This window comes from Kitasatospora sp. NPDC048407 (assembly GCF_043200475.1).
Taxonomy (GTDB): domain Bacteria; phylum Actinomycetota; class Actinomycetes; order Streptomycetales; family Streptomycetaceae; genus Kitasatospora.
The window spans coordinates 1-46,722 of the sequence record NZ_JBICXW010000016.1 but is presented as its reverse complement, the minus strand read 5'-3'; the positions used below and the strand labels follow the sequence as shown (position 1 = coordinate 46,722).

Below are 46,722 nucleotides of genomic sequence, written 5' to 3'. Positions count from 1 at the left end.
GTACGGCCTCCCTGACGCCCAACCAGGCAGCGGCGCCCCCTTCTGCGACTGTTCAGACGTCGGCGGGGCGGGCCAGCCGTGCGGCTGGGCGCGACGGCCGTTCAGGCGTCGGCGAGAGACGCGGTGGCCACCTGGGCGCGGCGCTCCGGTGGGCGCCCCCGGTCGGCGGCGGGATCGGCCGTGCGGCTGCCCCGACGGCCGTTCAGGCACCTGGCACGACGCTTCGGACCGCCCAGGTCTGTGCCGACCCGACCGGCGGCGGACTGGCCGTGCGGCTGCCCTGATGGGTTCAGGCGTCTGCGGACCGGCCGTGCAATTGCCCCAACAGCCGTTCAGGCCCCGGCGAGAAGCGCGGCAGCTACCTGGGCGCGACGCTCCGGGTGGCCGCTCAGCCAGGTGCCGACCCAGCCAGCGGCGCACTGGCCGTGCGGATGCCCAACAGCCGATCAGGCCCCGGCGAGAAGCCCGGCAGCCACTTGGGCGCGACGCTCCAAACCGCCCAGGTTTGTGCCGACCCGACCGGCGGCGGGATGGCCGTGCAACTGCCCCAACAGCCGTTCAGGCGTCGCCGAGAAGCGCGGCAGCTACCTGGGCGCGGTGCTCCGGGTGGCCGCTCAGCCAGGTGCCGAGCATGTGATCGGCGCCCGGCAGGACGAGGCGGGTGTACGCGGCACGGGTGCGCAGGGCGGCGTCCAGAGCGTTCGTTACCTCGGCCGGGATCACCTCGTCCGTGTCGGGCAGCACCAGCACCGCCCGGCCGTCGAACGCCGCGAAGGTCTCGAACGCCGTGCTGCTGCGCCAACTGCCCGGGCTGCGCAAGGTGGCCGTGAACTCCGGTGCAGCGAACGGGAGTTCACGCACTTCGCGGGCGTACGCGGCCGGGGCCCCGAGGGCGATCGCCCGCACCCGGTCGCCGATGTCGGGCTCACCCAGCAGGTCGGCGACGGTCTGGCCGCTCATCGAGAACCCGACCAGCAGCAGTGGCCCGTCCGGCGCGTGGCGCTCCAGCACCGCACGGGCCTGACGCGCGCGGCGGGCCAGCGAGAGCTGCCCGAGCTCGCCGGTGCTCTCGCCGTGCCCCGCGAAGTCGAACACCACCGAGCGGCAGCCCGCAGCCGCCAACTCCCGGGCCAGCGGCAGGCATCGATGCCTGCCGCTGTTCCCCGCGCCGTGCATCAGCAGCGCCGTACCGGGGCGGGCCGGGACGGCGGGTTCGACCACGGTGCAGGCCAGGCGTTCGCCGTCCGCCGCCAGCGTGGGTGTACCGGCCGTCGTCATTCGGGGATCGCCAGGCAGAACGGGTGCCCGTCCGGGTCGAGCAGCGTCACCCAGTGGTCGCCGCCCGCCTGGTGCTCCGGCCTCGTCGCGCCCGCCGCCAGCAGTTCGGCCACCGCCGGCGCCAACTCGGGCACGGTGAAGTCGAGATGGGCACGGGCCCCGTCGGACGGCCAGGCAGGCGGCCGAAACCCACCGACCCGCTGGAACCCGATCCGCACCGGACCGTCCCCGATGAACACGTACGCCTCGCTGCGGTACGTCACCTCCCAGCCCGTCAACAGCTGGTAGAACGCCGCCAGCCGCTCCGGATCCGGGCAGTCCAACACCGTCGAACTCAGCGCCCCGACCGGCCGACGTCCTGTCATTCGCTCTTCCGTCACCGGCCCAGCGTGTCACGCGCCACCGACAGCCGTTCCTCGGCGCGACCCGTGTCGCCGGCAACCCCGCCGGACCGGCACCTCCCCGGCCCGGCGGGTGCTGCGGGGGCAAGCAGGCCGGGACAGCAACGCCCGGTACAGCGGGCAGGGCCGGAGGTAGACCAACGGCAGCCGACACCGCCGCCGCCCCTTCCACCACCGCCCCGACCCGCCGCCCGCCGGAACATCAACTCCCACCACGGCTAGCGCGGCGCAGTCGGCAAGCCGCAGGGGGACCTGGGCGGCCGACACCGCCGGACCCGACAACTGCCGCGCCGCCAACCGCACTCCCACCACCGCCCCGACACATCACCCGCCGGGACAACTACGCCCCGGGGCAGCGCCTCCCCATCACCGCGAGCATTGCGCGGCAACCAGGCCGAAAGCAGCCGACCTCGGCGAACCCGACGACCTGACACCTGCTGCCTTGCCGCGAGCTCTCCCGCCGCGCACGGACGCATCACCCACTCCTGACAGCAACTCCCATACCCGGCCGGTGCCGTGCGGCAGGCAGCGTCGCGGCCGGGAGCAGTCCGACGGCGGCCAGCAGCGCCAGGGCCGGCAGGGCGCCGTGCGGGCCGGCGCCGGAGACGGTGGCGATGCCCAGCGTGGGGCCGATGTTCATCGCGGTCTGCTTCAGTCCGCCGACCGCGCCCGCGTACCCCGGCGGGGCGTCGCCGACGACGCTGCCGGTAGCCGTCACCATCACCACGGCGAACCCCGCTCCCAGCAGCGCCGACGCCACCGCCGTCGCGACGGGCGCCGCCCCGCCGCCGCCCGGACCGGCGAGTGCGGCAATTCCCGTCACCAGCAGCAGCGTTCCGCCGAACGCGGTGCGGCGCGGACCGTACCGGCGCAGCGCCCGCGCGGCGGCCGGGGCGCCCAGCACCATCAGCGCGGTCAGTGGCAGCATTCGCAGCGCGGTGTCCAGCGGGCCGAGACGCAGCGCGTCCTGGAGCCGGAACGTGGTGCTGAACAGGGTGCCGAACAGCCCGGCGGAGGACGTCAGGAGCAACGCCAGCGAGCCGATCACCGGCCGCGACCGGGCCACCGGGCGTGGCACCACCGGCTCGGCGGTACGCCGCTCGTGGCCGACCAGCGCCACCAACAGACCTGCGGCAACGGCCAGTTCGACGACGATGCCGGCGTCGCGCCAACCCCGGTCGGGAATCCCGGCGAGGGCGTGCACCAGTACGGCGAGCGCGGCGGCGAGCAGCGCAGCGCCCGCCAGGTCGAGCCGCTGGCGGCCCCGTTCGACCTCGGGCGGTCGCAGCGCGAGCGTCATGGCCGCGATCACGATGGCGACCGGCACGTTGATCCAGAACACCGCCCGCCAGCCGAACTGCGCCACCAGCGCGCCGCCGAGCAGCGGGCCCGCACCGGCGGCGACCGCGATCGCGCCCGTCCGCACCGCGATCGCCCAGCCGAGCCGCTCCGGCGGGCAGCACAGCCGCAGCAGCGCGAGCGTTCCCGGCTGCAACAGTGCCCCGAATGCGCCCTGGGCGACCCGCAGTCCGATCACCCAGCCGACGGTGGGAGCGACCGCGATCCCGGCCGAGGCCGCGCCGAACCCCAGCACCCCCGCCAGCAGCGTCCCCCGGTGCCCGTACCGGTCGCCGAGCCGGCCGGCCACCACCAGCAGGGCCGCGACCGCGACCAGGTAGCCGGTACTGGTCCACTGCAACGTGGCCGCACCCGCCCCGAGTTCGCGTCGCATGCTCGGCTGGGCGATCAGCAGCACGGTGCCGTCAAGCGCCACCAGCATCGCGGCCGCGACGCTCACCGGCAGCGCGAACCGGCTCACCGCTCACCCAGGTGCGCCACCAGGACCGCCTCCAGCAGCGCGTCCTCCCGCCCCGCCCCCAGCATCAACTCGACGCTCCCCCACCCCTGCAACTGCGCCAGCCCGTGCAGGTTCGCCCACAACGCCGCCGCCACCACCGGCGCCCGCTCCCCGTCTCCCGTGCACTCCGCCACCAGCCCGACCATCCCCCCGAACAGCGGCCCCGTCGACTCCCGCAGCCTCGGCCCCTCCGGCTCCCGCCCGTCACTGCTCAGCAGGTCATGACGGAACATCAGCTCGAACATCCCGCGCCGCTCCGCCGCGAACGCCAAGTACTCCCGAGCCACCCCCTCCAACCGCCCCCTGGCCCCCTCCGCCCGCACCCCCGCGAACCGCCGCCCCAACTCCTCGAACCCCCGCCGCGCCACCGCCGACAACAACTCCCGATGCGTAGCGAAATACCGCCGCGGCGCCCCGTGCGACACCCCCGCCCGCCGCGCAATCTCCCGCAACCCCACCGCCCCCGACCCCTCCGCCAGCACCAACTCCACCCCGGCATCCACCAGGCGCTCACGCAGGGACGTCTGCTCCTCATCCATAGACACTGTCTACCGGCGGAGCGCAGACAGTGTCTACCCACTACCCTGAGGAGCATGACCTCACTGCCCGACTGGATGCGCCCGCCGCGCGCGGAGGGCTGGTTCGCGGAGGATCTCGACCGCCTCCCCGAGGCGCCTCGACACACCGAACTCATCGACGGAGCACTCGTCTTCATGATGTCGCCGCAGCGGTGGTGGCACGGCCACCTCGTCACTATGCTCACCGTCGCGCTCATGGGCCAGTGCCCGCAGGGATTCAAAGTGGGCAGGGAAATGACCATCAGGCTCGACTCCCGCAACCGACCCGAACCGGATCTGCTGGTGACCGACGCCCCGATCGACCGCGACCGCACGTGGCTCGCCCCCGAAGAGGTCGCGCTGGCCGTCGAAGTCGTCTCGCCCGAATCCGCCCACCGCGACCGCACCGTCAAGCTCCGCAAGTACGCGGAAGCCGGGATCCCGCACTACTGGCGCATCGAAGACGAGGACGGCCATCCCGCCGTCCACGTCTACGAACTCGACGACGCCACCCGGATTTACGCCCCGGCCGGCATTTTCCGGGGCACACTCCAACGTCCGGTCCCGTTCAAGATCGACCTCGACCTCGAACAACTCGTCGCCGATCTCTGATCGAACGCACCGAAGGGGCCGGCCCTGGCGGACCGACCCCTTCATGGTGCTGGGAACGTCAACCAGCGGGAGCATGCACCCAACCGGCAATCAGTAGTGGTAGCGGGCCGCCAGAATGACGATTTCCCGGTCCGTGACCAGGTAGACGAGACGGTGCTCGTCATCGATCCGTCGCGACCAGGCCCCGGGCAGGTGGTACTTCAGCGGCTCGGGCTTGCCGATCCCCGTGAACGGGTCGCGCACGGCATCTTCAATGAGCTTGTTGATCCGGGCGAGCATCTTGCGGTCGTTCTTGAGCCAGAACGTGTAGTCCTCCCAGCCGCCCTCTTCAAAGACGAGCCTCACGCGGCGCCCTTCTCGGCATCCGCCTCATCAGGGTCGATGAGCTCCCGCTCGGAGAGTCCCGCGCCGCCAAGGGCGTTCTCGTACGCCTTGAGCAGGCGGCGGGCGTTCACCGGCGAGCGCAGCAGGTAGGAACCCTCGCGAAGGGCGGCGTAGTCCTCGGCCGACACGAGTACGGCGTTGCCGTGCTTGGAGACAATTTCAATGGCCTCGTGGTCGTCGTTGACCTTCTTGATCAACGGGAAGAGAGCCTTGCGCGCCTCGCTGGCAGTGATCGACATCGACTGAACTCCCTCCAGGACTGGTACCACATAACGTACCACTCAGGCGGTTCAGCGGCCTGAAAAGTCGGCACCAGGTCAGCACGGAAAAAAGCGGACGGGGCCCGCCTCGAGAGAGACGAACCCCGTCCGACCTGCGCAGATAACGCCCGAACTAGACGTTGAAGCGGAACTCCACCACGTCGCCGTCCTGCATGACGTAGTCCTTGCCTTCGATGCGGGCCTTGCCCTTGGCGCGGGCTTCGGCGATGGAGCCGGTGGCGACGAGGTCTTCGAAGGAGGTGACCTCGGCCTTGATGAAGCCCTTTTGGAAGTCGGTGTGGATGACGCCGGCGGCCTCGGGGGCGGTGGCGCCCTGCTTGATGGTCCAGGCGCGGGCTTCCTTGGGGCCTGCCGTGAGGTAGGTCTGGAGGCCGAGGGTGGCGAAGCCGACGCGGGCGAGGGTGGCGAGGCCGGGCTCGTCCTGGCCCATGGACTGGAGGAGCTCGAGGGCCTCGTCGTCCTCGAGTTCGATGAGCTCGGACTCGATCTTGGCGTTGAGGAAGATGGCCTCGGCGGGGGCGACCAGGGCGCGCTGGGTGTTCTTGAAGTCCTCGTCGGAGAGGGCGTCCTCGTCGACGTTGAAGACGTAGAGGAACGGCTTCGCGGTCATCAGGTGGAGGTCGCGGACGAGGGTGGTGTCGAAGCCGGCCTCGAAGAGGGTCTTGCCGGTTTCCAGGACGGCCTGGGCGGCCTCGGCGGCGGCGAGGACGGGGGCGGTGTCCTTCTTGAGCCGGGCTTCCTTCTGGAGCCGGGGCAGTGCCTTCTCGATGGTCTGCAGGTCGGCGAGGATCAGCTCGGTGTGGATGGTGTCGATGTCGTCCTTGGGGGACACCTTGCCATCGACGTGGACCACGTCGGGGTCGGTGAATGCACGGACGACCTGGCAGATCGCGTTGGCCTCGCGGATGTTGGCGAGGAACTTGTTGCCCAGGCCCTCGCCCTCGCTGGCGCCGCGGACGATGCCGGCGATGTCCACGAAGTCGACGGTGGCGGGCAGGATGCGCTGCGAGCCGAAGATCTCGGCGAGCTTGTCCAGCCGCGGGTCCGGGACGCCGACGACGCCCACGTTGGGCTCGATGGTGGCGAACGGGTAGTTGGCCGCCAGCACGTCGTTCTTGGTCAGGGCGTTGAACAGGGTCGACTTGCCGACGTTCGGCAGGCCGACGATTCCGATCGTGAGCGACATGGAGAGTGGTGTCCCGTGGCTTGGAGGGCGTCGAGGTGGCCCGTGCGGGCCGATCCCCCAGTCTACGGGGCGTGCGCGGACCCGAAGCAGCGTGGTGGGGCGTGCACCGGCCGGACACGGACCAATTGCCGGGAAGCCATTACACAGGGTGTCGATGATCGGACCGTACGTTGGTCAGGTGGAGCAGAGCATCCGTACCCAGCCGCCAGGGCCGAGAAGACGAGCGCCGGGGCGCGGCGCCGACGAGGCCGCCGTTCCGGGGCAGAGCCGGCCCCCAGAGTCCCGGTTGCGGACGGCCGCCGGCGGCCGGACCGGGCCGCCCGCCGTGCAGTGGCTGCAGCGGCTGCCGCACCGGCTGCTGACTGCCCGCCGGAGGCGGGCCGGCGGGCGGCCCGCCCGGCTGACGGCGGTGGGCACCGGGGTGGTCGCGGCGGCCGGGACGCTGGTGGCCGCGGGGGTGGACCGGCTGGTGTTCGGGGGGCTCGGGGTGCTGTTCGGGCTCGGCTATCTGGTGGTGTGCTTCCAGCTGGCCGTGCGGGTGCGGTACCCGGACCTCCCGGCGGCCCCGATCTGCGGGCCGATCGCGTTCGCGGCGGCGCTGGTGCTGCTGCAGCCGGGTGCCACCAACGGCGTCACCGGGCAGGTGGTGGCGCTGGCCGGCGGACTGGCGCTGCGTGCGGGCTGGCTGTTCACCGGCACCGGCCTGGCCGCCGCGATCGTCACCGCGCGTTACATCGCCCAGCGCCGCCGCCACCGGGCCCGGTAGGCCGGCGGCGGCCGGTCAGCGCCCGGCGGTCAGCGGCTGCCGGCCGGCGGCCATCGCCGCGCCGACGATGCCCGCGTCGTTGCGGAGCTCGGCGGGGACGATCTCGGCGCGGCGGTCCTTGAGTAGGGGCAGGAACTTCTCGTGCTTGCGGCTGACGCCACCGCCGACGATCACCAGCTGCGGGGAGAAGAGCATCTCGACCAGGTCGAGGTACTCGTCGACCCGCCCGGCCCACTGGGGCCAGCTGAGGTCGTGGCGTTCCTTGGCGGCGGAGGAGGCGCGCCGTTCGGCGTCCTTGCCGCGCATTTCGAGGTGGCCGAGTTCGGTGTTGGGGACGAGCACGCCGTCGGAGAACAGCGCGCTGCCGATGCCGGTGCCGAAGGTGAGCAGCAGGACCACGCCTGAGCGGCCGCGGCCGGCGCCGTGGGTGACTTCGGCGAGGCCGGCCGCGTCGGCGTCGTTGACCACGGTGGCGGGCATGCCGAGCGCCTCGGTGAACCGGGTGGCGGCGTCCAGGCCGATCCAGCTCTTGTCGACGTTGGCGGCGGTGCGGGTCTGCCCGTCGACGACCACGCCGGGGAAGGTCAGGCCGACCGGCCCGTGGTGGCCGAAGTGCCGGACGACCTCGCAGACCGCGTCGATCACCGCGTCCGGGCCGGACGGGTGCGGGGTGAGCACCTTGAGCCGCTCCTGCGCGAGCACGCCCCTGTCCAGGTCGACCGGTGCGCCCTTGATGCCCGAGCCGCCGATGTCCACGCCGAAGACCGTCGTCACTGCCGTCGCCTTCCGTACCGCCGGGGGCCTCCGCTGCCCGCCTGCTCTCGCACCAACGTACGGGGGCGCGGGGGCGGGCGCAGCCGTTCCCGGACGGTCGGCGCCCGCACGAGCGACGCCCGGCCCCCGCCCCCCCCCCCCCCCCCGGGGCGGGGGCGGGGGGGGGGGGGGGGGGGGGGGGGGGGGGGGGGGGGGGGTGGCGCCGGGGGGGGGGGCGCGGGGGCCGGGGGCCCCCCCCCGCGGGGGGGGGGGGGGGGGGGGGGGGGCCCCCCCCCCCGCGCGGGGGCCCCCCCCCCCCCCCCCCCCCCGCCCCCCCCCCCCCCCCCCCCCGCAGGTGAGGGAACCGGGCGCCGGACGGGGCTGACGGGGGCTCAGAGCTTGCCGGCGGCCTCGGCGCGCAGGTCGCGGCGGAGCTCCTTGGGGAGCGAGAAGATCAGGTGCTCCTCGGCGGTCTTGACGATCTGCACGTCCTCGAAGCCGTGGGCGGCGAGCAGCTGCAGCACGCCGTCGACCAGGATCTCCGGCACGGACGCGCCACTGGTCAGGCCGACCGTCTGCACGCCCTCCAGCCAGGCGAGGTCGATCTCGTCGGCGAAGTCGACCAGGTGGGCGGCCTTGGCGCCGTACTCCAGGCCGACCTCGACCAGGCGGACCGAGTTGGAGGAGTTCTTCGAGCCGACCACGATCAGCAGGTCCGCCTCGGGGGCGAGCTGCTTGACGGCGACCTGGCGGTTCTGGGTGGCGTAGCAGATGTCGTCGCTGGGCGGCGAGACCAGCAGCGGAAAGCGCTCCTTGAGGGCGCCGACGGTCTCCATGGTCTCGTCCACGGAGAGGGTGGTCTGGGAGAGCCAGACCAGCTTGGACTCGTCGCGGACCTTCACGTTGGCGACGTCCTCGGCACCGTCCACCAGGTGGATCCGGTCCGGGGCCTCGCCCATCGTGCCGACGACCTCCTCGTGGCCCTCGTGGCCGATCAGCAGGATGTCGTAGTCCTCGTCGGCGAACCGGCGGGCCTCCTTGTGCACCTTGGTGACCAGCGGGCAGGTCGCGTCGATGGTGGCGAGCTTGCCGGCCTCGGCCTCGTCGTGCACCGACGGGGCGACACCGTGCGCGGAGAACACCACGATCGCGCCCTCGGGCACCTCCTCCGTCTCGTCGACGAAGATCGCGCCCTGCTTCTCCAGGGTCTGCACGACGTACTTGTTGTGGACGATCTGCTTACGGACGTAGATGGGCGCCCCGTACTGCTCCAGGGCCTTCTCCACGGCAATCACGGCGCGGTCGACACCCGCGCAGTAGCCACGGGGGGCGGCGAGCAGGACACGGCGCTGAGCACTGGCGGACATGGCTCCATCGTACGGGCGAGTCCCGCCCGCACGGACGCGAGTCGCCACTGTCGGGGCGGGTGCGGCCGGTGGAATGGCGAGGGTGAGCACACAGGCGGCTTCGACGGAACTGCGGCGCACTCTCGGGGTGCGCGATCTGATGGTGTACGGGCTGCTGTTCATCGCCCCGATGGCGCCGGTCGGCGTGTTCGGCGTGCTGGACGCGAAGAGCCACGGGGCGGTGGCCGCCGTCTACTTGGTGGCCACCGTGGCGATGGGGTTCACCGCCCTGTCCTACGCCGAGATGGTGCGGGCGGTGCCCCGGGCCGGGTCGGTGTTCGCGTACGCGCGGGCCGGACTGGGCGAGGGGCCGGGGTTCATCGCCGGGTGGATGGCGATGCTCGATTACTTGCTGATTCCCGCGGTCGCGTACCTGTTCTCCGGCATCGCGCTGAACTCGCTGGTGCCGGGCGTCTCCCGGTGGGTGTGGACCACGCTGGCGGTGCTGATCACCACCGCGCTCAACCTGATCGGGGTGCGGACGGCGGCCGTGGTCGGCTTCGCGGTGCTGGCCATGGAGATCGTGGTGCTGGCGGTGTTCGTGGTCGCGGCCTCGGTGGAACTCGCGCTGCACGGGGCGGCCCGGGACTGGGGGTCCCCGTTCGGGGGAACCGGCGGGTTCTCGTTGACGGCGGTGCTGTCGGCGGTGTCCGTCGCCGTGCTCTCCTACCTCGGCTTCGACGCGATCGCCTCGTTCGTGGAAGAAGCGGTCGGCGCGTCGGCGGCGGTCGCCAGGGCCGTGCTGTGGTGCCTGGCGCTGGCCGGCCTGCTGTTCGTCGTCCAGACCTACCTGGCGGCGGTGCTGGAACCCATGACACCGAGCCAGCTGGCCGCCGACCCGGCCGCGCAGGGGTCGGCGTTCTACGACACCGTCGAAGCCGCCGTCGGGCACTGGCTACACGTGCTGATCGCCGCGTCCAAGGCGATCGGCGCCGCGTTCGCCGCGCTGGCCGGGCAGGCCGCCGCCGGGCGGCTGGTGTTCGCGATGGGACGGGAGGGGCGGCTGCCCCGGCGGCTCGGCGTGGTCGAGGAACGCACGTCCACCCCGCGGCGGGCGCTGCTGACGGCCGCCGTCATCACGCTGGTGGCCGCTGTCTGGGCCGCCCGCCGCGACGACGGACTCGACCGGCTCACCTCGGTGGTCAACGTCGGCGCGCTCACCGCGTTCATCCTGCTGCACGCCTCGGTGGTGGGCTGGTACATGGTGCGCGGCCACTCCCGCGACTGGCTGCGCCACGCCGTCGTTCCGCTGCTGGGCATCGCGGTGATCGTCGCGGTGCTGGTGGAGGCTTCGCACACGGCGCTGATCGTGGGCGGGATCTGGCTGGCGGTGGGCTTGTTGGTGTTGCTGGCGGGGATGCGAGGTCAGGGGCGGGGGGAACGGCGCGAAGCGGGAGGCACCCGACCGCAGGATCGCGACGCGGGGCATTGACCTGCACGTGATCGCGACCTTGCGGACGTGCGCTCCTTGCCCGCGCCCTGTCGCCCTGTTCGCATAGCCTCTGGGAATGGCTAATGCGAGCAGTCCCGAAGCGCCCCTGCCCGTGGCTAAGGTCTCGGCGCTGATCGGCGGGTGGGTCGATCGGCTGGGCGAGGTGTGGGTGGAGGGGCAGATCGCGCAGCTCTCGCGGCGGCCGGGGGCGGGGATGGTGTTCCTGACGCTGCGCGACCCCGATCGGGACGTCTCGTTGACCGTGACGTGCTTCCGGTCGGTGTTCGAGCAGGTCGCGGATGCCGTGCAGGAGGGGTCGCGGGTGATCGTGCTGGCGAAGCCGGAGTGGTACACGGCGCGCGGCACGCTGTCGTTGCGGGCGTCCGAGATCCGGCTCGTCGGGTTGGGTGAACTGCTGGCCCGGCTGGAGCAGTTGAAGCGCAAGCTGTTCGCCGAGGGTTTGTTCGAGGAGTCCCGGAAGAAGCCGTTGCCGTTCCTGCCGGGCTGTGTGGGCCTGGTGACCGGTCGGGGTTCGGCGGCCGAGCGGGACGTGCTGGAGAACGCCCGGCGGCGGTGGCCGGCGGTGCGGTTCGAGGTGCGGAACGTGCTGGTGCAGGGGCCGCAGGCGGTGTCGCAGGTGAGTGCCGCGGTGCGCGAGCTGGACGCGCATCCGGACGTCGAGGTGATCGTGGTGGCGCGCGGCGGCGGCAGCGTGGAGGACCTGCTGCCGTTCTCCGACGAGGAGTTGGTGCGGACGGTGGCGGCGGCCCGGACGCCGGTGGTGAGCGCGATCGGGCACGAGCCGGACCAGCCGCTGCTGGACTTCGTCGCGGACCTGCGGGCGTCCACGCCGACCGACGCGGCGAAGCGGGTGGTGCCGGACGTGGGCGAGGAGCTGGCCCGGGTGCGGCAGTTGCGGGACCGGGCGCGGCGGTACGTGGTGCACCGGGTGGACCGGGAGGCGGCGGGCCTGGCGTCGGTGCGCAGCCGTCCGGCGCTGGCGGCACCGACCGAGGCGGTGGCGGCGCGCGGCGCGGAGGTGACGGCGCTGGTGGAGCGGGCCCGCCGGGTGCTGGGGCACCGGCTGGACCACGCGCAGACCGACCTCGGCCACGCGCTGGCCCGGGTGGTGGCGCTGTCGCCGCTGGCCACCCTGGAGCGCGGGTACGCGGTGCTGCAGCGCGAGGACGGCGCGGTGGTGACGGACCCGGCGCAGGTCGCCGGCGGCGAGGCGCTGCACGCCCGGGTGGCGGGCGGCGCGTTCGAGGTGCGGGTGCCCGAGCAGGGCTGACGGCTCAGTCGGGGAGGTCGGTGAGCAGCCGCTGGCGGGAGAGCGCGGTGGAGTGCTCGTGGAAGCCGAGGCTGCGGTAGAGCGCCTCGCCGCCCTCGCTGGCGTGCAGGTCGATCCGGGTGGCGCGGCGTTCGTCGAACCAGGCGAGCAGCGCCTCGGTGCAGGCCCGGGCGTGGCCCCGGCCGCGGTGGTCGGGGTCGGTGCAGATGTTGAAGACGAAGCCGAACAGGCCGTCGGGGTGGCCGGGGGCGGGCAGTCGCTGTTCCAGGGTGCCGACGGCGCAGCTGGCGAGCCGGCCGGGGTTGTCCGGGTCGTCGATCACGTACGCCTGCAGGCGCCGGTCGGGCTCGGCGAGCCGGCGGGCCACCAGGTCCTGGGCGGTGTGCTGCCAGTGGCCGGGGCGCGATTCGCCCTGCATGGACTCGAACATCAGCGTGCGCAGGCGGACGAGTTCGGCGGCGTCCTCGGGGCGGGCCGGGCGTGGGGTGCTCATGTCCGGCAGCGTAGGCGGGGGCGCAAGTGCTTTGTCCGGGCGAGCCCCTAGGGTGGGCGGCATGGCTGATCAGCAGGGTGCGGATGTCGAGCAGGTGCTCGGGTACGAGCAGGCGCGGGACGAGCTGCTGGAGGTGGTCCGGCGGCTGGAGACCGGGGGGACGACGCTCGAGGAGTCGCTGGCGCTGTGGGAGCGCGGCGAGCAGCTGGCGAAGGTGTGCCAGCGCTGGCTGGACGGTGCCCGGGCCCGGTTGGACGCGGCGCTGGCGGCCGAGGAGTCCGCCGGCGAGTAGCCGCGGCGAGGTGTGGCGCGCATCACAGTGGATCTTGGGAATGGTTTAACTTTCACCGAAGTTGAATCGGTCTGTACGGCACCGGCCGTGCCCCGAACCGCCCCACAGCTTTGAGGTAGGACAACGCCATGACCCTGGCCCTCGACGCCGCCGCCCAGGACCTGCTCTTCCGCGAGGCCCGCACCGCCAACACCTTCTCGGACGAGCCCGTCAGCGACGAGCAGATCCAGGCGATCTACGAGCTGGTGAAGTTCGGCCCGACCGCGTTCAACCAGCAGCCGCTGCGCATCGTCCTGGTCCGCTCCGAGGAGGGCCGCGCCCGCCTGGTGCAGCACATGGCCGAGGGCAACCAGGCCAAGACCGCCGGCGCGCCGCTGGTCGCCATCCTGGCCGCCGACAACGAGTTCCACGAGGAGCTCCCCTCGCAGCTGCCGCACTTCCCGCAGGCCAAGGACATGTTCTTCAGCGAGCGCCCGGTCCGCGAGGCCTCCGCCGCGCTGAACGGCGCCCTGCAGGCCGCCTACTTCATCATCGGCGTGCGCGCCGCCGGCCTGGCCGCGGGCCCGATGACCGGCTACGACGCCGAGGGCATCAACAAGGAGTTCTTCGGCGAGGGCGACCACTCGGTGCTGGCCGTCGTCAACATCGGCAAGCCGGGCGAGGACGCCTGGTTCCCGCGCAGCCCGCGCCTGGCCTACGACGAGGTCGTCACCACCGTCTGAGTCCGCTCGGCACCGTGACAGCGAAGGCCCCCGCCGTTCCCCGGCGGGGGCCTTCCGCGTGCTCGCGCGACTACTTCAGCGTCTCGGCGAGCTGCGCGAGCTCCTCGTACGACGCGGTGCCGGTGAGCACCGTGGTGCCCTTGTCGCCGGCCGGGCGGGTCAGCGCCCGGTAGCGGTCGCCCTGCACCCGCTGCCACTCCTGGCCGGCCACCGTGGAGGTGCCGTCCGGCTTGCCGCCGGGCACGTTCTTGGCGACCACTTCGTCGGGCTTGCCGTCGCTCTGCTCGACCGCCGCGTACTGGCCGGAGGCGGTGCTGAGGCCCAGGTGCCAGACGGCGTGGCCCTTGTCACTCGGGCTGTAGCTCACCGAGGTGGCCTGCCAGCCCTCCGGCAGCGGCTGCGGGCCGAGCAGCGGGTACGGCGCGGCGCGCTTCGCCGAGGACAGTTCCGCCTGGAACGGCACCCGGTGCACGCCGCCCTTGCCGTCCGCGCTGGGGATGCTGAAGTACGCGACCGCCACCACGACGCCGACCGCCGCCATCGACAGGACCATGTCCCGTACCGACTGACGGCCCTTCTTGCTGCTGTTGCCTGCCACCCGCCCATGGTAGGCGGCGCTTACGGAAGACCGGCGCTCGGGCCGCCCCGTAACGGTGCGCGCGGAGTGCGCCGCAGACTCCCGTTCCACCTGCCGATACGATCGCAACAACCCTCGCAGCAGCGCCGGTGACCCTCCGTGACCCGATGCTGACTTGTCGTCGCGTACAGAGAGGTAACGACGATGACCACGCAGTACCCGCACCACCTTCCCAGCGCCCTGGAGGTCGCGCCGGAAGCCCCCGACCGCAACCTGGCCCTCGAACTGGTCCGGGTCACCGAGGCCGCCGCGATGGCCGCCGGCCGCTGGGTCGGCCGGGGCGACAAGAACGGCGCCGACGGCGCGGCCGTGAAGGCGATGCGCACCCTGGTGTCCACCGTCTCGATGAACGGTGTCGTCGTCATCGGCGAGGGCGAGAAGGACGAAGCCCCGATGCTGTACAACGGCGAGCGGGTCGGCGACGGCACCGGCGCCGAATGCGACGTGGCGGTCGACCCGGTGGACGGCACCACGCTGACCGCCAAGGGCATGAACAACGCCGTCGCGGTCCTCGCGGTCGCCGACCGCGGCACCATGTTCGACCCCAGCGCGGTCTTCTACATGGACAAGCTGGTCTGCGGCCCCGAGGCCGCCGACTTCGTGGACATCACCGCCCCCGCGGCCGTCAACATCCGCCGGGTCGCCAAGGCCAAGGGCTCCGCCGTCGAGGACGTCACCGTCGTCGTCCTCGACCGGCCCCGCCACGACGGCCTGGTCAGGGAGATCCGCGAGGCCGGCGCCCGGATCAAGTTCATCTCCGACGGCGACGTGGCCGGCGCGATCATGGCGGCCCGCGAGGGCACCGGCGTCGACCTGCTGATGGGCATCGGCGGCACCCCCGAGGGCATCATCGCGGCCTGCGCGATGAAGTGCATGGGCGGCACCATCCAGGGCCGACTGTGGCCCAAGGACGAGGCCGAGAAGCGCAAGGCGCTGGACGCCGGCCACGACCTGGACCGGGTGCTGCACACCGACGACCTGGTCAGCGGCGAGAACGTGTTCTTCGTCGCCACCGGCATCACCGACGGCGAGCTGCTGCGCGGCGTCCACTACCGCTCGGAGACCGCCACCACCTCGTCGCTGGTGATGCGCTCCAAGAGCGGAACGATCCGGCAGATCGACTCAACCCACAAGCTGTCGAAGCTGCGGGCCTACAGCGCGATCGACTTCGGCCGGGCCAACTGAGGCCGGACCGGCGCGTACGCGAACGAGACGCCCGCGAACGGGCGTTGACCGGTCGCCGTTGACGGATCGGCGTTGACGGATCGGCGTTGACCGGTCGCCGTTGACCGGTCGGCGATGACGAACAGGCGTTCAGGGGCCGCCGGGGAGAACCTCCCCGGCGGCCCCGCGTCCGTTCTCAGCCGGCTATCCGGCCCGTCAGGCGCCTGGCGTCCAGCAGTTCGGCCTCCCGGCGGCGCCGGCGGGCGAGCACCACGCGGCGCTCGGCGGCCGTCAGCCCGCCCCAGACGCCGTACGGCTCGGGCTGGGCCAGCGCGTGCTCGCGGCATTCGAGCAGCACCGGGCAGCGCGCACAGACCCGCTTGGCCTGCTCCTCGCGGGAGAGCCGGGTGGCCGTCGGCTCCTTGGAGGGAGCGAAGAACAACCCGGCCTCGTCGCTGCGGCAGGCGGCCGAAGTGTGCCAGGGGCTGTCGTCCTGATCCGGCGGGGCCGCGGGGCGGCGGGCGGCGGCGGTGGACTCGATCGGATGCAGCACGGTGACTCCTGACCAGGCTCAAGGCTCGGGGATCGGTCGCCTCCTGCCCGACTGCCCCGTGCTCCCTCGCCGTGGCACCGTCGCCGACCCGCGGGGTCACAGCCGTACAGGAACGATGTGCGATTGGAACTACCCCGCCGCCCCCGGATTCATGCACACCGCACGCAATCGACTACCCAGTGCACTCGGAACAACGACGAGTGCCGCCAGGTGAGTTGACGCCCCGCGAGGTTTCCGCAGGTCAGCCCTCCAGCTGCCGGCGCACCCACTCCTTGAGCTTCTTGCCGCGCTTCGGCCTGGCCTCGCAGCCACCGAACACCGCCGCGCCCTTGATCCGCACCACCGGCGCGTACGGGTCCGGCGAGGTCTGCTCGCGGACGTCGAAACCGCCGAAGATGCCGGCGCCGCTGCCCTGCAGGGTGACGTTCTCCGGGACCCGGATCTCGACGCCGCCGAACACCGCGATCACCTCGATGACCACCTCGGGCGACTCGAACACCGCGTCGGTCAGGTCGATCTCGACGCCGCCGAACACGGCCACGGCCTTCAGGTGCGAGCTCACCCGCCAGCGGCCCTTGCGGGCGGCGCCGCCGAACACCGCGAGCATCGTGGGCGATTCGGCCCGGGCCGGCGGCAGCGGCGGCTGCTGCTGCTGCGGGGCGGGGGCCGGGGCGTCCAGCGGCGGCTTGGTCAGGTTGTGCCGGATCGGCCCCGGGTGGCTGGGCAGATCGCGGGTGAGCGGCTCCAGTTCGCCGAAGGTGCGGGCGTTGTAGGCGGCCTCGATCCGTTCGGCGTGCTCGTCGACGGTGAGCCGGCCCTCCGCGTAGGCGTCCCGCAGCAGGTCGGCGACCCGCTCGCGGTCGGCGTCGGCGGCCCGGAGCTCGCCGGCCAGGTCGGTACCGGGAGCCGGCGCGGGCTCGTTCTTCTTCATCGGGGCGGGCGGCTGGCCCTGCGGCTGCTGCTGCTCGGGAGAGTTGTCCACGTCACAAGCCTAGCGAGCCCACTCCCGGCCCGAACGCCGGTTCGACGCAATGCGCGTGGCACGGACCGGAAGCGCGGCGGGCGCGTACGGATGGCGCGAGCGGGCGGCTCACTCACGGGCGCGCATGCGTGACCCGCGTCACGCAGGCCGACCTGAGCGCCGGGGCCGTGCTCCGTGCGCCTAACCTGGAGGGTGCCTCGTCGACGACGCCGAAAGAACTGAAGGATCTCCCCCATGGCTTCAGAGTTCGCCTACCGCGACCTGCTCCCGCTCGGTGCGGACACCACCCCGTACCGCAAGCTCACCTCCGAGGGCGTCTCCACCTTCGAGGCCGGCGGTCGCACCTTCCTGCAGGTCGAGCCGGAGGCCCTGCGGCTGCTCACCGCCGAGGCGATGCACGACATCTCGCACTACCTGCGCCCGGCCCACCTGGCCCAGCTGCGCCGCATCCTGGACGACCCGGACGCCAGCCCGAACGACCGCTTCGTCGCGCTGGACCTGCTGAAGAACGTCAACATCTCGGCCGGCGGCATCCTCCCGATGTGCCAGGACACCGGCACCGCGATCGTGATGGGCAAGCGCGGCCAGAACGTGCTGACCTCCGGTCAGGACGAGTCGGCGATCGCCCGCGGCGTGTACGACGCGTACACCAAGCTGAACCTGCGCTACTCCCAGATGGCCCCCGTGACCATGTGGGACGAGAAGAACACCGGCAACAACCTGCCCGCCCAGATCGAGCTGTACGCCACCGACGGGGACGCCTACAAGTTCCTGTTCATGGCCAAGGGCGGCGGCTCGGCGAACAAGTCGTACCTGTACCAGGAGACCAAGGCGATCCTCAACGAATCGTCGATGCTCAACTTCCTGGAGCAGAAGATCCGTTCGCTCGGCACCGCGGCCTGCCCGCCGTACCACCTGGCGATCGTGGTCGGCGGCACCAGCGCCGAATTCGCCCTGAAGACCGCGAAGTACGCCTCCGCGCACTACCTGGACAACCTGCCGACCGGCGGCGACGCCAAGACCGGCCACGGCTTCCGCGACCTGGAGCTGGAGCAGAAGGTCTTCGAACTCACCCAGAAGATCGGCATCGGCGCCCAGTTCGGCGGCAAGTACTTCTGCCACGACGTCCGCGTCATCCGCCTCCCCCGCCACGGTGCCTCGCTGCCCGTCGCGATGGCCGTCTCCTGCTCGGCCGACCGCCAGGCGCTCGGCAAGATCACCGCCGAGGGCGTGTTCCTGGAGCAGCTGGAGACCGAGCCGGCCAAGTACCTGCCGGAGACCACCGAGGCCCACCTGGACGGCGACGTGGTCCGGGTCGACCTCAACCAGCCGATGGCCGCGATCCGCGAGCAGCTCTCCAAGTACCCCGTGAAGACCCGGCTTTCGCTCTCCGGCACGCTGGTCGTCGCCCGCGACATCGCGCACGCAAAGATCAAGGAGCGTCTGGACGCCGGCGAGGGCATGCCGCAGTACATGAAGGACCACCCGGTCTACTACGCCGGCCCCGCCAAGACCCCCGAGGGCTACGCGTCCGGCTCCTTCGGCCCCACCACGGCCGGCCGGATGGACTCCTACGTCGACCAGTTCCAGGCCGCGGGCGGCTCGATGGTCATGCTCGCCAAGGGCAACCGCTCCAAGCAGGTCACCAAGGCCTGCAACGAGCACGGCGGCTTCTACCTCGGCTCGATCGGCGGCCCGGCGGCGCGACTCGCGCAGGACTGCATCAAGAAGGTCGAGGTCCTGGAGTACCCCGAGCTCGGCATGGAAGCCGTCTGGCGCATCGAGGTCGAGGACTTCCCGGCGTTCATCGTGGTGGACGACAAGGGCAACGACTTCTTCGCCGAGGTCACGGACGGCCCGCTGATCACCAACCTGCGGGTGCGCTCGGCGCAGTGACCCGCTGAAACGGGACGAGCCCCGGCCGGTGAGGGTCGGGGCTCGTTCTGCGAGTTCGGACGTCGATCACGGGGTGTTCGGGACGGTGCCGAGCGGCTCGAACTTCTCGTCGTCGTTCGGCGCGACCGGCTTCTCGATCCGCTCCACGTCCGGGGCCGCCGGCTGCCCGGCCAGCACCTCGAGGGCGCGCTCGATCGCGGTCTGGTCGGTGGGCTCGGCGATGTGCTCGACCGGGGCCGGGGTCTGGCCCGGCGGGGGAACGAGGGTGGTGGTCTCGTCGGCCATGGGGTGGGCCGCCTTTCAGGTGAGGATGGGTCACCCGGACGACTAGGCCCGGGCGCGCGGCCCAGTATCGTAGGGACCGCTAAATGTCTCATAAACGTCGTACCTCGCATCCGCTTGGTGGACGTTTGCTCGCACCCTCATAAGCTGACGCCCCCACACGACCGGCGTCAGCGTGAGGGACAGACGGTTCATCGGCCACAGGGGAGGACATGGAGCTTCAGGGCACGCGCTCCGCCGAGGCGTTGCGCTTCCAAGTGCTCGGCCCTGTCCAGGCATGGCGTGGTGACGCTCCGTTGGCGCTCGGATCGCCGCAACAGCAGGCGGTCCTGGTCGCCCTGCTGCTCGGCGAGGGCCGCCCGGTGACCACCGATGACCTGGTGGACGGCATCTGGGGCGACCGGACCCCGCCGCAGGCGGTCGCCGCGCTGCGCACCTACATCTCCCGGCTGCGCTCGGTACTGGAGCCGAACCGGGAGGTCCGCAAGCCCGCCGAGGTTCTGGTCTCGGTGAGCGACGGCTACGCGTTGCGGATCTCGCCGGAATCCATGGACCTGGCGGTCTTCGAACAGCGGGTCGTGGACGCCGCGAACGCGCGCGCCGAGGGCGCGTTCCGTTCCGCTCACGACGGGTTGGTCTCGGCGCTCGACCTGTGGAGTGGCCGCCCGCTTCCGGGAGTGCCGGGGCCCTACGCCGAGTCGCAGCGCAGCCGGTTGACGGAGCGCCGGCTGACGGTGGCCGAGGAGCGCTGCGCGATGGCGCTGGAGATCGGCCTGCACGCCGATGTCGTCTCCGAGCTCAACTCGCTGTCCACCGCCCATCCGCTGCGCGAGCGGCTGCGCGAGCTGCTGATGCTGGCGCTGTACCGCAGCGGCCGGCAGGCCGAGTCCCTGGGTGTCTACGCGGACACCCGGAAGCTGCTGATCGAGGAACTGGGCGTCGAGCCCGGCACCGCGCTGGCCGCGATGCACGCCCGCATCCTGGCCGGGGACCCGGACTTGATGGCGGTACTCGCCGTCCCGCCAAAGCTCGCCGCGGAGGAGTCGGCGTCGTTCGTCCCGCCGGCTCAACTCCCGGCCGATGTATCGGACTTCAGCGGTCGCAGCAAGATTGTGAACGAGCTCCGGGACGTACTGAGGGCGGGTTCCGGCCAAGCCGTGGTCGTCACCTCGCTGGCCGGCATCGGCGGTGTCGGGAAGACCACCCTCGCGGTGCACGTGGCACACCTGCTGCGGCCGGACTTCCCGGACGGGCAGCTGTACGTGGACCTGCGCGGCGCGGGTGCGTCCCCGGCCGACCCGGCTGTCGTGCTCGGTGACTTCCTGCACGCGCTGGGCGCGCCCGACGCCCCCGACTCGTTGGACCAGCGCGCCGCGATGTACCGCTCGCTGCTGGCCGACAAGCGGATGCTGATCCTGCTCGACAACGCCCGCGACGCCCAGCAGCTGCGGCCACTGATCCCTGGTGTCTCCGGCAACGCCGTCATGGTGACCAGCCGTTCGCGGCTGGCGGAGATCCCCGGCGCGCACCTGGTGGACATCGAGGAGTTGACCCCGGACGAGGCGCTGGCGCTGTTCTCGGCGATCGTCGGCGTCGAGCGGGTGGCCGCCGAACCCGAGGCCGCGCTCCAGGTGGTGACCTTCTGCGGTTTCCTGCCGCTGGCGGTCCGCATCGCCGCCGCCCGGCTGGCCAGCCGGCCGCGTTGGAGCGTCTCGGACCTCGCGCGCCGGTTAGCGGACCAGCGCAACCGTCTCCAGGAGCTCCAGCTCGGCAACCTCGCCGTGGAGACCACCCTGGGGCTCGGTTACGCCCAGCTCCAGCCCGAGGAGGCCCGGGCGTTCCGGCTGCTCGCGTTGGTGGACTCGCCGGACCTGCCACTGGCGGCCGTCGCCGCGCTGCTCGGCGTTGCCGAGCAGGAGGCGGAGGATCTGGCGGAGGCCCTGGTCGAAGCGAACATGCTGGAGTGCTTCACGCCCGGCCGGTACCGCTACCACGATCTGCTGCGTCTCTACGCCCAGCGACAGAACGCCAAGACCGGTGACCCGGAGAACCAGCAGGCGGCCCTGCTGCGGCTGTTGGACCTGCTCCACGCCACCATCCGAAACGCCGCGCACGTGCTCGAACCCGACGACGAGCCGGTGGAACCGCTGCACATCGCGCAGGCGCCCGGACTGCCGTTCTCCGGCACAGCCACGGCCCGCGAGTGGCTCCGGTCGGAGGTCGCGGTGCTGCTCGGCACTGTCGAGGCGGCGGCCAGTGCCCCACTGGACCTGGTCCAGCCCGCCGTGGACGTTCTCCAGAGCATGACCAGCGTGGTCGACGACCCGTCGCTCGCCCCGCGCATCCGCAGTGTGCTGCACGCCGCCGCCGCGAATCCTGCGGCCCGGAACGACGCCGGGACCCTGGCCCGGGTGCACTACGCGCTCGGCCACATGCACCAGGTGGCGGCGGAACTCACCGAGGCGGAGGAAGCGTTGGCGGCCAGCCTGGCCCTCCAGCCCGCCGAGCGAGCCACCATACTGCGGCTGGTCACGGCCAGCACCATGGCGACCGTCCTGATCATGACGGGCCGGCCGGCCAAGGCGCTGCCGTTCCTCGAGCACGCCCGCCTGATCGCGTCCGAACTCAACGCGCCGATCGCCGAGGCACGGCTGCTCGGCAACATGGCGCGCTCCTACGTCGGGCTGGACCGGCACGAGGAGGCGGTGGAGGCCGCCCGGGCGGCGGTGACGGCTGCCCGGGCGGCCGGCAACGCCTCCTGCCTGGCCGACACCCTCTACCAGTTGGGCGTGGTACTGCGGGCGACCGGCGAGCCCGGCGAGGCCGCCGTGCACCTCCGCGACGCGCATCAGCTGTATCGCGCCCATCAGCACCCGATCTGGGAGGGCTACTCCCTCGCCCGCCTCGCCGCCTGCCTGCTGGCCGACGGTCAGTTCGCGGCGGCGGCGGAGGCGGCGGAGGAGTCGTTGTCGATCGCGCAGGAGATCGAGGCGGCGTACTGCCAGGGCATGGCCAACGCCGCTCTCGGCGAGGCGCTGCTCGAACTCGGGCAGCCTTCGCGCGGTCTGGCGTGTCTTCAGGAGGCGTTGACGGTGTTCACGCGGCTCGGTGTGCCCGAGGCCCAGCCCGTGCAGGACCTCATCGACTCTCGGCACACCGAGCCTTCTCCTCCCCCCGCGCCGTAAGGCCTTCGCTCCCCCGTGGTACCCCCCTGGTCCCCCGGCGAAGGCCCGTCCCCCCGGGGCGTCAGCGTTCCCGCAGCCCCCCGGCTGCGGGAACGCTTTGACGCTTCCCCGGCGCTGAGGAAGACTCTGCCAGGCCGCAATTGACGTTCGATAAACGCCGGCGGCTGGGTGGTTGATGGGGTATTGGGGCTGGTCAGGGGTGTGGTGCGGGCGTGGCGGGCGGCGTGCGGGGGGCTGGTGCGCTCCGTTGCGGGCGACGGTGCGCTTCGGTCGGCGGGCGATAATCGCCCAACGGCGAACGAGTTGGCCGGAAACGGACTCCACGGTGCGGTGATCGCGTTTATTCTCATAAACCAGGGTCGGGAGTGGTGTGCGGACCACGACGGGTGGGGCAGGACGCGCGCGGGAGAGGTGCCCAGATCACGTGACGGACGAACAGACTGAAGTCCCCGCCGACGCCGAGCGGGCGTCCGCGGGGGAGGGCCGCCGGGCCGAGCGGGCCGGCCAGGCCGCTGCCTTCGATGCGATGGGGGAGCGGTACCAGGAGGTGTTTCCGGCCAGGTCGGGCCAGTTGGCGTGTGCCGGGTGGCTGGTGGAGCAGCTTCCGGCCGGGGCCGTGGTGTTGGACGTGGGCTGTGGCGCGGGTGAACCGACCGCGCGTCAGCTGGCGGACGGTGGGCTGCGGGTGATCGGTGTGGATCTCTCGGCGGGCATGCTGGAGCAGGCCCGGAAGGCGGTGCCGGAGGCGGTGTTCCACCGCTTCGACGTCGTCGACCTGGCCACCGGGAACGCCGAAGAACTGTGGGGCGTGCCCGAGTTGGGGCCGGCCGGGGCGGGGACGCTGGACGGTGCGGCGGCGTTCTTCTCGTTGCTGATGCTGCCGCGGGCGGAGATCGCCGAGGCGCTCGGCCGGATCCGTGAACTGCTGCGCCCGGGCGGCCTGTTGGCGCTGGGCATGGTGGAGGCGGACCTGGACGACGCGGCGCTGCCGTTCCTGGACCAGCGGATCCGGGTCAGCGGCTATCTGCGTGAGGACCTGGTCGGCCTGCTGGAGCGGTCCGGTTTCGCCGTGGAGGCGGTGGACAGCCAGTCCTACGCCCCGGCGGGGTCTGCGCAGCCGCCGGAGACCCAGCTGTACCTGCGCTGTCGGCGCACCGGCTGACCGGGAGTCAGCCGCCGCCTTCGACGTCCTCCACATCTGCACAGAATCGGGCAGCCCGTGCGCGACCACCTGGAGCCCCTGGCGGGGCAGCAGCCCGCCGTCCCCGTCCAGCGGCATCCGCCGCCCGACGGGCTGCCCCGGCTTGCCGAGCGCCTGGCGTACCTGGACGGTGCGGCCCGGCGGATCAACAGTTCGCTGGATCTGAAGGCCACCCTGCGCAACCTGGGCCGGGTGCTGGTGCCGGAGCTCGCGGACGCCTTGGTGGTGCTGGTCCGCGACCCCCTGCCGGACGTCGAGCGCGACCTGGGGCGTCCGCGCGCGCTGCGGGTGCTGCACACCGCCGGGACGAAGCTGGGCCGCTCCGGCGGCCTGCGCCCGGTGCCGCCCGGCAGCGCGCTGGAGCGTGCCCTGGAGCGGCGCGCCCCGCACGGCCCGACCGTGCTGGACGAGCGGCGCGGCGGCCTGCCCGCCGAGCTGCTCGGCGCCCGGGCGCTGGGCCGGCTGCCGGCGGGGACGGCGCTGCTGGCGCTGCCGCTGCACGGGCGGCAGGCCGCGCTCGGCATGCTGCTGCTGATCCGGCGCCCGGCCGCGGACGGGCAGCCGGTGTCGTTCGACCCGGCGGACACCGCGACGGCCGCGCACCTGGCGACCCACGCGGGCCTGGCCGTGGACACCGCGCTGCGCTACACCCGCGAGTGGGAGATCGCGGACGAGTTGCAGCGCTCGATGCTGCCCGCGCACCTGCCGCAGCCGCACGGCGTGCGCCTGGCGCACCGCTACCTGCCGGGCGAGCGCGGGGCGCAGGTCGGCGGCGACTGGTACGACTCGATCCCGCTGCCGGGCAACCGGGTGGCACTGATCGCCGGCGACGTGATGGGCCACTCGCTGACCTCGGCCGCGGTGATGGGCCAGCTGCGCACCTCCGCGCAGACCCTGGCGGGCCTGGACCTGCCGCCGCACGAGGTGCTGTATCACCTCGACGAGCAGGCTCAACGCCTGGGCCGCGAGCACCACTTGGCGACCTGCGTGTACGCGGTGTACGACCCGATCGCGGGCCGGGTGGTGATCGCCAACGCCGGGCACGTGCCGCCGGTGCTGGTCGGCCCGGACGGCGCCAGTGAGCTGCTGGACCTGCCACCCGGCGCGCCGATCGGCGTCGGCGGCGTGGACTTCACCTCGGTGGAGCTGGCCGCGCCGCCCGGATCCTCGCTGCTGCTGTTCACCGACGGCCTGGTGGAGACCCGCCGCCGCCCGCTGGGCACCGGCCTCGAACTGCTGCGGGCCCGGTTGGAGGGGGCGAACCGGCTCACCCCCGAGCAGCTGTGTCAGGAGGCGCTGCGGATCCTACCGCCGGGCGACCGGGCCGACGACATCGCGCTGCTGGCCGCCGCGTTCGACGGGATCCCGGCCTCCGACGTCGCCTACTGGTACCTCCAGCCGCGGCACGAGACGCCGGGCCGGGCGCGCCGGCTGGCCGGGCACGCGCTGCACAACTGGGGCCTGGACCATCTGCGGGAGAACTGCGAACTGATGGTCAGCGAGCTGGTCACCAACGCGATCCGGCACGCCACCCGCCCGGTGACGCTCCGGCTGGTGCGCACCTCGCGGCTGCGCTGCGAGGTCGGCGACGACTCGGCGGCGCTGCCCCGCACCCGCCGGGCGGGCCCCGACGAGGAGCGTGGGCGCGGCCTCCAGATAGTCGCCCGGTGTGCGGACCGGTGGGGTGCGACCCGGCTGGGGGCGGGCAAAGTGGTCTGGTTCGAGCAGCGCATCTGAGCGCCTTCAGGCACTGAACCTTGGGTCGGCGGCGGCAAGTTGGTCGAGTGCGCCGAGGACGTCCGGGCCGAGCACGGCGAGCGCCAGCGGGCGACTGCGGCGCAGTCCGAGGACGGTGCGCAGCACGTCGGCGTGGTGGATCTCGCGCAGCGCCGCCACGTACTCCTCGGCCGCGGCCCCGTCGGCCGCCTGCCAGGTCAGCAGCAGCGCCTTGACCACGGCGAACATCAGCCGTCGGCCGCGCACCAGTTCGGGCCGCTCATTGAGGCCGAACACCTCGATGGTGGCCTCGCCGCGGACGGTCAGCGGGTCGTACGCGCCGGAGTCCAGGTAGAGCCGCAGGTGGTCGGCCGGATCCTCGCGGCACGGGTCGACCAGCAGCGCGTCGCCGGTGGCCGGGTCACGCGGGAAGCGGTCGCGCTTGCGGTTGCTGTTGCAGTGCGCGCACGCCAGCAGGTGGTTCTGCCAGTCGAAGGTGCGCAGCGGCGCCTGGGCGATCGGCTCGAAGTGGTCGATGTCGGTGCCCAGGTTGTCCCCGCAGTACATGCAGCGCTCCAACCCGGGCGCCATCTGCCGCAGCATCAACCGCAGTTGGGCTTTCGGACGGACGGCTTTGCGCCACGCGGCACGGCCGGACGCGGTGCTCGGGCCCGCCGTCCGGATCCCGGCCGTGGCCCGCTCGAGGTCGGCGGCCAGCCGCGGCTGCAGGGCCGGCCGCTGGAGCGGGATCACTGGTCCCGGCCGAGCAGCCGCGCGGTGACCTCGTCGACCCGGGCGGTCAGCGAGCTGTTCAGCTTCGCCCCGAGCTCCCGGTACTCGGCGAGCTCCGCGTCGGTGGCCCGGCCCGCGTACATCTTGCGCTCCAGCCGTACCAGCAGCCTGCGTTCGGCCTCGGCGGCCGGCGAGTAGGCGCTCGGAAGCCCGAACAGCTCCGACAGGACGGTGTCCTCCCCACTGCCGTACAGCACCCGCTGCCGCAGGTCCTCGTCCAGCCGGTGCGGCGCGAACTCCTCGCCGGGGCCCGGGAGACGGATCAGCGCGCCCGGGTCGGCAGCCTGGCAGACGTACGGGCTGTGGGTGGCGACCAGGAACTGGGTGCGCGGGAAGTGCTCGGTCAGCCACGGGCCGAGACGCTGCTGCCACACCGGGTGCAGGTGGCGGTCCACATCGTCGATCAGCACCGGGCCCGGGTGCGGGGTTGCCGCGACCTGACCGACCATGCGAGCCAACGCGGCGACGCCGTCGCCCAGTTCGTCCAGTGGCAGCTCCAGCGCGCCGTGCGCGACGTACTGCCGCTCCGGATCGCTGACCCGCCAGCCGGGGGGCAGCACGCCGGCCACCAGCTCGGCGTCCAACGGGACTTCTCGGCCCTGGCCGGGCTCCACGAAACGCGCCCGCCGCGCGCCCTGCGCCTCACCGACCCGCCAGCGCGGCGCGGGCTCCGCCTCCACCCAGCCGTCGCCCCATGCGCTTCTCTCGCCACCCGGCAACGCCCCGAGCGCCATCGCGACCGCCCGCAGCAGCGTGCTCTTCCCGCTCCCGTTCGGCCCCGCCACCACGTTCCACCCCGGCCCCGGAGGGAGCGCCAGATCCACCTCCCGCGCCCCGCCGAAACACTTCACGCCGGAAACCCTGATCCGCGACACATACACCGGGCCACCACCCCCTGCGGGGTGTTATGCCCAGCCCTCGCCCGCCCACCCACCCGTGACCCCGACAGCAGAAGGCGAAGAGAGCCGGGGCAATGCGAACGCCCGTGGCCGCCGCCAGCGCCCCCGGGGGTTCACCTCGGCGGCGGGGTCACGGGCGGGTGGGCGGGCCGGGATGGCGTGCACGTCAATCGCCGAACGCCAGCGCACCCGGGGGGTTCACCTCTGCGGGCGGGGTCACGGGCGGGTGGGCGGGCCGGGGCAACGTGCACGTCAACCGCCGAGCGCCCCCCGGGGGGTCACCTCGGCGGTGGGGTCACGGGCGGGTGGGTGGGCGCGATGCGGACCGGCAAGCCCCGTAGCGCGTCGCAGAGGGCCGCCGCGAAGCGGTCGTATTCCGGGGTGCGGGCGGAGCCGGGCCGGTGGGCGAGGCCGATGCGGCGGCCGGGGGTGGGGGCGGCGAAGCGGACGGCGGCGAGGCGGTCGGTGCGGCCGGTCTCGACGGCGAGTGCGGTGGCGGGGAGCAGAGTGACACCGAGTCCGCCGGCCACCAGCTGGACGAGGGTGGAGAGCCCGGCGGCGCGGGTGCTGCCGCCGGAGGCGTCGGCGCCGACTTCGCGGCAGATGTCGAGGGCCTGGTCGCGCAGGCAGTGGCCTTCTTCGAGCAGCAGTACGTCAAGGTCGAGCAGCACGTCGCGCGGGACGTCGGACCGTCCGGCGAGCGGATGTTCGGGCGGCACGATCAGCACGAAGTCCTCGTCGAACAGCGGGATTTCGGCCACGGGGGCGCTCCCGCCGGCGGGCAGGGCGAGCAGCAGCAGGTCGAGTCTTCCGGTGGCGAGACCGTCGAGCAGGGAGGGGGTGCGTTCCTCGTGGACGTGCAGTTCGAGGTCGGGGTAGGCGTCGCGGACGAGTCGCAGGACGGTCGGCAGCAGGTAGGGCGCGACGGTGGGGATCACGCCGAGGTGCAGTGGCCCGGTGAAGGGGCGGCGGGCGGCCTCGACCTCCTCGGTGAGGGCGTGCAGCGCGGACAGCACCTGGCGCGCGTGGGCGGCGACGCGCTCCCCGAGCGGGGTGATCATGACGCGCCGGGTGGTGCGTTCGACGAGTTGCGCGCCGAGGGTCTCCTCGAGCGCGGCGACGGCGCCGGACAGCGCGGGCTGGCTGGTGCCGATCGCGGCGGCAGCCTCGCGGAAGTGCAGGTGTTCGGCGACGGCAGCGAAGGCCCGCAGCTGGGAGAGGGTGGGGGTGCGTTGCGTAGGGTGCTTCACGACGGCGCTTCCTGCGGTGATCCGATGTGGTCCAATGCTGCCTCCAGTGTGCCGCACTGATCGGGATTGCCTATCAGGCAAAGCAGCAGATCCGATTTCACTGATCAGTAGCCCCTGTGCGACGCTAGAAATGTCCGCAATACGGACAACCCTCATCTCAACCCTTGGAGTAACGACGTGCTGACGATCGGCGACAAGTTCCCCGAGTACGAACTCAACGCCTGCGTTGACCTCGACGCCGCGAACGCCTTCGCCGAGATCAACCACAAGACCTACGAGGGCAAGTGGAAGGTCGTCTTCTTCTGGCCGATGGACTTCACCTTCGTCTGCCCGACCGAGATCGCGGCGTTCGGCAAGCTGAACGAGGAGTTCGCCGACCGTGACGCCCAGGTCCTCGGCGTGTCCGGTGACTCGGAGTACGTCCACCACGCCTGGCGCAAGGACCACAAGGACCTGCGCGACCTGCCCTTCCCGATGCTCGCCGACATCAAGCACGACCTGATGCGCGCCTGCGGCGTCGAGGGCGCGGACGGCACCGCCCAGCGCGCGGTGTTCATCGTCGACCCGAACAACGAGATCCAGTTCGTCATGGTGACCGCCGGCTCCGTCGGCCGTAACCCCAAGGAGGTCCTGCGGGTGCTGGACGCCCTGCAGACTGACGAGCTGTGCCCGTGCAACTGGAACAAGGGCGAGGACACCCTCGACGCCCAGGCCCTGCTGGCCGGCTGACCCCCATGGCTCTCGACGAACTGAAGGCCGCGCTGCCGGACTACGCCAAGGACCTGAAGCTCAACCTGGGCTCGGTCATCGGCAACTCGGACCTGCCGGCGCAGCAGCTCTGGGGCACCGTGCTGGCCTGCGCGATGGCGACCGGTTCGCCGGCCGTGCTGCGCGAGCTGGAGCCTGAGGCCAAGTCGCAGCTGTCCCCGGAGGCCTACCAGGCCGCCAAGGGCGCCGCCGCGATCATGGCGATGAACAACGTCTACTACCGGACGCTGCACCTGCTCTCCGACAAGGAGTACGGGACGATGCGGGCCGGTCTGCGGATGAACATCATCGGCAACCCGGGCGTCGACAAGGTCGACTTCGAGCTGTGGTGCTTCGCGGTCTCCGCGATCAACGGCTGCGGTCAGTGCCTCGACTCGCACGAGGGCGTGCTGCGCAAGGCCGGCGTCGAGCGTGAGGTCATCCAGGCCTCCGTCAAGATCGCCGCGACCGTCCAGGCCGTCGCCTCGGTGCTGGACGCCGAAGCGCAGCTGGCCTGACGGGCAGCGACAAACAGACGGAAAGGTCCGCCCGCGGAGGGAACCCCTCCACCGGCGGACCTTTCCGTTTGCCGTATCTACTGCTTGCGGGCCGCCTCTATCGCCTGGAAGACCTCCTGCCCGGCAGCGTTCCGCTGCCGCAGGTGCCCGGTGACGGTGTTGGTCACGGCGATCAGCGGGACCGCCACGATCGCGCCGGCGATGCCGCCGACGATGGAGCCCGCGGCGACGCCGAGCACCACGGCCAGCGGGTGGACCCGCACGGCCCGGCCGAGGATCAGCGGCTGCAGGATGTGTCCCTCCAGCTGCTGGACGGCGACCAGCACGACCAGCGCCATCAGCGCCTTGAACGGTCCGACGGTGACCAGCGCGATCAGCACCGCGATGGTGCCGGTGACCAGCGCGCCGACCAGCGGCACGAACGCGCCCAGGAAGATGATCACCGCGAGCGGCATCGCCATCGGCACCCCGAGCAGCTGGAGCCCGATGCCGATGCACAGCGCGTCGATGAAGGCGACGGTGACGGTGCCGCGGACGTACGCGGTCAGCGTGGCCCAGGCCTTGGGCCCGGCGCCGGCCATCGCGTACCGGGAGTGCCGGGGCAGGCCGCGCAGCGTCCAGTTCCAGATCCCGGCGCCGTCGTAGAGCAGGAAGAAGACGGTGAAGGCGGCCAGCGCGATGCCGGTGAGCAGTTCGACGGCGATGCTGACGCCGGTGAAGCCGGCCGAGGTCAGCTGGTCGGAGTTCTTGCCGATGGCCGTGGTGATCTGGTTGGTGAAGTTGTTCAGCTGGTCCTGGGTGAGGTGGAACGGACCGTTGAGCAGCCAGTCCCGCAGCTGCCGGACACCGTCCTGCACCTTGACGGTGACCGAGTCGAGGTTGGTGGACACCTGCCAGAACACGAACCAGCCGACCAGGCCGATGCCGGCCAGGCCGGACATGAAGGTGCCGGCGGCGGCCACCGAGCGCGGGACGCCGTGCCGGCGCAGCCAGGAGACGGTGGGTTCCAGCAGCGCGGCGATCAGCACCGCGGCGAGGGCCGAGAAGGCGACCAGCCGCAGCGTGTCGATGACCCGGAAGACCACGTAGAGGGCGACGCCGATCAGCAGCAGCCGCCAGGTGGACTCGGCGGCGACCCGCAGCGTCCACGGCACCGCGTCCGCGGGGGTGGCGGGACGGCCGAACGAGGGCGCGCCGGCCTGCTGTTCGGCGCTGCGCGGGGCGGGGACGGTCGGCCCGGCCGCCGGCTCCTGGGGCGCGACGGCGACGGCCGGGCCTTCGGCCGATGCGCCTTCGTGACCGGCGAGTTGACGGGTCGTCTGCTCGACGGTGCGCCGGGCGGCCCGCTCGGCGGCGAGTTCGACGGCCTGCTCGGTGGCGAGCGCCTGCGCCTCGGCGGTGATGGCCGCGCGGCGGCGGCGTTCGGCGGCGGCGAACAGCCCGGCCGCCAACGCCCCTATCTTGGCGACACCGCGCCAGCGGCCGCCGTTCGTCTCTTCCGTCACTGCCCGGTCTCCCCCGCGTCGTCTGCTCCGCGGCCGCGGGTCGCGCGGCCGTCGGCCAGAAACGCTACCTGCCGACGGGGCCCCGGGGCGCGGTGGTATCAAGGACCGGTTCCAGGAGGTTCCGGGCAAATCAGCATCAATGCGCCCGTTTCGTCCGGCCAAAGGTGGGAAGGGGCCTCAACGGACCTTCTGTCGGCGGACCGGCCGGGAGTGGTGGAACCAGGACCCGCTCCGCTCCCCCGCGTCCGCACCGGACCGTCGCCGCCCGCAGCGCACTGGTCAGCGCCGCCCGGGCGGCACGGCCCGCTCAGAGGCCGCTGTCTCGCGGCAGCACGAAGGGCCCCGTTCTCGGCCGTGCGAGAAACGGGGCCCTTCGATACGAAGCCTTTGGGCCCGGTACCAGCCGTTGGGCCTAGTACCAGTGGTGCGACTGCCAGAACGACCAGGCGCCACAGGGGCTGCCGTAGCGGCTGTTCATGTAGTTGAGGCCCCACTTGATCTGGGTCGCGGGGTTGGTGCGCCAGTCCGCGCCGGCCGAGGCCATCTTGGAGCCCGGCAGCGCCTGGACCAGGCCGTAGGCGCCGGAGGAGGCGTTGGTGGCGGTGTAGTCCCAGCCGCTCTCGCGCTTGACGATCTGGCTGAAGCACTGGAACTGGTTGGCGTCGCCGACGATCTGCAGCGCCATGTCCTGGACCGAGCCGGCCGGGACGGTGGCGAGCACGCTGCGGGCGGAGGCGCGGCTGGCCTCCTCCTTCTGACGCTTCTCCTCGGCCGCCTTGGCGGCCTTCTCCGCGTCGGCCTTCGCCTGGGCGTCGGCGGCGGCCTTCTGGCGGGCGGCCTCTTCCGCGGCCTTCTTGGCTGCGGCGTCGGCGGAGACCTGCTGGGCGTTGGCCTGGCGGCTGATGCCGTCGCTGACGTTCTGGGCCTGTGCACCGGTGGGCGCGTCGGCGAGCAGGGTGGCGCTCGCGACGTCGACCGTCTGAACGGTCTTGCCCTCACTGCCAGAGGCCGCACCTACGACAGCACCGACGGCGGTCACCGCGGTGGCGGAGGCGACAGCGACTCCCCGGACCGAGATCCGAGTCACATGGTTTCCTTCCAGCGTCGCCCGGCGTGTGACCTCCGGGCGCAAGATGCCCCTGGTCACTGGCCTCCGTCGAACTCTGGTCACGGGAGGCGCTGGCTCGGCCGTCCCCCCGGGCGGGCCCGGAGCGGCGGTGGAATCGAGCGGCGTACGGCCTTGCGGTGTTCAGTTTTCCGCCCGCCGACCGGAGTTGCCGGGCGAGGAATTGCCGTACGCGGGGCCTGACAGAACCCTCACCATGCCGCACGCGACGGTGTCTACGCAATTCCCTGTGCCGTGGCGGATCTCACAAACTTCGCCACCTGGGCGTTTGGCGGACCATCGGCAGAGGGGTCGTCAACAGGGCTGACAGCGAAGGGGCCTGACGGTACGCGTCAGACCCCTTTGCCCCGGTGTGTCCGGTTATGCCTACGGCTGGATGTCCTCCAGCATCTCGGTCACCAGTGCGGCGATCGGCGAACGCTCCGAACGCGTGAGCGTGACATGGGCGAACAGCGGATGGCCCTTCAGCTTCTCCACCACGGCGACCACGCCGTCGTACCGGCCGACCCGCAGGTTGTCCCGCTGGGCGACGTCGTGGGTGAGCACCACACGGGAGTTCTGGCCGATCCGGGAGAGCACCGTGAGCAGCACGTTCCGCTCCAGGGACTGCGCCTCGTCCACGATCACGAAGGCGTCGTGCAGCGAGCGCCCGCGGATGTGGGTGAGCGGCAGCACCTCCAACATGCCGCGGGAGATGACCTCTTCGATCACGTCCTGGGTGGTGACGGCGGAGAGGGTGTCGAACACCGCCTGCGCCCAGGGGCCCATCTTCTCGGCCTCGCTGCCCGGCAGGTAGCCGAGTTCCTGGCCGCCGACCGCGTACAGCGGGCGGAACACCATCACCTTGCGGTGCTGGCGGCGCTCCAGGACGGCCTCCAGGCCGGCGCACAGGGCGAGCGCGGACTTGCCGGTGCCGGCCCGGCCACCCATCGAGATGATCCCGATCTCCGGGTCGAGCAGCAGGTCGAGCGCGATCCGCTGCTCGGCACTGCGGCCACGCAGGCCGAACGCCTCGCGGTCGCCGCGGACCAGCCGCACCCGGCCGTCGGGGGCCACCCGGCCCAGCGCGCGGCCTCGCTCGGAGTGCAGCACCAGGCCGGTGTGGACCGGGAGTTGCTCGGCACCGTCGACCGAGAGGGCGTGCTCCTGGCCGGCGAACAGCTCGTCCACCTGGTCGGCGGGGACGTGCAGTTCGGTCATGCCCGTCCAGCCGGAGGTGATCGCCAGCTCGGCCCGGTACTCCTCGGCCAGCAGCCCGACCGAGCTCGCCTTGATCCGCAGCGGCAGGTCCTTGGAGACCACGGTGACGTCGTAGCCCTCGGCCTGCAGGTTGCGGGCGACCGCGAGGATCCGGGTGTCCGCCTCGCCGCCGCCCGTCCGGTAGCCGGCCGGCAGGATCGACAGGTCGGAGTGGTTCAGCTCGACCCGGATGGTGCCGCCCAACTCGCCCACCGGGATCGGCTCGTCGAGCCGGCCGTAGCGGATCCGGTAGTCGTCCAGCAGGCGCAGCGCCTGGCGGGCGAAGTAGCCGAGCTCCGGGTGGTGCCGCTTGGCCTCCAACTCGGTCACGACGACCACCGGGAGGACCACCTCGTGCTCCTCGAAGCGCGTCATGGCGAGAGGGTCGGCCAGGAGCACGCTGGTGTCGAGGACGTACGTGCGCCGGTCTGGTGTCCGGCGGCTCTTGGTACTGACCACTAGCCCTCCAGAGCGGGTGACCCGACGTCACCCGCGGCCCACCGGTCCCCGCGGCCCCGCTGGCCGGGGGGACGGTCTGAGCGGAGTATTCCCAGGCGAGGAGGCCCGCATTCGCGCCTGAACGAACGGCGGGATCACAACGGGTGAACGTTTTCCCGGTGGGCGTCCGGGTATGAGGAACCGACCGGGCACCACTACCTCACCACAGCGGATGAGCACAGCCCGGGGGCAGCACGGGTATGAGGAACCGACCGGGCACCCAAGGGAATTGGCCGGGCGTCAGCGCCCCATCCGCCGGTTGCGCAGCTGGTAGTCGCGCAGTGCCCGCAGGAAGTCGACCTTGCGGAAGGCGGGCCAGTAGGCCTCGCAGAAGTAGAACTCGCTGTGTGCGGACTGCCAGAGCAGGAAGCCGGACAGCCGCTGCTCGCCGGAGGTGCGGATCACCAGGTCGGGGTCGGGCTGGCCCTTGGTGTAGAGGTGCTCGGCGATGTGCTCGACGTCGAGGATTTCGGCCAGTTCCTCGATCGAGGTGCCGCGGCCGGCGTGTTCCTGGAGCAACGAGCGGACGGCGTCGGCGATTTCCTGCCGGCCGCCGTAGCCGATGGCGACGTTGACGGTCAGTCCGTCGATGTGCGCGGTCTGCTGCTCGGCGCGCTTGAGCACCTCGGCGGTGGGGGCGGGCAGCAGGTCGAGCGCGCCGACCGGGTGGACCTTCCAGCGGCCGGCGTCGACCAGGCCCTGGACGGCGTCCTCGATGATGCCGAGCAGCGGGACGAGCTCCTCGGCGGGGCGGGCCAGGTTGTCGGTGGAGAGCATCCAGAGGGTGACGACGCGGACGTCGGTCTCCTCGCACCAGCCCAGGAACTCGCTGATCTTGTCGGCGCCGCGCTGGTGGCCGTAGGCGGTGGTGCCGCCGGTGGCCTTGGCCCAGCGGCGGTTGCCGTCCAGGATCACGCCGATGTGGCGGGGGGTGTTGGCCAGGTGCACCTCGACCCGGCGGCCGTACAGCCGGTAGGCCCGGTCCAGCAGGATGCGCAGTCCCGGCGTGCGCTCGACCACATCGCGCAGACCCATCGTGAACGGCCCCTCCGTGCTGATTGCTCCGGGTGCGAATCCCCTGGCGCAGCCTACTCCGCCCGGCATTACCGGAGGTAAAACCGCAGGTACCGGTCTTGTCACAGTGCGCGCACGGGGCGGGATACGGAACGGTCTCCGAATCCTTAAACGGTCCCTAAACCGGATTCCGGGTCTTGACGCTTGCCATTGGTCTAGTCCAGCGTGTGGTCAGCACCACAGCGGACCCACCCCCACAGCGGAGCCGCCGCGACCCCCACCGCGGCGGCTCTTCCTTCCCCCGCCACGTCTGCTCTCCCCCCACGCCCCCTCCCCCACTCCTGCACTGGAGCCTGTCATGGCCCGTACCCTGCAGCAGCCGTCCCACCGGCGCCGCAACAAGTTCCCGGCGGTGCTGGCCACCGCGACCGCGCTGGCCCTGGCCGGCACCGGCCTGGCGCTGTCGGCCGGCGGCGCGAACGCCGCGGTCGGCAACCTGGTGACCAACGGCGGTTTCGACTCCGGCCTCGCCGGCTGGACCTGCACCGGCAACGCCGGCACGGTCACCACCCCGGTCCACTCCGGCACCGGCGCGCTGGCCGCCACCCCGGGCGCCGGCGACACCGCGGAGTGCACCCAGACCGTCTCGGTGCTCCCCAACACCGCCTACTCGCTGAACGGTTGGGTCCAGGGCTCGTACGTCTACCTGGGCGCCCGCGGCACCGGCGGCACCGACCCGTCCACCTGGTCGGCGCAGAGCAGCTGGAACCAGCTGAACACCACCTTCACCACCGGCGCCAGCACCACCAGCGTCACCCTGTACATCCACGGCTGGTACGGCCAGCCCACCTACTACGCCGACGACATCCAGCTGATCGGCCCGGGCGGCACCGCCTCCCCGTCGCCGTCCGCCAGCTCCGTCTCGCCGAAGCCGTCCACCTCCGCGTCGGCCTCCCCGTCGCAGAGCGCCTCGCCGTCCGCCTCGGCCTCGCCGTCGCAGAGCGCCTCCCCGTCGGCGTCCAACTCGCCCAGCCCGTCCGGCTCGGCGACCACCCCGCCGCCGAACACCGGCCTGCCCAAGCACGCGATGACCGGCTACTGGCAGAACTTCGACAACGGCTCGACCGTGCAGCGGCTGCGCGACGTGCAGTCCGCGTACGACATCATCGCGGTGTCCTTCGCCGACGCGACCACCACCCAGGGCGCGATCTCCTTCACCCTGGACCCGGCGCTGGCCACCAAGCTCGGCGGCTACACCGACGCCGACTTCAAGGCCGACATCGCCGCCAAGCACGCCGCCGGCAAGAAGGTCGTGCTCTCCATCGGCGGCCAGAACGGCGCGATCTCGGTGGGCAGTTCGGCCGCCGCGACCGCGTTCTCCGACTCGGCGTACAAGCTGATCCAGCAGTACGGCTTCGACGGCATCGACGTCGACCTGGAGAACGGCGTCAACGCCACCTACATGGCGCAGGCGCTGCACACCCTGCAGGCCAAGGTCGGCTCCGGCTTCGTGCTGACCATGGCCCCCGAGACCATCGGGATGTACTCCACCGCCGGCGCGTACTTCCAGCTGGCGCTGGCCACCAAGGACATCCTGACCGTCGTCAACACCCAGTTCTACAACTCCGGTGGCATGAACGGCTGCGACGGAAAGGTCTACACCCAGGGCACCGTCGACTTCATCACCGCGCAGGTCTGCACCCACATCCAGGGCGGCCTGCGGCCCGACCAGGTCGGCATCGGCGTCCCCGCCTCCAGCAAGGCGGCGGGCGGCGGCTACGTCAACTCCACCGTGGTCAACAACGCGCTGGACTGCCTGGCCACCGGCAACCACTGCGGCACCTTCGTCCCGCCGGCCAAGTGGCCGACCATCCGCGGCGCGATGACCTGGTCCACCAACTGGGACGCCAACAACGGCAACGAGTTCTCCAACAACGTCGGGGCCTTCCTCCGCAACATGCCGTGACTCTCCGCCGGTGCACCGCTCCTTGAGGGTGGGGCAGGTGCACAGGGGCCCGTCGCACCACTGGGGGTACGACGGGCCCCGCCCCTTTTCAGCGGACGGTGACCAGCACGGCCGCCAGGGTGCCCAGCAGCATCGCCGGGCCGAAGGCCAGTTCGGTGCGGCGGCCCGCCCGGCGCAGCACCAGCAGGGCGACCGCCCACAGCGCGGCGATCAGCCACATGTAGAGGAGACCGGCGTAGAACGTCCGCCAGCCGGCCAGGCCGAGCACGGCGCCGAGCGAGGGGGCGAGTTTGACGTCTCCCAGGCCCATCGGCGCGAACAGCGCCAGCAGCAGGAACACGCCCCCGAGTGCGCCCGCCGCCAGCACGCAGCGCAGCCACACCTCCGGTCGGTGGTCGGCGAGCGGGACCAGCAGGGCCGTGCCCGCCAGCAGCGGCAGCGTCAGGGCGTCCGGCAGCCGCTTCACCGCGGCGTCCACGAACCCCAGCGCCACGCCGAACAGCGCCACCCACGCCAGCAGCGGCAGCCACCGCCCCGGCGCGTACCCGGCGAGCGCGGCGCCGACCGCCCCGGCGGTCAGCTCCACGGCCAGCGGCGGCGGTCCGGCCCGCTCCCCGCAGCGCACGCAACGGCCCAGCGGCGTCACCGCGCAGGCCCGCCACGGCTCGCCGCCCGGCACCGCGTACCGCACCACCGCCGACCGCAGCGGCACCCCCACCAGCAGACCCAGCACCGCACCCAGCACTGCCCCGAGCATCCGACGCCTCCCCTGACGGCCCGCCGCGACCCTACCGCCGCACCACCGTTCACCCGTCCGTGTCCAGGTGGCGAACACCACGCGGAGACGGGCCCGGCGCGCCCGTAAAGTAATCGGGCATGCAGGTCATCCAGTCCAGCAAACTCGCCAATGTCTGCTACGACATTCGCGGCCCGGTGCTCGACGAGGCGATGCGGCTGGAGGAGCAGGGCCACCGCATCCTCAAGCTCAACACCGGCAACCCGGCCGCGTTCGGCTTCGAAGCCCCGCCCGAGATCCTCCAGGACATCCTCCGCAACCTGTCCTCCGCGCACGGCTACGGCGACTCCAAGGGCCTCCTGTCGGCCCGCCGCGCCGTGGTCATGCACTACGAGGACCGCGGCCTGCACGGCCTGACCGTCGAGGACGTCTACCTGGGCAACGGCGTCTCCGAGCTGATCCAGCTCGCCATGACCGCCCTCCTCGACGACGGCGACGAAGTCCTCGTCCCCGCCCCCGACTACCCGCTGTGGACGGCCTCGGTCTCGCTGGCCGGCGGCACCGCCGTCCACTACCGGTGCGACGAACAGGCCGAGTGGTACCCCGACCTGGCCGACATCGCCGCGAAGATCACCGACCGCACCCGGGCGATCGTCGTGATCAACCCCAACAACCCCACCGGCGCGGTCTACCCGCGCGAACTGCTGGAGGGGATCGTCGAACTCGCCCGGCAGCACAAGCTGGTGATCTACGCGGACGAGATCTACGACAAGATCCTCTACGACGGCGTGGAGCACATCCCGCTCGCCACCCTCGCCCCGGACCTGTTCTGCGTCACCTTCAACGGCATGTCCAAGTCCTACCGGGTGGCCGGATTCCGCAGCGGCTGGATGGTGCTCTCCGGCGACCAGCAGCGCGCCCGCTCCTACATCGAGGGCCTCAACGTCCTCGCCTCGATGCGCCTGTGCGCCAACATGCCCGCCCAGCACGCCGTCGCCGCGGCCCTCGGCGGACGCCAGTCCATCCAGGACCTGATCCTGCCCGGCGGTCGGCTGCTCGCCTCCCGCGACGCCGCGTACCGGCTGCTCAACGAGATCCCCGGCGTCTCCTGCGTGAAGCCCAAGGGCGCGCTGTACGCGTTCCCGCGGCTCGACCCGCAGGTCTACAAGATCAAGGACGACGCGCGGATGGTCCTCGACCTGCTCCGCGCCGAGCGGATCCTGATCGTCCAGGGCACCGGCTTCAACTGGCCCGCCCCCGACCACTTCCGCCTGGTCACCCTCCCCCACCCGGACGACATCACCAGCGCGGTCACCCGCATCGGAGACTTCCTCTCCGGCTACGTACAGGCGTAGGGGCACGGCAGGCGGGCGCGAAACCAGGGCGCGGAACTGCGCGAAGCGGAAGGCCACATACGGCAAGGTCCGGTCGAGGAGGGGCGTCCCTCCTCGACCGGACCTTGTGCAGGGGTCGTCCGGCGTCAGCCGAGTCGCTTCACCAGGGCCTGGTACTCGTCCCACAGCTCCTTCGGCGTGTGCTCGCCGAACATCTCCAGGTGGGCCGGAACCAGCGCGGCCTCCTGCTTCCAGATCTCGCGGTCGACCGTGAACAGCAGCTCCTGGTCGGCGGCCGGGATCTCCAGGCCGTCGAGGTCGAAGCTCTCGACGGTCGGCAGCACGCCGATCGGCGTCTCGACGCCCTCGGCGGTGCCTTCGAGGCGCTCGACGATCCACTTCAGGACGCGGCTGTTCTCGCCGTAGCCGGGCCACACGAACTTGCCGCCGGCGTTCTTGCGGAACCAGTTGACGTAGTAGATCTTCGGCAGCTTGGTGGCGTCGGCCTCGGCGCCGACCTTCAGCCAGTGCGCGAAGTAGTCGCCCATGTTGTAGCCGCAGAACGGCAGCATGGCGAACGGGTCGCGGCGCAGCTCGCCGACGGTGCCCTCGGCGGCGGCCGTCTTCTCGGAGGCGATGTTGGCGCCGAGGAAGACGCCGTGCTGCCAGTCGAAGGACTCGGTGACCAGCGGAACGGCGGTGGCGCGGCGGCCGCCGAACAGGATCGCCGAGATCGGGACGCCGGCCGGGTCCTCCCACTCGGGGGCGATGGTCGGGCACTGCGCGGCGGGGACGGCGAACCGGGAGTTCGGGTGGGCGGCGGGGGCCTCGGACTCGGGGGTCCAGTCGTTGCCGCGCCAGTCGGTGAGGTGGGCGGGGGCGTCCTTGGTGAGGCCCTCCCACCACACGTCGCCGTCGTCGGTGAGGGCGACGTTGGTGAAGACGGTGTTGCCCCAGAGGGTCTTGATGGCGTTGGCGTTGGTGTCCTCGCCGGTGCCGGGGGCGACGCCGAAGAAGCCGGCCTCGGGGTTGATGGCGTAGAGCCGGCCGTCGGCGCCGAAGCGCATCCAGGCGATGTCGTCGCCGATGGTCTCGACCTTCCAGCCCGGGATGGTGGGCTGGAGCATGGCGAGGTTGGTCTTGCCACAGGCGGACGGGAACGCGGCGGTGACGTACTTCGCCTCGCCGGACGGCGGGGTGAGCTTGAGGACGAGCATGTGCTCGGCCAGCCAGCCCTCGTCGCGGGCCATGGTGGAGGCGATGCGCAGCGCGTAGCACTTCTTGCCGAGCAGGGCGTTGCCGCCGTAGCCGGAGCCGAAGGACCAGATCTCCTTGGTCTCCGGGAAGTGCGAGATGTACTTGGTGGTGTTGCACGGCCAGGCGACGTCCGCCTCGCCCTCGGCGAGCGGGGCGCCGACGGTGTGCACGGCCTTGACGAACTCGCCGTCCTCACCGAGCTGGTCGAGCACGGCCTGGCCCATGCGGGTCATCACGCGCATCGAGACGGCGACGTAGGCGGAGTCGGTGATCTCGACGCCGTACGCGGCCAGCGGGGAGCCGACGGGGCCCATGGAGAACGGCACCACGTACATGGTGCGGCCCTTCATCGCGCCGCGGAACAGGCCGTTCTCACCGGAGAAGATGTCCCGCATCTCGGCGGGGGCCTTCCAGTGGTTGGTCGGGCCGGCGTCCTCCTCCTTCTCCGAGCAGATGAAGGTGCGGTCCTCGACGCGGGCGACGTCGGACGGGTCGGAGGCCGCGTAGTAGGAGTTGGGCCGCTTGGTCTCGTCGAGCTTGGTGAAGGTGCCCTGGGCGACGAGCTGCTCGGCGAGACGGTGGTACTCCTCCTCGGAACCGTCGCACCACACCACCTGGTCGGGCTGGGTGAGGTCGGCAATCTCGTTGACCCACTCCACCAGGCGCTGGTGGCGGGTGGGCGCGGACTCGGCGCGCGCAGAGATCTGAGTCGACACGATCGCTCCGTTTCACACCATCTCGGCCAGGAGACGGCATCGCGGGGGTTGAGGGTCCTTACACGGTAGACCTGGCGACCCGCCCTCCATTCGTCAAACTGTCGTCATTGACGAGATCTTTACTCCAGAGTGTCTGATTCGGGGACTCCGAGTCACGCTCCACGCACCCAGTTCGACCCTCCCCGGCACCCCCCGAACACTCCAGAACGTCTAAAAGTGAGGATCGCCACTTTCCTACGCGCCGGTAACCTACGGTTCCGTAAGATGCTGCCATGACCGCGGAAGCCCTCGATCTCGCAAAGCCCAAGTGGCGCGGCTGGCTGCATGCCGGCATGTTCCCGGCCTCGCTGGCCGCCGGAATCGTGTTGATCTGCCTGGCCGAGTCGACGGCGGCGCGAATCGCCTGCGTCGTCTACTCGGTGAGCGCCTGGATGCTGTTCGGCGTGAGCGCGGTGTACCACCGCTTCACCTGGGGGCCGCGCGGCGAGGCGGTGCTGCGCCGGCTGGACCACGCCAACATCTTCCTGATCATCGCCGGGACGTACACCCCGTTCACCATGCTGCTGCTGGACGGCGCGCGGCAGCAGGTGCTGCTGTGGCTGGTGTGGGGCGGCGCGCTGGCCGGAATAGCGTTCCGGGTGTTCTGGGTCGGCGCCCCGCGCTGGCTGTACACCCCTTGTTACGTGGCGCTCGGCTGGGCGGCGGTGTTCTTCCTGCCGGACTTCCTGCACAAGGGTGGCGCGGCCGTCCTGACGCTGATCATCGTCGGCGGCGCGCTCTACACCATCGGCGGGGTGATCTACGGCCTCAAGCGCCCGAACCCGTCACCGCGCCTGTTCGGCTTCCACGAGGTGTTCCACGCCTTCACCCTCGGCGCGTTCATCGTGCAGTACGTGGGGATCTCGCTGGTGGCGTACACCGCCACCTGAGCCCCCCACAGAAACGATCCCCCGCGGAACCGGCCCGTTCGGTCAGTACCGCACCGGCTGGGCCGCCCTCGCCTCCAGCCGCTCCCGGGCCCGACGGCAGCGCTCGCAGTGCGCCGCGTCGGGCCCTTCGCCTGCCGTGCGCTGGTGCGCCCGGCCGCGGAAGCGGTACGCGACCCAGGCCATCACCGCCAGCACCTCGACCGCCGAGACCAGCCAGACCGCGCGGGCCCCGCCGATCAAGTACCCGGCTATGACGGCCAGCGCGGCCAGCACACCGACCACGCCGCTCCAGAACCCGGTCGCTCCGTACTCCATTGGCAAACCTCCCACCGGCCGACAGGTCATCTGACGAGTCGTCAGAGAACTCCCCACCTACAGTGACACGTTCGGCACGCAGCGCGGGCGAACGGGGGATCAACAGCGCATCAATTCCAGAAGTGGGGATCCCGCAGCGCGGGCTTCGGTTGACGCTCACCATCTTTTGAGAGTTACTCTCATTTGAGAGATTCACTCGGATGGAGGTCCGTCATGCCCGCTCCGCACCCCCGGCGCTGGATCGCGCTGGTAGCGGTCGCGCTCAGCGTGCTCGTCATCGGTTTCGACACCACCGTGCTGAACGTCGCCCTGCCCGACCTGGCCCGGCAGCTGGACGCCGGCACCGGGCAGCAGCAGTGGATCGTCGACGCCTACACGGTGGTGTTCGCCGCCGCCCTGCTCCCGGCCGGCCTGCTCGGCGACCGCTTCGGCCGCCGCCGCACCCTGGTGACCGGCCTCGCCCTGTTCGGCGCGGCCTCCGTGCTCGGCACCCTGGCCGGCAGCCCCGCCACCCTGATCGCGGCCCGCGCCGGGATGGGCCTGGCCGCCGCGTTCGTGATGCCGATGTCGATGGCGGTGATCCCCGCCGTCTTCCCGCCCGCCGAGCAGCGCCGCGCCACCGCGCTGCTGACCACCGTGACGGCCATCGGCGTGCCGCTCGGGCCGGTCGTCGGCGGGCTGCTGCTGCGCGGCTACTGGTGGGGCTCGATCTTCCTGATCAACGTGCCGCTGGTGGTGCTCGGCGTGCTGGCCTGCCTGCTGCTGCTCCCCGAGTCCGCCGACCCGGCCGCGCCCCGGATCGACCTGCGCTCCGCCGCCCTCGCGGCCGGCGGCCTGGCCGCGCTCACCTGGGGCATCATCGAGGGCGCCGAACGCGGCTGGGGCGACGCCCTGGTGCTCGCCGCGCTGCTCGGCGCGGTGGGCGCACTGACCGCGCTGGTGCTGCGCAGCCGCCGGGAGGACCACCCGATGCTCGACCTGCGGCTGCTCGCCGAACCGGTGTTCCGCTGGTGCGCGATCGCCGTCACCCTGGTCTCGGTCGCCCTCTTCGGCGGATTCTTCGTGCTGCCCGCCTACTTCCAGAGCGTGCTGGGCACCGACGCCCTCGGCAGTGGCCTGCGGCTGATGCCGATGATGGGCGGCCTGCTGGTGGCCGCCCGGCTCGGCGAACGCCTGGTGCGCCGCTTCGCCCCGCGCGGCGTGATCGCCGCCGGGCTGGCACTGACCGCCCTCGCCCTGCTGCTCGGCAGCCGCACCGCGCCCGGCGACGGCTACGGGTGGACTGCGCTGTGGCTGCCGCTGTTCGGTGCTGGGCTCGGCCTGGTGCTGATCACCGCGACCGCCTCCGCGCTGCTCCTGCTGCCGCCCGCCAAGGCCGGGGTCGGCTCCGGGCTGGCACAGACGCTCCGCCAGGTGGGCGGCGCGGTCGGCGTCGCCGTGTTCGGCAGCCTGCTGGCCGCCGGCTACCGCTCGGCGCTGCACCTCCCGGCGCTCCCCGGGGACGCCGCGCCCCGGGTCCGCGGTTCGGTGATCGCCGCCGACGCGGTCGCCGAACGGCTGGGCGACCCGTCGCTCGCCGCGTCCGCGCACGTCGCGTACGTGCACGGCATGGGCCTGGTGCTGCTGGCCGCCGGGGTGCTGGCGGCGCTGTCCGCCGTGCTGGTCGCGGCCAGGATGCCGGGCGGCGGCGACCCCGTGGCCCCGGCAGCTCCCCAGGCACGGCCGCCGGCCCCGGCCGCTCCCCAGGCACGGCCGCCGGCCCCGGCCGCTCCCGAGGCGCGGCCGCTGGCCGCGGCGGGCGGTGATCCCGGAGAATCGTCCGCATGAGCACCCCGCGCAGCGCCCGGCCCCGCCCGTCCGAAGGCTCCTCCGGTTCGCTGGAGGAGCTGGTCGAAGCCCCGATGTCGCTGCGCGAGCGGAAGAAGCTGAAGACCCGCCAGACCCTGCGCCGGGAGGCCTTCCGGCTGTTCGCGGAGCAGGGCTGGGAGGCCACCACCGTCGACCAGATCGCGGCGGCGGCGGAGGTCTCCCCGGCCACCTTCTTCCGGTACTTCCCGACCAAGGAGGACATCGTCCTCAATGACGAGTACGACCCGGTGATGGCCGCCGCGATCCGAGCCCGGCCGGCGGACGAGCCGTTCCTCACCTCCGCCCGGGAGGTGCTGGTCGGGCTGGTCCGCCGGATCGCCGAGCAGGAGCGGGAGGAGCTGTACGCGCGGATGCGGCTGACCGCCTCCGTCCCGTCCCTGCGGCTGCGGATGCTCAACGCCGCCGGTCAGCCGCGCACGATGATGCTCGACCTGCTCACCGAACGGGCCGGCCTGGACACCCCCACCCTCGAACTGCGGATCACCGCCGCCGCGGTCGCCGCCGCCCTCACCGAGACCTCGCTGTACTGGGCCGACCACGAGGGCCGGGACGACCTCGCCGACCTGCTCGACCGGGCCCTGGCCCACCTGCAGAGCCTCTGACGGGTCAGTTCACCAGCACCAGCTTGCCGGTGGTGCGGCCGGTGTCGCCCAGGGCGTGCGCCTTCGCGGCGTGCTCCAGCGGGAACGTCCCGGCGATCTCGGCGCGCAGCAGGCCGCGTTCGGCCAGGTCCGCGATCGCCGCCATCCCGGCGTGGTCGGCCTCCACCATCATCATCGCGGTGCGCACGCCGAGCCGTTCGGCCTCCTCGGCCAGCCCCTCGAAGGGGACGGGCAGGATCGACACCAGCAGGCCGCCGCGCCGCAGGGTCCGCAGCGAACGCAGCTGGTACTCGCCGCCGACGGCGTCCAGCACCACGTCGACGTCGCGGACCGTCTCGGCGAAGTCGGTGCTCCGGTAGTCGATCGGCTCGTCCACGCCGATGCCGCGCAGGAAGTCGTGCTTCGCGGCGCCGGCGGTGCCGATCACGTACGCGCCGCGGGACTTGGCGATCTGCACGGCGAGGTGTCCGACGCCGCCGGCCGCGGCGTGCACCAGTACCCGGTCGCCGGCATTGACCTGCGCGGTGTCCACCAGCGCCTGCCAGGCGGTCAGCGCGGCCAGCGGCAGCGCGCCGGCCTGGACGACGTCCACGCCGGCGGGCCGGTGCGCGAACGCCCGGGCGGGGCCGGTCACGTACTCGGCGTGGCCGCCGACGCCGTGCGGGTAGGGCAGCATGCCGAGGACCTCGTCGCCGGGCTTGAACAGGGTGACGCCGAAGCCGACCGCCTCCACGGTGCCGGCCACGTCCCAGCCGAGCACGAACGGGGGCTCGCCGAGGAACAGGCCGCCCTCCCGGTGCTTCCAGTCCGTCGGGTTCAGGCCCGCGGCCCGGACCTTCACCAGGATCTCGCTCAACCCGGGCTCCGGGCGCGGGAGTTCCACCACCTTGAGGACGTCGGGGCCGCCCAGGACGTCCTGGCTGATCGCTCGCATCGTGTTCGTCGTCATGCCCCCAGCCTGGCTTGCCCGGGTCGCCCACGGCAGTGGCATGATGGTCACTGTCCGATGGGATCCTGCCAGGAGGGTGGCCGTGCCGAAGCCCACGAAGACCTCGCCGCACCGGATCGCGGTACTCGCCCTGGAGGGCGTGTACCCCTTCGAACTCGGCATCCCCCGGCGGGTGTTCGCCGCCGCCGGTGGCAGCTACCAGCTGGCCACCTGCACCGTCGACGGCCAACCGGTGCGCTCGGACGCCGACTTCACCATCACCGTCGCGCACGGCCCGGAGATCCTCCGCACGGCCGACACCGTGGTCATCCCGCCCTTCGACTTCGCGCTCGCCACCGGCGCGCTCGACCCCGCGGCGACCGAGGCACTCGCGCTGATCCGGCCCGGCACCCGACTGATCTCGATCTGCACCGGCGCGTTCGTGCTCGCCGCCGCCGGCCTGCTCGACGACCGGCCCGCCACCACCCACTGGGCGCTCGCCGACCGGTTCCGCGAGCTCTTCCCCAAGGTGCGGCTCGACCCGGACGTGCTGTTCGTCGACGACGGCGACATCCTCACCTCGGCGGGCGCCGCCTCCGGCGTCGACCTGTGCCTGCACGTGCTCCGGAGCGACCACGGCGCGGCCGTCGCCAACCACGCCGCCCGGCTGGCCGTCGTCCCGCCCTGGCGCGACGGCGGCCAGGCCCAGTACATCGAGCAGCCCGTCCCGGCGGCCGGCGCCACCGGCACCGCCGCCACCCGCGAGTGGGCGCTGGCCCGGCTGCACCAGCCGCTGACCCTCGCCGAACTGGCCGGGCACGCCGCGATGAGCAGCCGCACCTTCGCCCGCCGCTTCCACGACGAGACGGGCCAGAGCCCCGGCCGCTGGCTCACCCAGCAGCGCGTCGCCCTGGCCCGTCACCTGCTCGAAGCCACCGACCTGACGGTCGACCAGATCGCCGGCCGGGTCGGCTTCGCCAACGCGGTGTCGCTGCGCCAGCACCTGCACTCGGCGATCGGCGTCTCACCACTCGCCTACCGGAAGACCTTCGCCGGCGCCTAGATGATTGATGCCAAGGGCTCGCTGGCGTGCATGAAATGACGCGAGGGAGTCCAAAGGTCGGTTGTGACGCCTGACCTGGACTCCCTCGCGA

At 72.2% G+C, this 46,722-nt stretch carries 44 protein-coding genes; 19 read left to right on the top strand and 25 right to left on the bottom strand.

The window, feature by feature from the left end; all coding sequences use genetic code 11:
- Positions 1-558: 558 nt before the first annotated feature.
- The 4 genes from ACGFWJ_RS26015 to ACGFWJ_RS26000 form a co-directional block, all read right to left on the bottom strand.
- A complete protein-coding gene (locus tag ACGFWJ_RS26015; protein ID WP_392953836.1) occupies positions 559-1,278 on the bottom strand; it encodes an alpha/beta hydrolase in 720 nt (239 codons plus the stop codon).
- Positions 1,275-1,643, bottom strand: a complete 369-nt coding sequence (locus ACGFWJ_RS26010; protein ID WP_392953833.1) for a VOC family protein — start codon at positions 1,641-1,643, stop codon at positions 1,275-1,277. The genes ACGFWJ_RS26015 and ACGFWJ_RS26010 overlap by 4 nt, the downstream gene beginning before the upstream one ends.
- Positions 1,644-2,154: 511 nt before the next feature.
- Positions 2,155-3,498, bottom strand: coding sequence for an MFS transporter (locus ACGFWJ_RS26005; protein WP_392953830.1), 1,344 nt, complete (start codon positions 3,496-3,498; stop codon positions 2,155-2,157).
- On the bottom strand, positions 3,495-4,076 hold the full coding sequence (locus ACGFWJ_RS26000) for a TetR/AcrR family transcriptional regulator (protein ID WP_392953827.1): 582 nt from the start codon (positions 4,074-4,076) through the stop codon (positions 3,495-3,497). Before ACGFWJ_RS26000 ends, ACGFWJ_RS26005 begins: the two co-directional genes overlap by 4 nt.
- A 54-nt stretch (positions 4,077-4,130) precedes the next feature.
- Between ACGFWJ_RS26000 and ACGFWJ_RS25995 the strand changes: the two genes are divergently transcribed.
- Entirely contained in the window at positions 4,131-4,706 is a 576-nt protein-coding gene (locus ACGFWJ_RS25995; protein ID WP_392953824.1) for a Uma2 family endonuclease, read from the top strand.
- A gap of 90 nt (positions 4,707-4,796) precedes the next feature.
- On the opposite strand, the gene ACGFWJ_RS25990 is transcribed toward ACGFWJ_RS25995, so the two are convergent.
- The 3 genes from ACGFWJ_RS25990 to ychF all read right to left on the bottom strand — a co-directional run bounded on the left by ACGFWJ_RS25990 (position 4,797) and on the right by ychF (position 6,557).
- Positions 4,797-5,051 (bottom strand): Txe/YoeB family addiction module toxin, encoded by a 255-nt coding sequence (locus ACGFWJ_RS25990; RefSeq protein WP_392953821.1) that lies wholly within the window; start codon positions 5,049-5,051, stop codon positions 4,797-4,799.
- On the bottom strand, positions 5,048-5,329 hold the full coding sequence (locus ACGFWJ_RS25985; protein WP_387868271.1) for a type II toxin-antitoxin system Phd/YefM family antitoxin: 282 nt from the start codon (positions 5,327-5,329) through the stop codon (positions 5,048-5,050). The genes ACGFWJ_RS25990 and ACGFWJ_RS25985 overlap by 4 nt, the downstream gene beginning before the upstream one ends.
- Positions 5,330-5,483: 154 nt before the next feature.
- Positions 5,484-6,557, bottom strand: a complete 1,074-nt coding sequence (gene ychF / locus ACGFWJ_RS25980) for a redox-regulated ATPase YchF (protein WP_387637775.1) — start codon at positions 6,555-6,557, stop codon at positions 5,484-5,486.
- Positions 6,558-6,735: 178 nt separating this feature from the next.
- Here ychF and ACGFWJ_RS25975 point away from each other — a divergent pair, with 178 nt between their 5' ends.
- Entirely contained in the window at positions 6,736-7,323 is a 588-nt protein-coding gene (locus ACGFWJ_RS25975; RefSeq protein WP_392953816.1) for a DUF6542 domain-containing protein, read from the top strand.
- Between the two features lie 15 nt (positions 7,324-7,338).
- Here the strand turns inward: ACGFWJ_RS25975 and ppgK are convergent, their stop codons facing one another.
- Positions 7,339-8,097, bottom strand: a complete 759-nt coding sequence (ppgK, locus tag ACGFWJ_RS25970) for a polyphosphate--glucose phosphotransferase (protein ID WP_392953813.1) — start codon at positions 8,095-8,097, stop codon at positions 7,339-7,341.
- Between the two features lie 371 nt (positions 8,098-8,468).
- The gene (locus tag ACGFWJ_RS25965; protein WP_387637783.1) at positions 8,469-9,443 is read right to left on the bottom strand and encodes a 4-hydroxy-3-methylbut-2-enyl diphosphate reductase; all 975 of its coding nucleotides are present in this window, start codon (positions 9,441-9,443) and stop codon (positions 8,469-8,471) included.
- 73 nt (positions 9,444-9,516) lie between these two features.
- Between ACGFWJ_RS25965 and ACGFWJ_RS25960 the strand changes: the two genes are divergently transcribed.
- Positions 9,517-10,914: an APC family permease gene (locus tag ACGFWJ_RS25960; protein ID WP_392953810.1), complete on the top strand. Its 1,398-nt coding sequence runs from the start codon at positions 9,517-9,519 to the stop codon at positions 10,912-10,914.
- Between the two features lie 76 nt (positions 10,915-10,990).
- On the top strand, positions 10,991-12,205 hold the full coding sequence (gene xseA / locus ACGFWJ_RS25955; protein WP_387637787.1) for an exodeoxyribonuclease VII large subunit: 1,215 nt from the start codon (positions 10,991-10,993) through the stop codon (positions 12,203-12,205).
- A 4-nt stretch (positions 12,206-12,209) separates the two neighbouring features.
- On the opposite strand, the gene ACGFWJ_RS25950 is transcribed toward xseA, so the two are convergent.
- On the bottom strand, positions 12,210-12,698 hold the full coding sequence (locus ACGFWJ_RS25950) for a GNAT family N-acetyltransferase (protein WP_392953806.1): 489 nt from the start codon (positions 12,696-12,698) through the stop codon (positions 12,210-12,212).
- Between the two features lie 61 nt (positions 12,699-12,759).
- Here ACGFWJ_RS25950 and ACGFWJ_RS25945 point away from each other — a divergent pair, with 61 nt between their 5' ends.
- A complete protein-coding gene (locus tag ACGFWJ_RS25945; protein WP_387637792.1) occupies positions 12,760-12,990 on the top strand; it encodes an exodeoxyribonuclease VII small subunit in 231 nt (76 codons plus the stop codon).
- Positions 12,991-13,118: 128 nt separating this feature from the next.
- Positions 13,119-13,712, top strand: a complete 594-nt coding sequence (locus ACGFWJ_RS25940; protein WP_392953803.1) for a malonic semialdehyde reductase — start codon at positions 13,119-13,121, stop codon at positions 13,710-13,712.
- 70 nt (positions 13,713-13,782) lie between these two features.
- Here the strand turns inward: ACGFWJ_RS25940 and ACGFWJ_RS25935 are convergent, their stop codons facing one another.
- Positions 13,783-14,310 (bottom strand): DUF4245 domain-containing protein, encoded by a 528-nt coding sequence (locus ACGFWJ_RS25935; protein WP_392953800.1) that lies wholly within the window; start codon positions 14,308-14,310, stop codon positions 13,783-13,785.
- A 183-nt stretch (positions 14,311-14,493) separates the two neighbouring features.
- On the opposite strand from ACGFWJ_RS25935, the gene glpX reads away from it, so the two are divergent.
- Entirely contained in the window at positions 14,494-15,534 is a 1,041-nt protein-coding gene (gene glpX, locus ACGFWJ_RS25930) for a class II fructose-bisphosphatase (protein ID WP_387637798.1), read from the top strand.
- A gap of 175 nt (positions 15,535-15,709) precedes the next feature.
- On the opposite strand, the gene ACGFWJ_RS25925 is transcribed toward glpX, so the two are convergent.
- Positions 15,710-16,063, bottom strand: coding sequence for a WhiB family transcriptional regulator (locus ACGFWJ_RS25925; RefSeq protein ID WP_387638868.1), 354 nt, complete (start codon positions 16,061-16,063; stop codon positions 15,710-15,712).
- A 244-nt stretch (positions 16,064-16,307) separates the two neighbouring features.
- The gene (locus ACGFWJ_RS25920) at positions 16,308-17,048 is read right to left on the bottom strand and encodes a DUF1707 domain-containing protein (protein WP_392953797.1); all 741 of its coding nucleotides are present in this window, start codon (positions 17,046-17,048) and stop codon (positions 16,308-16,310) included.
- Positions 17,049-17,282: 234 nt separating this feature from the next.
- Between ACGFWJ_RS25920 and ACGFWJ_RS25915 the strand changes: the two genes are divergently transcribed.
- Complete coding sequence (locus ACGFWJ_RS25915) at positions 17,283-18,944, top strand: fumarate hydratase (RefSeq protein ID WP_387868259.1); 1,662 nt, start codon at positions 17,283-17,285, stop codon at positions 18,942-18,944.
- Positions 18,945-19,010: 66 nt separating this feature from the next.
- On the opposite strand, the gene ACGFWJ_RS25910 is transcribed toward ACGFWJ_RS25915, so the two are convergent.
- The gene (locus tag ACGFWJ_RS25910) at positions 19,011-19,229 is read right to left on the bottom strand and encodes a hypothetical protein (RefSeq protein WP_392953793.1); all 219 of its coding nucleotides are present in this window, start codon (positions 19,227-19,229) and stop codon (positions 19,011-19,013) included.
- Between the two features lie 209 nt (positions 19,230-19,438).
- Between ACGFWJ_RS25910 and ACGFWJ_RS25905 the strand changes: the two genes are divergently transcribed.
- The 3 genes from ACGFWJ_RS25905 to ACGFWJ_RS25895 all read left to right on the top strand — a co-directional run bounded on the left by ACGFWJ_RS25905 (position 19,439) and on the right by ACGFWJ_RS25895 (position 25,349).
- The gene (locus ACGFWJ_RS25905) at positions 19,439-22,411 is read left to right on the top strand and encodes a BTAD domain-containing putative transcriptional regulator (RefSeq protein WP_392953790.1); all 2,973 of its coding nucleotides are present in this window, start codon (positions 19,439-19,441) and stop codon (positions 22,409-22,411) included.
- 424 nt (positions 22,412-22,835) lie between these two features.
- Positions 22,836-23,573 (top strand): methyltransferase, encoded by a 738-nt coding sequence (locus ACGFWJ_RS25900; protein ID WP_392953787.1) that lies wholly within the window; start codon positions 22,836-22,838, stop codon positions 23,571-23,573.
- A 57-nt stretch (positions 23,574-23,630) separates the two neighbouring features.
- A complete protein-coding gene (locus tag ACGFWJ_RS25895; protein ID WP_392953784.1) occupies positions 23,631-25,349 on the top strand; it encodes a SpoIIE family protein phosphatase in 1,719 nt (572 codons plus the stop codon).
- Between the two features lie 6 nt (positions 25,350-25,355).
- Here the strand turns inward: ACGFWJ_RS25895 and ACGFWJ_RS25890 are convergent, their stop codons facing one another.
- The 3 genes from ACGFWJ_RS25890 to ACGFWJ_RS25880 all read right to left on the bottom strand — a co-directional run bounded on the left by ACGFWJ_RS25890 (position 25,356) and on the right by ACGFWJ_RS25880 (position 28,269).
- On the bottom strand, positions 25,356-26,081 hold the full coding sequence (locus ACGFWJ_RS25890) for an HNH endonuclease (protein ID WP_392953781.1): 726 nt from the start codon (positions 26,079-26,081) through the stop codon (positions 25,356-25,358).
- The gene (locus ACGFWJ_RS25885) at positions 26,078-26,995 is read right to left on the bottom strand and encodes an AAA family ATPase (RefSeq protein WP_392954057.1); all 918 of its coding nucleotides are present in this window, start codon (positions 26,993-26,995) and stop codon (positions 26,078-26,080) included. The genes ACGFWJ_RS25890 and ACGFWJ_RS25885 overlap by 4 nt, the downstream gene beginning before the upstream one ends.
- 302 nt (positions 26,996-27,297) lie before the next feature.
- Positions 27,298-28,269, bottom strand: a complete 972-nt coding sequence (locus ACGFWJ_RS25880; RefSeq protein WP_392953778.1) for a LysR substrate-binding domain-containing protein — start codon at positions 28,267-28,269, stop codon at positions 27,298-27,300.
- A 177-nt stretch (positions 28,270-28,446) separates the two neighbouring features.
- Here ACGFWJ_RS25880 and ACGFWJ_RS25875 point away from each other — a divergent pair, with 177 nt between their 5' ends.
- Entirely contained in the window at positions 28,447-28,998 is a 552-nt protein-coding gene (locus ACGFWJ_RS25875; RefSeq protein ID WP_387637826.1) for a peroxiredoxin, read from the top strand.
- 5 nt (positions 28,999-29,003) lie between these two features.
- Complete coding sequence (locus ACGFWJ_RS25870; protein WP_387637829.1) at positions 29,004-29,534, top strand: alkyl hydroperoxide reductase; 531 nt, start codon at positions 29,004-29,006, stop codon at positions 29,532-29,534.
- 77 nt (positions 29,535-29,611) lie between these two features.
- Here the strand turns inward: ACGFWJ_RS25870 and ACGFWJ_RS25865 are convergent, their stop codons facing one another.
- From ACGFWJ_RS25865 to ACGFWJ_RS25850, 4 genes are all read right to left on the bottom strand, one after another.
- Complete coding sequence (locus ACGFWJ_RS25865; protein WP_392953775.1) at positions 29,612-31,039, bottom strand: AI-2E family transporter; 1,428 nt, start codon at positions 31,037-31,039, stop codon at positions 29,612-29,614.
- A 412-nt stretch (positions 31,040-31,451) separates the two neighbouring features.
- Positions 31,452-32,126 (bottom strand): transglycosylase SLT domain-containing protein, encoded by a 675-nt coding sequence (locus ACGFWJ_RS25860; protein WP_387637835.1) that lies wholly within the window; start codon positions 32,124-32,126, stop codon positions 31,452-31,454.
- Positions 32,127-32,531: 405 nt separating this feature from the next.
- Positions 32,532-33,863, bottom strand: coding sequence for a PhoH family protein (locus ACGFWJ_RS25855; RefSeq protein ID WP_392953771.1), 1,332 nt, complete (start codon positions 33,861-33,863; stop codon positions 32,532-32,534).
- A gap of 279 nt (positions 33,864-34,142) precedes the next feature.
- Positions 34,143-34,937, bottom strand: a complete 795-nt coding sequence (locus ACGFWJ_RS25850; RefSeq protein WP_387637841.1) for an isoprenyl transferase — start codon at positions 34,935-34,937, stop codon at positions 34,143-34,145.
- A 337-nt stretch (positions 34,938-35,274) separates the two neighbouring features.
- Here ACGFWJ_RS25850 and ACGFWJ_RS25845 point away from each other — a divergent pair, with 337 nt between their 5' ends.
- Positions 35,275-36,882, top strand: coding sequence for a chitinase (locus tag ACGFWJ_RS25845; RefSeq protein ID WP_392953768.1), 1,608 nt, complete (start codon positions 35,275-35,277; stop codon positions 36,880-36,882).
- A gap of 88 nt (positions 36,883-36,970) precedes the next feature.
- Here the strand turns inward: ACGFWJ_RS25845 and ACGFWJ_RS25840 are convergent, their stop codons facing one another.
- Positions 36,971-37,639, bottom strand: coding sequence for a prepilin peptidase (locus tag ACGFWJ_RS25840; RefSeq protein WP_392953765.1), 669 nt, complete (start codon positions 37,637-37,639; stop codon positions 36,971-36,973).
- A 119-nt stretch (positions 37,640-37,758) separates the two neighbouring features.
- Between ACGFWJ_RS25840 and ACGFWJ_RS25835 the strand changes: the two genes are divergently transcribed.
- A complete protein-coding gene (locus ACGFWJ_RS25835; protein WP_392953762.1) occupies positions 37,759-38,973 on the top strand; it encodes a pyridoxal phosphate-dependent aminotransferase in 1,215 nt (404 codons plus the stop codon).
- A gap of 125 nt (positions 38,974-39,098) precedes the next feature.
- On the opposite strand, the gene ACGFWJ_RS25830 is transcribed toward ACGFWJ_RS25835, so the two are convergent.
- Positions 39,099-40,925 carry a phosphoenolpyruvate carboxykinase (GTP) gene (locus ACGFWJ_RS25830; RefSeq protein WP_392953759.1) on the bottom strand — a complete coding sequence of 609 codons (1,827 nt, stop codon included), beginning with the start codon at positions 40,923-40,925 and terminating at the stop codon, positions 39,099-39,101.
- Positions 40,926-41,197: 272 nt separating this feature from the next.
- On the opposite strand from ACGFWJ_RS25830, the gene ACGFWJ_RS25825 reads away from it, so the two are divergent.
- Positions 41,198-41,854: a hemolysin III family protein gene (locus ACGFWJ_RS25825; RefSeq protein WP_392953756.1), complete on the top strand. Its 657-nt coding sequence runs from the start codon at positions 41,198-41,200 to the stop codon at positions 41,852-41,854.
- Between the two features lie 42 nt (positions 41,855-41,896).
- Here the strand turns inward: ACGFWJ_RS25825 and ACGFWJ_RS25820 are convergent, their stop codons facing one another.
- Complete coding sequence (locus ACGFWJ_RS25820) at positions 41,897-42,169, bottom strand: hypothetical protein (RefSeq protein WP_392953753.1); 273 nt, start codon at positions 42,167-42,169, stop codon at positions 41,897-41,899.
- A gap of 213 nt (positions 42,170-42,382) precedes the next feature.
- Between ACGFWJ_RS25820 and ACGFWJ_RS25815 the strand changes: the two genes are divergently transcribed.
- Together ACGFWJ_RS25815 and ACGFWJ_RS25810 are read left to right on the top strand one after the other, a co-directional pair.
- A complete protein-coding gene (locus ACGFWJ_RS25815) occupies positions 42,383-43,996 on the top strand; it encodes an MFS transporter (RefSeq protein WP_392953750.1) in 1,614 nt (537 codons plus the stop codon).
- A complete protein-coding gene (locus tag ACGFWJ_RS25810) occupies positions 43,993-44,640 on the top strand; it encodes a TetR family transcriptional regulator (protein ID WP_392953747.1) in 648 nt (215 codons plus the stop codon). Before ACGFWJ_RS25815 ends, ACGFWJ_RS25810 begins: the two co-directional genes overlap by 4 nt.
- Positions 44,641-44,644: 4 nt before the next feature.
- Here the strand turns inward: ACGFWJ_RS25810 and ACGFWJ_RS25805 are convergent, their stop codons facing one another.
- On the bottom strand, positions 44,645-45,589 hold the full coding sequence (locus ACGFWJ_RS25805) for an NADP-dependent oxidoreductase (protein WP_392953744.1): 945 nt from the start codon (positions 45,587-45,589) through the stop codon (positions 44,645-44,647).
- Positions 45,590-45,632: 43 nt separating this feature from the next.
- On the opposite strand from ACGFWJ_RS25805, the gene ACGFWJ_RS25800 reads away from it, so the two are divergent.
- The gene (locus ACGFWJ_RS25800) at positions 45,633-46,631 is read left to right on the top strand and encodes a GlxA family transcriptional regulator (RefSeq protein ID WP_392954054.1); all 999 of its coding nucleotides are present in this window, start codon (positions 45,633-45,635) and stop codon (positions 46,629-46,631) included.
- The last annotated feature ends 91 nt before the right edge of the window (positions 46,632-46,722 follow it).

Coding starts and splice junctions, on each gene's coding strand:
- ACGFWJ_RS25905 (WP_392953790.1), top strand. CDS start 19,439: ATGGAGCTTCAGGGCACGCGCTCCGCCGAGGCGTTGCGCTTCCAAGTG.
- ACGFWJ_RS25825 (WP_392953756.1), top strand. CDS start 41,198: ATGACCGCGGAAGCCCTCGATCTCGCAAAGCCCAAGTGGCGCGGCTGG.
- ACGFWJ_RS25845 (WP_392953768.1), top strand. CDS start 35,275: ATGGCCCGTACCCTGCAGCAGCCGTCCCACCGGCGCCGCAACAAGTTC.
- ychF (WP_387637775.1), bottom strand. CDS start 6,557: ATGTCGCTCACGATCGGAATCGTCGGCCTGCCGAACGTCGGCAAGTCG.
- xseA (WP_387637787.1), top strand. CDS start 10,991: ATGGCTAATGCGAGCAGTCCCGAAGCGCCCCTGCCCGTGGCTAAGGTC.
- glpX (WP_387637798.1), top strand. CDS start 14,494: ATGACCACGCAGTACCCGCACCACCTTCCCAGCGCCCTGGAGGTCGCG.
- ACGFWJ_RS25960 (WP_392953810.1), top strand. CDS start 9,517: ATGGCGAGGGTGAGCACACAGGCGGCTTCGACGGAACTGCGGCGCACT.
- ACGFWJ_RS26010 (WP_392953833.1), bottom strand. CDS start 1,643: ATGACAGGACGTCGGCCGGTCGGGGCGCTGAGTTCGACGGTGTTGGAC.
- ACGFWJ_RS25850 (WP_387637841.1), bottom strand. CDS start 34,937: ATGGGTCTGCGCGATGTGGTCGAGCGCACGCCGGGACTGCGCATCCTG.
- ACGFWJ_RS25915 (WP_387868259.1), top strand. CDS start 17,283: ATGGCTTCAGAGTTCGCCTACCGCGACCTGCTCCCGCTCGGTGCGGAC.
- ACGFWJ_RS25995 (WP_392953824.1), top strand. CDS start 4,131: ATGACCTCACTGCCCGACTGGATGCGCCCGCCGCGCGCGGAGGGCTGG.
- ACGFWJ_RS25950 (WP_392953806.1), bottom strand. CDS start 12,698: ATGAGCACCCCACGCCCGGCCCGCCCCGAGGACGCCGCCGAACTCGTC.
- ACGFWJ_RS25800 (WP_392954054.1), top strand. CDS start 45,633: ATGGTCACTGTCCGATGGGATCCTGCCAGGAGGGTGGCCGTGCCGAAG.
- ACGFWJ_RS25965 (WP_387637783.1), bottom strand. CDS start 9,443: ATGTCCGCCAGTGCTCAGCGCCGTGTCCTGCTCGCCGCCCCCCGTGGC.
- ACGFWJ_RS25835 (WP_392953762.1), top strand. CDS start 37,759: ATGCAGGTCATCCAGTCCAGCAAACTCGCCAATGTCTGCTACGACATT.
- ACGFWJ_RS25810 (WP_392953747.1), top strand. CDS start 43,993: ATGAGCACCCCGCGCAGCGCCCGGCCCCGCCCGTCCGAAGGCTCCTCC.
- ACGFWJ_RS25820 (WP_392953753.1), bottom strand. CDS start 42,169: ATGGAGTACGGAGCGACCGGGTTCTGGAGCGGCGTGGTCGGTGTGCTG.
- ACGFWJ_RS25940 (WP_392953803.1), top strand. CDS start 13,119: ATGACCCTGGCCCTCGACGCCGCCGCCCAGGACCTGCTCTTCCGCGAG.
- ACGFWJ_RS25815 (WP_392953750.1), top strand. CDS start 42,383: ATGCCCGCTCCGCACCCCCGGCGCTGGATCGCGCTGGTAGCGGTCGCG.
- ACGFWJ_RS25985 (WP_387868271.1), bottom strand. CDS start 5,329: ATGTCGATCACTGCCAGCGAGGCGCGCAAGGCTCTCTTCCCGTTGATC.
- ACGFWJ_RS25870 (WP_387637829.1), top strand. CDS start 29,004: ATGGCTCTCGACGAACTGAAGGCCGCGCTGCCGGACTACGCCAAGGAC.
- ACGFWJ_RS26000 (WP_392953827.1), bottom strand. CDS start 4,076: ATGGATGAGGAGCAGACGTCCCTGCGTGAGCGCCTGGTGGATGCCGGG.
- ACGFWJ_RS25840 (WP_392953765.1), bottom strand. CDS start 37,639: ATGCTCGGGGCAGTGCTGGGTGCGGTGCTGGGTCTGCTGGTGGGGGTG.
- ACGFWJ_RS25945 (WP_387637792.1), top strand. CDS start 12,760: ATGGCTGATCAGCAGGGTGCGGATGTCGAGCAGGTGCTCGGGTACGAG.
- ACGFWJ_RS25805 (WP_392953744.1), bottom strand. CDS start 45,589: ATGACGACGAACACGATGCGAGCGATCAGCCAGGACGTCCTGGGCGGC.
- ACGFWJ_RS26015 (WP_392953836.1), bottom strand. CDS start 1,278: ATGACGACGGCCGGTACACCCACGCTGGCGGCGGACGGCGAACGCCTG.
- ACGFWJ_RS25910 (WP_392953793.1), bottom strand. CDS start 19,229: ATGGCCGACGAGACCACCACCCTCGTTCCCCCGCCGGGCCAGACCCCG.